Below are 57,173 nucleotides of genomic sequence, written 5' to 3'. Positions count from 1 at the left end.
CTAGGCAGCCGCATCGGCGCCTGGGCTTCGCCCCAAAGCCGGCCGATTGCAGACCGCGCGGAGTTGGAAGGGCTGCTCGAGGCGACCCGCGAACGCTTCGGAGACACCCCCCCCACTTGCCCTGAGCATTGGGGCGGTTATCGCCTGGTGCCGGACCGGATCGAATTCTGGCAGGGGCGCTCTAGCCGCCTTCATGACCGCCTGGATTACCGCCTGCACCATGGCACCTGGGAGCGGCAACGTCTGGCACCCTGACCAGTGCTTACCCGTGTGTCCGTAAATCCACTTCAAAATATCCGCGTTTCGTGCCACGCTTCGGAAGACGGTGTCTAATAGCCGTATGTCCTACGGAGTGTGATCCATGCGTAATTCTGTTGTTCTAGCGACCTGTTTCACGGCCATGACCCTGCTGCTGGGTGGCTGTACGTCTAACCTGACCGGTGACTCTTACTCGCGAGATGAAGCGCGCCGCGTGCAAACCGTGCGCATGGGTACCATCGAATCCCTGCGCCCTGTAAAAATCGAGGGTACCAAAACGCCTATCGGTGGTGGCGCGGGCGCCATCGTCGGCGGTGTAGCGGGCAGCGCGGTAGGTGGGGGGCGTGGCAGCATCGTGGCGGCGGTCATCGGCGCCGTGGCCGGCGGCCTGTTGGGATCGGCGACCGAAGAAGGCCTGACCCGTGCCCAGGGCGTGGAAATCACCGTACGCGAAGACGACGGCAGTACCCGTGCCTATGTGCAGCAGGTGCAAGAGAATGAGATCTTTCGGGTGGGCGAGCGGGTACGCATCATGACCGTGGACGGTACCAGCCGCGTCAGCCACTGATACTTGGTTGATAGGCAAGTAGCATGGCGCCCATCATGGGGCCGCCATGCTCGATTTCAGGCGGTTCGCTTGCTGGTGGCAGCCATGATCAGGTAACCGCCTACTGCTGCCAGGAAGGAACCAGTAAGAATGCCCATGCGGTCTTGGCCCGCATAAATGCTGGTGGCTGGGTCGAAGGCCAATGAGCCCACGAAGATGCTCATGGTAAAACCGATGCCACACAGCACCGCCACACCCAGCAACTGCCCCCAATTGGCGCCACTGGGCAACGCGGCCAGCCCAGCGCGTACAGCTAGCCACGTCAGCCCAAACACACCCAGGGTTTTACCTACCAGCAACCCCAGGGTGATTCCCAGTGGCACCGAATGAGTAAAGCTTTCAAGGCTCACACCTGCCAGGGAAATACCGGCGTTGGCAAAGGCGAACAGTGGCAGAATCCCATAGGCCACCCAAGGGTGCAGGGCATGTTCCAAGCGTAGCAATGCAGGTGCTTGCTCAGCGTCGCCGCCGCGTAGCGGGATAAAGAACGCCAGCGCCACCCCGGCCAGGGTGGCATGTACACCGCTTTTCAGTACGCACACCCACAGCACCAAGCCAATCAGCAAATAAGGCGCCAGGTGCCGAACGCCTGCGCGGTTCAGGCCCAGCAAGGCAACCAGGCAGCCCGTGGCCAACATCAGTGAAACAGTGGACAGGGCCCCGGAGTAGAACACCGCGATAATCACGATGGCGCCCAAGTCGTCGATAATGGCGAGGGTCATCAGAAAAAGTTTGAGCGAGGCAGGCACGCGCTTGCCTAGCAAGGCCAGCACCCCTAGGGCGAAGGCAATGTCGGTTGCGGTTGGAATCGCCCACCCTGCGGCGGCGGCCGGGTCTTGGTGGTTCAACGCCCAGTAGATCAGGGCAGGAATTGCCATGCCACCCAGCGCGGCCATGCCGGGCAATACGACCTGGGAGGGCTTAGCCAAGTGGCCTTGAAGCATCTCCCGTTTGACCTCAAGCGCAATCAACAGAAAGAACAGGGCCATCAGCCCGTCGTTGATCCACAACAACAAGGGCTTGGCCAATTCCAGCGGCCCTAGCCGCAGCCACACCGGTATGTCTAGAAACCCCATGTACCCTGCCGAAGCGGGGGAGTTGTTGGCCACCAAGGCGAGTATCGCGGCAATGATCAATAGCAGGCCACCGGTGGCCTCCATCGCAAAGAATTTACGAAGTGAAAGACGTACTGGCATGGCGCCCTCCCAGGTCTGTAGGCTGAAAAGGGGCGTACCCTAACCCGCGCTGGCCGCCCTAAAAAGAAAAAGTATAAGCTTATAGCCCTGAGAAACACCGTAAGGCCTCGTGTTTACGGGGGTTTTCAGCGGTTTTCTCAAACCGTTTCTGTTCATGTATAGGCTTGTTCGCAGCAGCGAACCAGGCCAGCCAAAGGGTTTTTCATGACTGACCGTACCTGGGCGCTGGATGCCATTCGCCTGATCGAGGCTGATTTCCAACGAAGCGCCGACACTCACCTGATTCCCTTCGTGTTGCCGGGGTTCCCGGGCATTGACCTGTATTTCAAGGATGAATCGAGCCATCCCACGGGCAGCCTGAAGCATCGTTTGGCGCGCTCGTTGTTTCTCTACGCGCTCTGTAATGGCTGGCTCAAACCTGGCAAGCCTGTAATAGAAGCGTCCAGTGGGTCCACGGCGATTTCCGAGGCCTACTTCGCCCGCCTCTTGGGGCTGCCCTTTATCGCAGTGATGCCAGCGTCTACCTCACAGGTGAAGATTAAGCAGATCGCCTTCTATGGCGGCCAGAGCCATTTGGTAGAAGACCCGACCCAGATTCACCAGGCCTCGCTGGAGCTGGCAGCGCGCACCGGCGGGCATTTCATGGACCAGTTCCTGTATGCCGAACGGGCCACTGACTGGCGGGCCAATAACAACATCGCCGAATCCATTTTTCAGCAAATGCGCCTGGAACGGCACCCGGAACCACGTTGGCTGGTAGCAAGCCCCGGTACCGGTGGCACGGTGGCGACCCTGGGCCGTTACGTACGCTACCGCCAACACCGCAGCCGTGTGCTCTGCGCCGACGCCGAGCGCTCGGTTTTTTTCGAAGCCTACCGCAGTGGCGATCACAGCCTGACCTTGCCTCACGGCTCCTGCATCGAAGGCATTGGCCGTCCGCGGGTGGAACCCTCGTTCATGCCGGGGGTAATCGATAGCATGGTCAAGGTGCCTGATGCGTTGAGCCTGGCAGCGATGCACTACTTGAGCGACCACTTGGGCCGCCGCGTAGGGGCATCCAGTGGTACCAACCTGATAGGCGCGCTGGCGGCGGCGAGCAAGATGAAGGAGGAGGGCCTTAGTGGTTCTATCGTCACACTGCTATGTGACAGCGGCGAGCGCTATTTGAGTACCTACTACAACGAGCAGTGGTTGGCCGCCCAAGGCTTTGGCCTGGTAGCGCCAGGCCAGGAGGTTCGAGCGGCGGTGGAAGAGGGCGCGCCCTTGCCAGCGTCCGTGCTGGCTCACACTGCCTAAAGGCTGGGTCAGGCCCCCAACGCGTCTCGGGCTACGGCTTCGGCGATACGAATGCCATCAACGCCAGCGGAGAGAATGCCACCGGCGTAGCCCGCGCCTTCGCCGGCGGGGAATAGCCCTTTAAGGTTCAGGCTCTGGAAGGCTTCGTTGCGTGTGATGCGCAGAGGGGACGAAGTACGCGTCTCGATACCCGTAAGTACCGCGTCGTGCATGCTGTAGCCTTTGATCTGGCGATCGAAGGCCGGTAGCGCTTCACGAATGGCTTCAATAGCAAAATCAGGCAGCGCGGCGGCCAGGTCCACCAAGGCCACGCCTGGTTTGTAGGAAGGCTCCACGCTGCCCAAGGCCGGTGAGGGCCGCCCGGCGAGAAAATCCCCCACCAATTGCCCGGGGGCATGATAGCTGCTACCCCCCATCACGTAGGCGGCTGCTTCCAATTGCTCTTGCAGTTCGATACCCGCCAGCGGCCCGCCTGGGTAATCCCGCTCTGGAGATATACCCACCACCAAACCCGAGTTGGCGTTGCGCTCGTTACGGGAGTACTGGCTCATACCGTTGGTGACCACGCGCCCCGGCTCGGAGGTAGCGGCCACCACGGTGCCGCCTGGGCACATGCAGAAGCTATACACCGAGCGGCCGTTGCTGGCGTGGTACACCAGTTTGTAATCGGCGGCGCCCAGCTTGGGGTGCCCGGCATACTTGCCCAGGCGGGCTTTGTCGATGACTGACTGCGGGTGTTCGATCCGAAAGCCCACCGAGAACGGCTTGGCTTCCATGAATACCCCACGTTGGTGCAGCATGCGGAAGGTATCGCGCGCGCTATGGCCGAGCGCCAAGACCACCTGGCGCGAAAGCAATTGCTCGCCACTGGCCAGTTGTACGCCCTGTACCCGGTCGCCCTCGATCAGTAGGTCTGTCACCTTGGACTCAAAGCGGATCTCGCCGCCCAGCGCGGTGATCTGCTGACGCATGTTTTCCACCATGCCAGTCAGGCGGAAGGTGCCGATATGGGGCTTGTTGACGTAGAGGATTTCGTCCGGCGCGCCAGCCTTTACGAACTCTTCCAGTACCTTGCGGCCATGATGCTGCGGGTCACGAATCTGGCTGTAAAGTTTGCCATCGGAAAACGTCCCCGCGCCGCCTTCGCCGAACTGCACGTTGGAATCAGGGTTCAGCTCGCCCTTGCGCCACAGGCCCCAAGTGTCTTTGGTGCGCTGGCGCACTTCCTTGCCTCGCTCCAGCACGATCGGCCGAAAGCCCATTTGCGCGAGCAATAGCGCGGCAAAGATGCCACAAGGGCCGAACCCCACCACGAGCGGGCGGGGACCGGCGCCGTCAGCTGCTGCCTGGCCCACGAACCGGTAGGTCATGTCAGGGGCGGGCACCAGATTATGGTCGTCGGCAAACCGCTGAAGCAGCGCGGCTTCATTGACCACGGCCACGTCCACCGCATAGATGAACAGCAACTCGCTGTTTTTTTTGCGAGCGTCATAGCTACGTTTGAAGATACTGACGCTCAGCAGCTCGGCATCGGTAATGCCAAGGCGCTGCACGATTGCCTGGCGCAGCGCGCCCTCGGAATGGTCCAGGGGGAGTTTGAGTTCGGTAATTCGTAGCATGGGAGATCCAGTGACCGGCGCCAAGGCGTGGCGCAATAGCAAGGCGGCGATTATACCCGTCCGGCGCGCTACAGCCACCGCCAGCCGCCAGAACGGCTCAGTGCTTCTGGCGTCAGTTCGCTTGAGCCGCGCCTTCGTAGGCGCACCCACGCTGGACCTGATCATCGATACGCAGTTCCGCAGCCAGGAAGCTAACCCGCTCACCGCTAACGCAGCGTTGCGGGGCTACCCAAAGCTCGATGTGCTGATGGTTTGCGTCGCTGCTCAGGCTGCTGCCACCACCGGGCATCTGCTCGATCAAATAGGGTACTGCCAAGTCTGGCTGGCCCTCGCGCACCAGTTTCATGCCTTTGATATTGGCTCGCACCGACCAGTTCTGGCCTTCGGCGTAGAAACGGGTGACCTTGAAGTTGGCATCCTTGCAGGCGCCACTGGCGCGCTCGACCCGATAAAGGTTTTGCAAATTAAGCTTGCCGGGTACGCCCTCCACCGTATTGCCATCGAACCGCCCACGCACATCGGCGAACAGGCCATCAGGGCCGGCGGCCAAATCCCGTGCTTCCTGTGCGATACCCGTGTTGCCTTGATCATCCACCACAAAGGTACGGGCTGAACCGCAGGGGGCGAACAACAACTGGCCAGCAGCCTCGCGCACGGTGCCCTGCATCCGGGTTTGCCCAGAGAGCGTAGGCTCCGGCGCGCTGTGCAACGCCCCCATCAGTTGGCAACCGGCGAACAGCGGCAATAAGGTAGCAAGCACCAGCGGGCGAACAGCAAACATCGTCGACCTCCACGTAAACAGGCGCTCACGTTATCACGGTTGGTAGTCGTCGTAAGGGAGCCCTGTTCGGCTTTCAGCCTTCGAACAGGGCACTGGTCGCTCAACCCCCCAAATACGCATCCCTGACCTTCGGGTCCACCAGCAGCTCGGCCCCTGTCCCCGTCATCACCACCCGGCCGTTCTCCAGCACATAGGCACGGTCCGCCACTTTCAGCGCCTGGTTAGCGTTCTGCTCCACCAAAAAAACCGTGACCCCGTCCTGACGCAGTTGCTCGATAATGTCGAAGATCTGTTGAATGATGATTGGCGCCAAGCCCAAGGAAGGCTCATCCAGCAACAGCAAGCGTGGCTTGCTCATCAACGCACGGCCAATGGCAAGCATCTGCTGCTCGCCCCCAGACATAGTGCCACCGCGCTGGTTGTAGCGCTCCTTTAACCGTGGGAACAGCCCTAGCACTTTATCCAACTGCGCCTGGTAGTCCCCTTTATCGGTAAAAAAACCGCCCATGGCCAGGTTCTCTTCCACGGTAAGCCGAGCGAATACTCGACGCCCTTCAGGGACCACCGCAATACTCTTGCGCATGATCTGGGCCGATTCCAGCCCTACCAGTTCTTCCCCCAGGTAACGAATGCTACCCGCCTGTGCCCGGGGCGCGCCGCATAGGGTCATAAGCAGGGTGGACTTGCCCGCGCCGTTGGCGCCGATCAGGGTGACGATTTCACCCTGGCGGATCTCCACATTCACCTCATGGAGTGCCTGGATCTTCCCGTAAAAGGTCGATACGTTCTCGAACTGCAGCATCTCAGGCTTCCCCCAGGTAGGCTTTGATCACAGCGGGGTTGTCCCGGATCTGCTCAGGCGAGCCATCGGCCAGGGGGGTGCCCTGATTGATGACCACGATATGGTCGGAGATGCTCATCACCAGCTTCATGTCATGCTCGATCAACAGCACCGTGGCGTTGTAGTCCGCGCGCAACACACCAATCAGCGTCTTGAGCTCATCGGTTTCCCGAGGGTTGAGCCCGGCGGCCGGTTCGTCGAGCATTAGAATGCGAGGCCGGGTCATCATGCAGCGGGCGATTTCCAGGCGCCGCTGCTGGCCGTAGGCCAAGGTACCCGCTGGCCTATTGGCCACGTCTTTGAGGTTAACGCGCTCCAGCCAATGCTCGGCATACTCCATGGCTTCGCGTTCGCTGCGGCGAAAGCTCGGGGTTTTGAACAGCCCGGCCAGGAAGTTGGTATTCAGGTGCCGATGCTGGGCGATCAGCAGGTTTTCTACGGCGGTCATGTCCTTGAACAGGCGCACGTTCTGGAAGGTACGGACCACGCCTTTGCGGGCAATGACATGGCCGGGCAGCCCTTGGACGTCCTCGCCTTCCAGCACGATGCGCCCACCCGAGGGCCGATAGAAACCGGTCAGGCAGTTGAATACGGTGGTTTTGCCTGCGCCGTTGGGCCCGATCAGCGAAACCACTTGTTTTTCCTTTACGGTCAAGGCCACGCCATTGACCGCCAGCAGCCCGCCAAAGCGCATGGACAGGTCGCTCACTTGCAAGATGTCACGGCTCATCGACGCAGCTCCATGTGGGGGCGTTGCATAGGCAGCAGGCCCTGCGGGCGCCACACCATCATCAGCACCATCAAGGCACCAAACATCAACATGCGGTAATCACTGAATTCCCGCATCAATTCAGGCAGCAGGATCATCACGATCGCCGCGAGAATCACCCCGAGCTGCGAGCCCATGCCTCCTAGCACCACGATCGCCAGGATGATGGCCGACTCGATAAAGGTGAAGGATTCAGGCGTCACCAGCCCCTGACGTGCGGCGAAGAAGCTACCGGCGAAGCCGGCGAAGGCCGCGCCCAAGGTAAAGGCCGAAAGCTTGATGACCGTAGGGTTCAGCCCCAAGGCTCGGCAGGCGATCTCGTCTTCACGCAAGGCTTCCCAGGCACGCCCGATGGGCATGCGCAGTAACCGATTGATCACGAACAGGGCCACCAGCGCCAGCAGCAAGGCGATCAGGTAGAGGAAGATGACTTTGTCCGCCGGGTTGTATTCCAGGCCAAAGTACTGGTGGAAGGTTTGCGCGCCCTCCGCGGCGCGGCGGTCGAAGCTCAGGCCGAACAAGGTAGGCTTGTCGATGCCGCCAATGCCGTTCGGGCCACCGGTGATGCTGGTGAGGTTACGCAGGAAGATCCGGATGATCTCACCGAACCCCAGGGTAACGATGGCAAGGTAATCGCCGCGCAGCCTGAGCACCGGGAAACCGAGCAGGAAGCCGAACAGTGCCGCGAGCAGGCCGGCCAGCGGCAGGCATTCCCAGAAGCTCAGGCCCAGGTAGTGGGACAGTAGCGCGTAGCTGTAGGCCCCTACCGCATAAAAGCCTACATAACCTAAGTCGAGCAGGCCGGCGAGCCCTACGACGATGTTCAGGCCAAGGCCCAGCATCACGTAAATCAACACCAGGGTGGCGATATCCACCGCGCCCCGCGAGCCAAAGAAGGGCCAGGCAAATGCCAGCACAATCAACGCGGCCAGGCCCCAGCGCTGGGTGCTCGGCAGCGTGAGCCAGTTGCTGACATGCGCGGGCAACAAGGGCCCACGCCCGGCCTTGGTGGCACCGCCACGGTTGGCGAACAGTACCCGAATGAACAGGGCCACGGAGCACAGCGCGATCACGATGAGGGTGGTAGTATCCGCGCCCTGTACTTGCAGGGTTACCCCGGAGAACACCAGCTTCAAGCCGAATACCGGGTAGGCCACGGCCCACACCAGCAACGCGCTGAATAGCGCGGTTTTGATGGACTTGCTCATACCTTTTCAACCTCCGGGCGACCGAGAATACCGGTCGGGCGGAACAGCAGCACCAGCACCAGCAGGCCAAAAGCGACCACGTCTTTGTATTGGTCGCCAAAGACATCGGCGCCAAAGGCTTCGGCCACGCCTAACACCAGCCCACCGAGCATGGCGCCAGGGATGCTGCCGATGCCGCCAAGCACCGCCGCGGTAAAGGCTTTGAGCCCCACCAAAAACCCTGCGCTTGGGTTGATCACACCGTATTGCATGCTCAGCAGCATGGCTGCCACCGCCGCCAGGGCTGCGCCTATCACGAAGGTCAGGGCGATCACGCCGTTGGTATTGATGCCCAGCAGGCTGGCCATTCTCATGTCTTCAGCGCAGGCACGGCAGGCGCGGCCCATGCGAGAACGTGATATGAACAACGTAAGGCCGTACATCGCCGCCAGGGTGACCACGAATACAAGAATTTGCATGTAGGAAATCAGCACTTCCTGCGAGCCGCCTGGGCCAAAGCTGATGTTGCCGGGCAGCAGGTTAGGAATGGCGAAGTTGCCAGAACCCTGGGAAAGCTGCACCGCGTTCTGCAGGAAAATCGACATACCGATGGCCGAAATCAGCGGAATCAGGCGGTTGCTGTTGCGCAGCGGGCGGTAGGCCATGCGTTCGATACTGTAACCATAGGCGCTGGTGACCAGGATCGCGGCGGCGAAGCCGGCGATCATCAGCACGGGCAGGCTGTGAATGCCAAGCATGGCAAGGCCTGCAAGCGCCATGAACGCTACATAGGAGCCGATCATGTACACCTCGCCATGGGCGAAGTTGATCATGCCGATGATGCCGTAGACCATGGTGTAGCCAATGGCGATCAACGCATACGTGCTGCCAACGGTCAGGCCGTTAACCAGCTGTTGCAGGTAGTGATAAATCTCGGGCATCTGCCGCTCCTAAAAACCTGTCTGCATTTCCCCTGCGAACACGCCGGTGAACCGCGTTTAACGGTTTTAAGATTTTCAGGGAAAGCCTGGGGCGGCTCGCGGCCCAGGCTCTGGTGCTCTTAAAACAAAGCCCACTGCAAGGGGCAGTGGGCTCTGGGAACCAACGCCAGGGTTACTTCGCTTCGGTTTTAGGCGCGTTGAAGTGCCACTCGTACACCACGAACTGGAAGTTTTTCAAATCGCCCTTGGCGTCGTAGCTCAGCTCGCCCATGGGCGTTTTGAACGTGCCAGCGTGGATGGCTTCGGCTACCTTGGCAGCCTCTTCGCTCTTGGCGGCCTTGATACCTTCAGCAATGATTTGCACAGCGGTGTAGGACGGGAAAACGAACGGGCCGCTTGGGTCCTCTTTTTTGTCTTTGAACGCCTGGGTCAGTGCCTGGTTGGCGGGGTCTTGATCGAAGGATTTGGGCAAGGTGACCAGCAGGCCTTCTGAGGCGTTGCCTGCGATTTGCGAGATGGAGTCGTTGCCCACGCCTTCTGGGCCCATGAACTTGGCGTTCAGGCCTTTTTCTTTGGACTGACGCAGGATCTGGCCCAACTCTGGGTGGTAACCACCGTAGTAAACGAAGTCCACATTGGCCTGCTTGAGCTTGGCGATCAGCGAGGAGAAGTCTTTGTCACCCGCGTTTATGCCTTCGAAAACGGCTACCTTGACGCCTTTACCTTCGAGAGTTTGCTTGACCGCGGTAGCGATGCCTTCACCGTACTGTTGTTTGTCATGAATCACCGCCACGGTCTTGGGTTTAACGTGATCGGCAATGTAGTTGCCGGCGGCCGGGCCCTGGGCGCTATCGAGCCCGATCGTGCGGAAGACCATCTTGTAGCCACGGCTGGTGATGTCCGGGCTGGTGGCGGCTGGGGTGATCATGACGATGCCTTCGTCTTCGTACACGTCCGACGCCGGTTGAGTGGAGCTGGAGCACAGGTGACCGACCACGAATTTCACGCCGTCGTTGACTACCTTGTTAGCCACGGCCACGGCCTGCTTGGGTTCGCACACGTCGTCGTATTCAACGGCCTCGAGCTGCTTGCCATCAACGCCGCCCTTGGCGTTGATCTGTTCAATGGCCATTTTCGCGCCACGGAACTGCATGGCACCGTATTCGGCCACCGGGCCGGTTTTCGGGCCTGCGATGCCAATCTTGATGGTGTCGGCGGCGTAGGAATAGCTCGCGGCGCCAGCCAGTACCATGGCGGCGAACAGCTTGGACAGCTTGGTAGTGTTGTGCATAGGGCTCCACTCTCGTGTTTTAGTTTTTATAGTCCGTACGGCCGGGGCCGGTGGACCGGTCATGCAGTGCCTGCCTTGGCAGGATGCACCAGAATCGGTCAACGAGTCAGCCCCTTGGGTATCACCCGGCGCAGTGTAGTTTGCACGTCGCACGGTTGAAAAGCTGAGCCGCCGCCAGGTTCTGGCGTAATGTCGCTTTTTTGAAAGTTTCTTATATATTGAGTGCGATCGCTCGCCATCCCCTCCCAGCAGAAGCCTGAATTTCCGGGGCTTTGGGCTTAGCGAGGATATTGAAACCAGGTTTTTCGCCGCTCCCTGTTGGCGTTATCATTGCGGCCTTTTCCGTTATCCAGGCCCGCTCTATGACGCAACAGACAAGCACCCTCTATGCCAAATTGCTGGGAGAAACCGCGAGAATCAGCTGGCAGGAGTTACAACCTTTCTTTGCCAAGGATGCACTGTTGTGGGTCGCCCCAGGGCTGGACCTGGTGGCGGTGGCTGAAGCCATGGCAGAGAACCATCATGGGCAAGTAAGGGCTTGGCTAGAGGCAGGCACATTAACAAAAGTAGGGGAAAGCCACGCCGCGGATTTGCTTGAGCGTGGCCCAGAGCTGTGGGCAGTGGTGGTTTCACCCTGGGTAGTGTTCCAAGAGCGTGCAAGCACGTAACGCTGCGCCCCTCAAGAGGGCACGATGTGTAAAAGCGGCCCATTGCAGGCCGCTTTCCAGGTAGGTGTTAACCGGCTACCAGGACCCGTATGGCTTCCAAGCGCAGGGCGGCTTTTTCCAACATGGCCATGCCCTGTTCGCGTTGATCGCGCAACGCCTGGATTTCACTTTCGCGAACGCTTGGGTTGATCGCCCGCAATGCGGTCAAGCGTGCGATTTCCTCATCCAGTTCATAGGCCAGGCGTTGCTGGGCTTCGGCCACCCGCTCGGCATGACGAGGCGCGACCTTGGCCTCGGCGCCGTTGATGCGCGGGGCAAGGGCATCGCGTTGCGCCTGGATAAACTTGTTGGCGCTGCCCTTGGGCACGCTTTCAAGTTGATCGTTGAGGGTCTCGAAGGCCACGCGAGCAGAGAGGTCGTTGCCGTTGCCGTCGAGTAGGCAGCGTAGCGCCACCGGTGGCAGGAACCGCCCCAGTTGCAAGGCACGAGGGGCCACCGCCTCACTGACGTAAAGCAGCTCAAGCAACACCGTGCCGGGCTTGAGGGCTTTGTTCTTGATCAAGGCCACCGCGGTGTTACCCATGGAGCCTGACAGCACGAGGTCCATGCCACCTTGAACCATGGGGTGTTCCCACGTGAGGAACTGCATGTCTTCCCGCGACAGGGCCTGCTCGCGGTCATAGGTGATGGTCACCCCTTCGTCGTCGCCCAATGGGAAGCTGGCGTCGAGCATCTTTTCGCTGGGCTTGAGTACCAAGGCGTTTTCAGAATGGTCCTCACTGTCGATGCCAAACGCGTCGAACAGGGTTTCCATATACAACGGCAGCGCGAACTGATCGTCCTGCTCCTCGATGGCCGCCACCAGCGCCTGACCCTCACCAGCGCCCCCGGAGTTAAGCTCCAGCAGGCGGTCCCGGCCGCTGTGCAACTCGGCTTCCAGGCGTTCGCGCTCGGCCTTGGCATTGGCGATCAGGGTATCGAAGGCGGCGTCGCTGCCACCGCGCAGTAGCTCGGCCAGCTCATCACCGAAGCGTTGCTGCAGGGTGTTACCGGTAGGGCAGGTATTGAGGAATGCGTTGAGCGCTTCGTGGTACCAGCGGAACTGCCGGGCTTGGGCCGTGCCGAGGTGATAGGGCACATGGAGCTGTATCACCTGTTTTTGCCCGATACGGTCCAGGCGGCCGATGCGCTGCTCCAGCAAGTCGGGGTGAGCGGGCAAATCAAACAGTACCAGATGATGGGCGAACTGGAAGTTGCGCCCCTCAGAGCCGATTTCCGAACAGATAAGCACCTGCGCGCCATATTCTTCGTCGGCGAAGTAGGCCGCGGCGCGGTCTCGCTCAAGAATGCTCATGCCTTCATGGAAGGTGGTGGCGGGAATACCCGAGCGCACCCGCAGGGCATCTTCCAGGTCCATGGCGGTTTCGGCCTTGGCGCAGATCACCAGCACCTTGACCTTCTTCAACGCCTTGAGGGTGTCGATCAGCCAGCCTACTCGAGTATCGAAGCGCCACCAGCGGTCCTCGTCGCCTTCGGTTTGGTTGCGCTGCAGGGACACCTCTGGGTATAGCGCTTCGTAACCGCTCAGGCCGGCATACTGGGTTGGAGCGTCCAAGGCATGATGGTGCAGCTCGCGCTCGGGGAACCCCTGGATGGCCGCGCGAGTGTTGCGAAACAGCACCCGGCCGGTGCCGTGGCGGTCCAGCAGCTCGCGAATCAAGCGGGCGCTGGCTTGAACGTCGCCATCTTGCACGGCGCCCAGCAAGGCTTCGCCTTCGGCGCCCAGGAAATCATGGATGGTCTTGTGCGCCTGGGGCGACAGGCGGCCCTGATCGAGCAACTCTTGCACCGCTTCGGCGACGGGCCGGTAATGCTCGCTCTCATGGCGGAAGGCTTCGAAGTCGTGGAAGCGATTCGGGTCCAGCAGGCGCAGGCGGGCGAAGTGGCTGTCCTGACCGAGCTGCTCGGGCGTGGCGGTGAGCAGCAGCACACCAGGGATTACCTGGGCCAGCTGTTCGACCAGGGCGTACTCCGGGCTTGCCTGGGTCGGGTGCCAGACCAGGTGGTGGGCTTCGTCTACTACCAGCAAGTCCCAGCCCGCCGCGAAGAGCGCGTCTTGGGCCCGTTCAGCGTGGGTAAGCCATTCCAGGGATACCAGTGCCAGTTGAGCATCTTCAAACGGGTTGCTGGCGTCGCTTTCGAGGAAGCGCTCGGCGTCGAACAGTGCCACCTGCAGGTTAAACCGCCGGCGCATCTCCACCAGCCATTGATGTTGCAGGTTCTCGGGCACCAGGATCAGCACGCGGCTGGCACGGCCGGTCAGCAGCTGGCGATGAATCACCAGGCCGGCCTCGATGGTTTTACCCAGGCCCACTTCGTCGGCCAGCAGTACCCGTGGCGCGATACGGTCGGCCACTTCCCGGGCAATGTGCAACTGGTGTGCGATGGGTTGGGCACGGGCGCCACCCAGGCCCCAGAGCGAGGACTGGATCAGCCGGCTGCCGTGCTGCAACGTGTTGTAGCGCAGCGCGAACCATTGCAAGGGGTCGATCTGACCGGCGAACAGGCGGTCGCTGGGCAGCCGGAACTGAATGAAGTTGGACAGCTGGGTTTCTGGCAGAGTGCGAGGCTGATGCTGGGTGTCGAAGCCGTGGTACACAAGCAGGCCATCGATGTCTTCTACCTCCCGCACGGTGAGTTTCCAGCCCTCGAAGTGGGTGATCAGGTCGCCCGGTGAAAATCGCACACGGGTCAGCGGCGCGTTACGCAAAGCGTATTGCCGCGTGTCGCCGGTGGAGGGGTAGAGTACCGTGAGCAGGCGGCCATCCTGGGCAATTACCGTGCCCAGGCCGAGCTCCGCTTCGCTGTCGCTGATCCAGCGTTGTCCCGGTTGATACTGCTGCGCCATGCCTTACTCCGCCTGCCAAAAGCCGAGGATTCTAACGGATCGTTCCACCAGAACCAAAGTTGCCTGCGTAATTGTAGATCAGCCCGGGCCGATGGTCCCGACGACTGGCCTTAAGTTCGCCAGCGCCAGGTCGATGTTACGGTCAGCCAGTTCTCCGCGCGCCATGGATAGACGTACGCCGGAGCCTATGAATACAGTGCTTGGAGGCCAAATGATCCCACCTGTGACCTTACAGCCGTTCGTGCCGGTCAATCCTCAGTTGGACCCGGTCAAGCGTACCCCTGATATTCCCCCAGTGGCCGCGCCTCAGCCTGCGTCTGGCGACACTCAGATCGACCTGCGCAACCGTGAGCGCGAAGACGCCTCGTTATTGCTGCGTGAGTTCGAGCAGCGCAGGCGGCGTCAGGGTCAGGGCCGGGGCCCGGCCGAAGAGCCTATGGTAGTGCCTGGTGACGAATTGAACGCAGATAACACGGTGCCGGCCGTGGCGTTGATGGAGGCGCTACCCCGGCAGGGGCTGTGGGTGGATTTAGAGGTGTGACTGTTCAGAGGAGGGCAGAAGGGCGATGATAAGCCCCTCTCAGCCGTTAGCCATGACCATGACTGAAGACAACAACCTGCTGGATTTTACCGCCGAACGTGCTCGCCGACAGCACGACCTTAATGACAAGCGCCTGGCCGAAATGCGCCAGGCCTTCGAACAGGCCATGCCTTTGGCGGGCAAAAAGAAACCAAAGAAAAAACCAAAAAAGCGTTGACCCTGGTCAGTGGGCGGCAAGGTGTGTGCGCCTAATCTTAAGGCTCGGCAGGGTGAGCGGTTACCCTGCCGGGCACGCAAGGCATTTTGGGGCGGCTTAGGCCGCCTTTTTTTCGCCCTTGGTTCAGCCAACGGTGATCGGCGGCAAAGTCGCCAGGGTTACGCTCTGCTGCTTACGCGGCGCCAGGATTTCCGCTTCCCCGTCCACCACCAACTCATCGCGCTGATTAAATACGCGAGTAGCGATGCGCACCTTGAATTTTGGCAGTTTTTCCAGGATCTCCAGGCGCACCGTCAGGGTGTCGCCAAGCTTGACCGGCTTTTCGAAGGTCATCTTTTGCCCGAGGTAAATAGTGCCTGGGCCGGGCAACTCGCAGGCTACCGCCGCGCTGATCAGAGCCCCGGTATACATGCCATGTGCAATACGCTCCTTGAACAACGTTTTGCCAGCATATTCAACGTCTAGGTGGACCGGATTGCGATCGCCGGAAAGCTCCGCGAACAGTTGTACCTCTCGCTCTTGCACAGTACGGGTATAGCTGGCGGTCTGGCCGACTTCGAGGGCTTCGTAAGGCGTATTGGTGCTGTCGGTCATGGGCTGACACAGTCCTGAATGAGAAAGCCCTAGTGTATCGCCATGCGCGCCTGGCTTATCAATTCAAGATGTAAATAAACAAGCAGCCGGCATTGTCCTGTCCTCTAGGACTGCTAGGTTTCGTTATGGGGCGTGGTAGGCCGTAGCTTGGGCATTGCGCTAGGATTTAGTGCAAATACTCTAAATGTGACTGTAACAAGATATTCGTTTCGGACATGACCTGAGGGCTCTTTCGGGCTCTAGGCGGTTTTTCCTAAAGCTGATAACCTCGGCGCGCTTTTACGATATCTATAAAATCGCATCGAATGCGGTGATCTCGCTGCACGAGGAGCAGGGTTCCATGGCCGACAATTTCTGGGCAGACAAATACCCGCCAGGTATTCCCGCCGAGATCGATCCAGATGCATTCCCTAACGTCCAGGCGGTGCTCGAGCAGTCGTGCAAGCGTTTCGCCGACAAGCCCGCCTTCAGCAACCTGGGCCATACGCTGACCTACGGCGAGTTGTATACACTGTCCGGCGCCTTCGCCGCGTGGCTGCAGAACCATACAAACCTGCTCCCTGGGGACCGCATTGCGGTGCAACTGCCCAACGTGCTGCAGTATCCGGTTGCGGTGTTCGGGGCCATCCGAGCCGGGCTGGTGGTCGTGAACACCAACCCGCTCTATACCGCGCGCGAAATGGAACATCAGTTCAAGGACTCCGGCGCCAAGGCCCTTGTTTGCCTCGCCAACATGGCTCACTTGGCCCAGGCGGTGGTGCCCAAAACCGATGTGCGCCATGTGATCGTGACCGAGGTCGCGGACCTGCTCCCGCCCCTGAAGCGTTTGCTGATCAACAACGTGGTGCGCTACGTCAAGAAGATGGTGCCAGCCTACCATTTGCCCCAGGCGGTGCGGTTTAACCAGGCCTTGGCGCTGGGCCGAGCGCGCGCGATCAAAGAAGTTTGCCCCGCCAGGGAAGACGTCGCGGTATTGCAATACACCGGGGGTACCACGGGCATCGCCAAGGGCGCCATGCTCACCCACCGCAACCTGGTAGCGAACATGCTTCAGTGCAAGGCGCTGATGGGCTCTAACCTAGCTGAAGGCAGCGAGGTGCTGATCACGCCCCTGCCGCTTTATCACATCTATGCCTTTACCTTCCATTGCATGGCGATGATGCTCATGGGCAACCATAACATCCTCATCAGCAACCCCCGCGACCTGTCCGCCATGGTCAAGGAACTGGGCAAGTGGAAGTTCAGCGGTTTCGTGGGGCTCAATACCCTGTTCGTGGCGCTGTGCAACAATGCTGATTTCCGGCGGCTGAATTTTTCCAGCCTCAAGCTCACCTTGTCTGGAGGCATGGCCTTGCAGGTTGCGGTGGCCGAGCGTTGGCGCGAGGTCACCGGTTGCTCAATCTGCGAAGGCTACGGCATGACCGAAACCAGCCCCGTGGCCACGGTAAACCCCAAACAGGGCGTGCAGATCGGCACCATCGGTATTCCGGTATCTTCCACGTTATGCCAGGTGATCGACGACAGCGGCAAGGTATTGGGTTTCAACGAGCCGGGCGAGCTGTGCGTAAAAGGCCCGCAGGTAATGAAGGGCTATTGGGAGCGCCCCGAAGCCACGGCGGAGATTCTCGATCCCGAAGGCTGGTTGAAAACCGGCGACATTGCCGTTATCCAGCCCGATGGCTATATCCGCATCGTCGACCGCAAAAAGGACATGATTCTGGTTTCAGGCTTCAATGTGTACCCCAATGAGCTCGAAGACGTGCTGGTCACTCTGCCTGGCGTGTTCCAATGTGCCGCGATTGGGGTACCGGATGAAAAATCCGGCGAAGCCATCAAGGTATTCGTGGTGGTCAAGGCAGGCATGACCCTGACCCGCGAGCAGGTACTCGACCACATGCGCGCCAATATGACCGGTTACAAGGTACCCAAGGCGGTGGAATTCCGAGACAGCCTGCCGACTACCAACGTGGGTAAAATCCTGCGTCGGGAATTGCGCGACGAAGAACTGAAAAAGCTGGGCCTGAAGAAAACCGCTTAACCCCCCCATTCGTCGAGGAAATGCGCCTAATAGCTGGGCGCTGCTTTCCCCGAATGATGGAATACGCGGGCAACCGCCCAGTTGGCGCCCTAAAGCAGGGTAAATCTGCGACAATCGTTCCACCTTTCTTGCCGTGCCCGCCCGGGCCTGACTGATGACCGCACCCACACCGCCTCTCGATACATTGCTGCGTAACCTCGACCTTGCCCAGACCGCTGACCGCCATCGCTTGCGGCGTCAGCTTCACGAGCTGCAAAAAACGCCAGACGACGCCAAGCTGGTCCGTTGGCTGGAGCGCTATCACGCCTCGTGCGCCATCGTCGAGGCACGGCGCGCCAGCGTGCCGAGCATTGCCTATGACGACCAACTGCCCATCGCCGCCAAACGTGATGAGATCAAAAAGCTTATCAGCGAGCACCAAGTGGTGGTTATTGCCGGGGAAACCGGTTCGGGTAAAACCACCCAGTTGCCGAAGATCTGCCTCGAACTGGGCCGTGGCCAGGCTGGCCTGATCGCCCACACCCAACCTCGGCGGATCGCCGCGCGCAGCGTGGCGACCCGGGTCGCCGAAGAGCTGGGCGCGCCCTTGGGCGGGCTGGTAGGTTACCAGGTGCGCTTTGAAGACCAGACCGGCCCTCATAGCCTGATCAAACTGATGACCGACGGCATTTTGCTGGCTGAAACCCAGCACGATCGCTTTCTAGAGCGTTACGACACCATCATCGTGGACGAAGCCCACGAGCGTAGCCTGAACATCGACTTCTTGCTGGGCTACCTCAAAACCCTGCTGCCGCGCCGCCCTGACCTCAAGGTGATCATCACCTCGGCCACCATCGACCTGGAGCGGTTCTCCCAGCACTTCGCTGGCGCGCCTGTGATCGAGGTGTCCGGTCGCACCTTCCCGGTAGACCTGTGGTACCGGCCATTGGTAAGCGAGCAGGACGAAGAAGGCAATGCAGTCGAAGACGACCTGACCGTCGATCAAGGCATCCTTGCCACCTTGGAAGAATTTGCCGAGCTCGAACGCCGTGAGCGCAAGACTCCTGGAGATGTGCTGGTGTTCTTGCCGGGGGAGCGGGAAATCCGCGACGCCGCCGATTACCTGCGCAAGGCCCAGTTGCGCCATACCGAAATCCTGCCGCTGTACGCGCGGCTATCGCCGGCCGAGCAGCAGCGTATCTTCCAAACTCACCCTGGGCGGCGCGTGGTGCTGGCCACCAACGTGGCGGAAACCTCGCTTACGGTGCCGGGCATTCGCTATGTCATCGACAGCGGCACTGCCCGCATCAGCCGCTACAGTTACCGCGCCAAGGTGCAGCGGTTGCCTATCGAGGCGGTAAGCCAGGCCAGCGCCAACCAGCGCAAGGGCCGCTGTGGCCGGGTAGAGCCTGGGCTGTGCGTGCGTTTGTACAGCGAAGAGGACTTCAACGCCCGGCCGGCCTTCACCGACCCTGAAATCCTCAGGACCAACCTGGCCGCGGTGATCTTGCAAATGCTACACCTGCGCTTGGGGGCTATCGAGGCTTTCCCGTTTATCGAGCCACCGGACGGTAAGGCGGTCAGCGACGGCTTCAACCTGTTGCAGGAGCTGCGCGCGGTCAACCGGGAAAACCAGCTCACCCCTCTGGGGCGGCAGTTGGCAAGGCTGCCCGTGGACCCACGCCTGGGCCGCATGTTGCTCGAAGGCGCCCAGCAGGGCAGCTTGGCCGAAGTGCTGATCGTAGCCAGTGCATTGTCGGTGCAGGACCCCCGCGAACGGCCACCGGAGCGGCAGCAGGCTGCTGACCAGGCCCATGCCCAATGGAAAGACGCCGATTCGGACTTCGCCGCTTTGGTGAACCTCTGGCGAGGCTTCGAGGAGCAACGCCAGGCGCTTGGGTCCAACCCGCTGCGTAACTGGTGCCGCAAGCAATTTCTCAATTACCTGCGTCTGCGTGAATGGCGTGATGCCCATCGACAATTGGCGTTGATTTGCCGGGACCTGCAATTGCCTGTCAACCCCGAGCCTGCCGATTACGCCCGGCTGCACCGGGCGGTGCTTTCAGGGCTGTTGAGCCAGGTAGGGCAAAAAACCGAAGAGGGCGACTACCTCGGTGCCCGCCAGCGGCGGTTCTGGGTACACCCCTCCAGCGGCCTGGGGCGCAAGCGGCCACAGTGGCTGATGGCCGCGGAGCTGGTGGAAACCACCAAGCTGTACGCGCGCATGGTGGCCCGCATGGACTCGCAATGGTTGGAGCCCTTGGCCGAGCACCTGATCAAACGCAACCATTTCGAGCCTCACTGGGAGAAAAAACGCGGCCAGGTGGTGGCCTTCGAGCAACTGACTCTGTACGGGCTGATCATCGTAGGCCGCAGGCCCGTGCACTTTGGGCCTATCGACCCGGTGGCATCCCGTGCGCTGTTTATCCGCGAGGGCTTGGTGCGTGGCGACATCCAGTCCCGAGCGCGCTGCCTGGCCGCCAACCGCGCTTTGCTGGAACGGCTGGACGAACTGGAAGCCAAGGCCCGCCGGCGTGACATCCTGGCCGATGAAGAAACCCTGTACGCCTTCTATGAGGCGCGCCTGCCGGCCACCGTCTACCAGACTGCGACCTTCGATAGCTGGTACCGCACTGAAAGCCAGAAAAACCCGAACCTGCTCATCATGCGGGAGGAGGACGTGCTGGCGCGGGAAGCGAGCGAGGTCACCGCAGCGCTTTATCCCGATACCTTGAAGCTGGGCGAGCTTTGCTTGCCACTCACCTACCACTTTGAGCCAGGAACGCCACGCGATGGCGTGACGTTGCGGGTGCCAGCGCCTTTGCTCTCCACACTGCCCGCCGAGCGCCTGGCCTGGTTGGTGCCTGGGCTGATCGAGGCCCGCTGCGTGGCCTTGGTGAGGAACCTGCCAAAGGCCGTGCGCAAGAACTTCGTGCCGGTGCCGGATTTCGTCAAGGCCGCCCTGGCGCGCATGGTCTTCGGCCAAGGGGCCTTACCCCAGGCGCTTGGCGCTGAATTGACCCGCATGACCGGGGCGCGAGTCAGCGATGAGGACTGGGCCGAGGCTGAGCGTCAGCTCGAAGGCCACTTGCGGATGAACCTGGAGGTCGTGGACGCGGCGGGTAAATTCCTCGGCGAAGGTCGAGACCTGGATGCCCTGGCGGCGCGTTTCGCCGAGGCGGGGCAGGCGGCCTTGGCGATGCCCAGTGCCGCCCATGAACCTATGCCCGTTCAGGCCAAGGCCTTTGCGCCGGTGGCTGAAACTGCTCGCCACAGCGTGGCGGGCCTGCAACTGACCGTATATCCGGCCCTGGTGGAAGACCAGGGCCAAGTGCGCGAAGGGCGTTTCGCCACGGCCGCCGAAGCGGAGTATCAACACCGACGGGCTTTGCAGCGGCTGCTGTTGCAGCAGCTCGCTGAGCCTGCGCGCTTCTTGCGTGGCAAGCTGCCTGGCCAAACCCAGATGGGCCTGTTGTACCGCGATCTAGGCCGGATAGAAGCGTTGGTGGAGGATATCCTGCTGGCCAGTTTGGACAGCTGTGTATTGGAAGGGGAGGCGAGCCTGCCCCGGGATGGCTCGGGCCTGGCGAGCCTGGCTGAACGCAAACGCGGTGGCTGGGCTGAGCATGCCGAGCGGCTGGCCCGCTTGGTATTGGACATACTCACCTTATGGCATGGCCTGCAAAAGCGTTTCAAGGGGCGCATCGACCTGGCTCAAGCGGTGGCCCTTAACGACATCAAGCAGCAACTGTCGGCGCTGGTGTACCCCGGTTTCGTGCGCGATACACCGGCTGTTTGGCTTAAAGAACTGCCGCGCTACCTAAAGGCCATTGAGATGCGCCTGGATAAAATCGGCGCCCAGGTACAGCGCGACCGTGTATGGAGCAGTGAGCTGGGTGAACTTTGGGCCCACTACCAAGCCCGTGCCGCCAAGCATGCCCAGGATGGCAAACGGGACCCAAGCCTGATGCTGTACCGATGGTGGCTGGAAGAGTACCGGGTGTCATTGTTCGCGCAGCAACTGGGTACCAAAGCGCCCATTTCCGATAAGCGCCTGGCCAAGCAATGGGCCATGGTAGAGAGCTGAGCAGGGCGGGCACGTTCGTCCCAACTGTGGCAAAATCCGCGGGTATTGCCTTACGGGGCGCCCACCACTTTAGAGGAACGAACGTGCATAACGTCGTCATCAGCGGTACCGGCCTGTTCACGCCGCCTTACAGCATCAGCAACGAAGAGCTGGTGGAGTCGTTCAACGCCTGGGTACACCAACACAACGCTGATCACGCCGATGCCATCGCCTGCGGTGAGCGTGAGCCCCTGGCTGAGTCCAATGCGGCTTTTATCGAAAAAGCCTCGGGGATCAAAAGCCGCTTTGTAATGGACAAAGCCGGTATTCTTGACCCGCGGCGGATGTTGCCACGCTTGCCTGAACGTACCAATGACGAACCTTCGATCCTCTGCGAAATGGCAACGGCCGCTGCCCGCCAGGCCCTGGAGAGGGCGGGCCGTACCGCGGCAGAGGTAGACGCGGTGATCGTTGCGTGCTCCAACCTTCAGCGTCCCTACCCAGCGGTGGCGATCGAAGTTCAGCAGGCTTTGGGCATACAGGGGTTCGGCTTCGACATGAACGTTGCCTGCTCCTCGGCCACCTTTGGTATTCAAACCGCCTGTAACGCCGTGCAGCTGGGCCAAGCGCGGGCTGTGCTGGTAGTGGACCCAGAGATTTGCACCGGCCACCTGAACTTCCGGGACCGGGACAGCCATTTCATCTTTGGCGATGCCGCCACCGCCGTGTTGGTCGAGCGGGCGGATCTGGCCACTTCGCCTTATCAGTTCGAAGTGCTGAGCACCAAACTGTTAACCCAGTTTTCCAATAACATCCGCAACAACTTCGGCTTCCTCAATCGGGCCGCCGAAGAGGGGATGGGTGCGGACGATAAGTTGTTTGTACAAGAGGGGCGCAAGGTATTCCGCGAAGTGTGCCCGATGGTGGCGGAATTGATCGCCAAGCACTTGGAAGAAAACGCCATTGAGGTAACACGAGTGTCACGCTTCTGGTTGCACCAAGCCAACTTGAGCATGAACCAGCTGATCGTCAAGAAGTTGCTGGGCCGCGACGCCAACGCCGATGAGGCGCCTGTGATTCTCGATACCTACGCCAATACCAGCTCCGCTGGTTCGGTGATCGCCCTGCACAAGCACCAGGACGACCTCCCCAGCGGGGCAGTTGGCGTACTCAGTTCCTTTGGGGCCGGTTATTCGATTGGTAGCGTGATTCTGCGTAAGGTATAAGCCATATAGCCTGTTCGCCAGCTTCGCTGGCTCCTACCGGGCCAGGTATCGCATGGCCTCCTCTAGCCCGGCTAGGGTAAGGGGGTACATCTTGTCCTCGATCAGCTCACGCACCAAGCGGGTCGAGGCGGTGTAATGCCAGGTGTCCTTGGGGTAAGGGTTGATCCAGATCAGCTTATGGAATTTTGCCTTGAAACGCTGCATCCAAACCGCGCCAGCTTCTTCGTTCCAGTGCTCCACACTGCCGCCCGGTTGAGTGATTTCGTAGGGCGCCATGGACGCATCTCCGATGAAAATCACCTTGTAGTCAGCCCCGTATTTATTCAGCACGTCGTGGGTGGCCGTGCGCTCGCCGTTGCGGCGCAGGTTGTTCTTCCATACCGCTTCATAGACGAAGTTATGGAAGTAGTAATACGCCAAATGCTTGAATTCTGTTCTGCACGCCGAGAACAGCTCCTCGCAGATCTTGACATGGGCATCCATGGACCCGCCGATATCAAACAGCAGCAGCAACTTCACCGTGTTGCGGCGCTCGGGGCGCAATTGGATATTCAACAGCCCGGCATCGCGGGCGGTATGTTCGATAGTACCGTCGATATCCAGCTCATCAGCCGCGCCTTGGCGGGCGAACTTGCGCAGGCGGCGCAAGGCCATTTTCAAGGTACGGGTACCTAGTTCGACCTGATCATCGAGGTTTTTATAATCCCGCTGCTCCCACACCTTCACCGCTTTACCCTGGCGCTTTCCCGCATTGCCTACACGAATGCCTTCTGGGTGGTAACCGCCCGAACCAAATGGGCTAGTGCCACCGGTGCCTATCCACTTGTTACCACCGGCGTGCCGCGCCTTTTGTTCGGCCAGGCGTTGCTTGAACGCCTCGATAAGCCTGTTCAGCCCGCCCAGGCTCTGGATTTGCGCGCGCTCTTCGGGGGTCAGGGAGCGTTCGAATTCCTTACGCAGCCACTCTTCGGGAATTGAAGCCCGCACCTGTTCGCCAAGGTCCTCCAAGCCGTTGAAGTAGGCGGCAAAGGCACGGTCGAATTTGTCGTAATGGCGTTCATCCTTGACCAGAACCGCCCTGGCCAAATAGTAGAAATCGTCCATGTCCGCGAACACCACACGTTGCTCCAGCGCTTGCAGCAGGTCCAGCCATTCGCGTAGGGATACCGGCACCTGGGCGGCGCGCAGTTCGTTGAACAGGTTGAGCAGCATGAAACCTCCGCCGCTCTCAGCGATTGCCGCGACGGGTCATAAAGGCCAACCGCTCCAGTAGCTGCACATCTTGTTCGTTCTTCACCAGGGCGCCAGCCAGGGGGGGGATGGCCTTGGTCGGATCCCGCTCGCGCAGCACCGCTTCCCCAATATTGTCGGCCATCAGCAGCTTGAGCCAGTCCACCAACTCGGAGGTAGACGGTTTTTTCTTCAGGCCAGGTACCTTGCGTACATCGAAGAACACATCGAGTGCCTCGCTTACCAGGCTTTGCTTGATACCTGGGAAATGCACATCGACGATCTTTTGCAAGGTGTCTCGGTCAGGAAAGGCGATGTAATGAAAGAAGCACCGGCGCAGGAACGCATCGGGCAATTCTTTTTCATTATTGGAAGTAATGATAATGATGGGGCGGTGTTTGGCGCGGATGGTTTCGTTGGTCTCGTAAACGTAGAACTCCATCTTGTCGAGTTCTTGCAGCAAGTCATTTGGGAACTCGATGTCGGCCTTGTCGATTTCGTCAATCAGCAGGATCACCCGTTCCTCGGCCTCGAATGCTTCCCAGAGCTTGCCCTTTTTGAGGTAGTTGCGCACATCGTGCACGGTGCTCACGCCCAATTGCGAATCGCGCAAGCGGCTGACCGCATCGTACTCGTACAGCCCCTGCTGGGCCTTGGTGGTGGACTTGACATGCCAGGTGATCAAGCGCGCACCGAAGGCCTCGGCCAGTTGCTCGGCCAATAGGGTTTTGCCCGTGCCGGGTTCGCCCTTGACCAACAGCGGGCGCTCCAAGGTAATAGCCGCGTTCACCGCAAGCTTAAGGTCGGAGGTCGCCACATAGGCCGGTGTTCCTTCGAATTTCATGCGCCGCTCCTTGTAGGGGTAGGCCTGGATCATAACCTGCGGGCAGTGTGAATTCACCGCCCGCGGCGGTTAGTCCTTGCTTGGCGGTGCCTGCTCGTAGCGGGCACTGAATGCCTGCACGAAACCGTTATGGAGGATTTCCCAGAAGGCCTGCAGTGGGCTGATGTCCTGCCGGTGAACATTACCGCTCAAGGCCACGCGGGTCGCGAACTGGTTTTTGTGCTGATTCTTCAGCACGGTTTCAGTCCCACCCACCAGCGCTTCCCAAACCGAGCGGAAAAAGCCCTTGTCCTGGTTTTCTACGTCCTGCTGCCAATTGAATACATCAACGTCACGCAGTAGCGGTTTGATATAGCCGGAAAGTTGGCCTTTGTTGGCTTCAGCTTCCACCACCACATCGCCGTGACCTGCGTTGAAGTCAAACTTGCCATAGGCGGAGGCAAAATCATTCACTCGCTTAAGCTCGATATCGGTTACGCGCAAGCGGAATTGAAAGTCCTCGAAATTGCTGAAGGGGTCGAAGGTTGCCTTCGCATCCAAAGGCGCCTGGCCAAATAGCATAGCCTTACCCTCGAAGCGGGCGTCACGCTTGCCTTCGGCATCTTCTACATTGGTGAGGTTGTACAGGCTGGCCTGAATGTCCGTGGCCGCAAGCTTTACCGGGGGCTTGGAGGTGAAGTTGTTGAACGTTACCTTGCCTTGGTCCACCCGTACTTCGTTCAGGGTGATCGGCAGCAGTTTTTCCAACTGCGCGCGCCAGTCGGTCCCTTCACCGGTTTGAGAAGCCTGTTTGTTCGCGCCCGCGTCCACAAAGTTAAGCACTGGGCGGGTGAAGTCCATGCGAGCGACCACGGCATGGTCGTACCACAAGGAGTGCCAGCTCACGGCAATGTCCGTTTGTGGAATGTCCAGCAGCGGCACAGGCACCTTGCCGTCCACTTTGGTGACCTTCAACCCGTTAAGCGTGTAGGCGCCGCGCCATAGGGCGATGTCTACGTCGTCTATGTGGCCACTGTAGGCGCCCATATCGCGCAGCTTGTCGTTAAGGTAGTTGCGTACCAGGTAGGGCAGGGCGACCTGCACGAGGATCAGCAGCACAACCAGGGTGACGATGGCCACCAGTGGCCAGCGGTAGCGTGGTTTCATCAGAGGGCCTCCATTGACATGCTTAATGGACTTCCTTGTGCACAAGACGTTCGCAGGTGACGTCGGTCAAGCCGCTGCGCCCTTGGTCTGTGCGCGGGAGGCTTCAGGTGTATCATGGCGCCCTGCCTAACCCCAGGAGCCCGGCATGTCTCTCTCGTTCACCGTCAAGGCCCTCGTGCTGTTGACCTTCATCGGCAGCACGCTCTACGTGCACTTGCGTGGCAAGGCGCGTCTTCCGGTGCTGCGTCAGTTCGTCAACCATTCGGCGCTCTTTGCCCCGTACAACGCCTTGATGTATCTGTTTTCCAGTGTGCCCTCGCGGCCTTACCTGGACCGTAGCCACTTCCCTGAGCTGGACGTGCTGCGCAGCAACTGGGGTGTGATCCGCGAAGAGGCCATGCGCCTGTTCGACGAGGGGTACATCCGCGCCGCGGAGAAAAACAACGATGCAGGCTTCGGCTCGTTCTTCAAGAAAGGCTGGAAGCGCTTTTACCTGAAGTGGTACGACAAACCTCTGCCCTCAGCCATGGCCCTATGCCCCCGGACGGTGGAATTGGTCAGTGCTATCCCTAACGTCAAAGGCGCGATGTTCGCCCTCTTGCCAGGGGGTAGCCACCTCAACCCTCATAGAGACCCCTTCGCGGGCTCACTGCGTTATCACCTGGGGTTGGCGACGCCGAACTCCGACGCCTGCCGCATCTACGTGGATGGCCAGCCTTATGCGTGGCGCGATGGCGAAGACGTGATGTTTGATGAAACCTATGTCCACTGGGTCAAGAACGAAACCGAACACACGCGCGTAATTTTGTTCTGCGATATTGAGCGGCCGCTGTCTAACCGTTTCATGACCCGGGTCAACCGCAGCGTTAGCGCATTCCTGGGGCGGGCCACCGCGCCGCAAAACCTGGATGACGAGCGCGTGGGCGGGATTAACCAAGCCTATGCTTGGAGCAAACGGTTTAGTGACGGTATCAGCGGCCGAGTCAAGCACTTCAAGCGCCAGCACCCCAAGGCTTACCGCATACTGCGCCCCGTATTGGCCGTGGTTGTGCTGACCGCGCTGGGCTATTGGCTATTCGGCTAACCCCACCGGCCTGCATCTATTACCCAGCACACCCTTTACGACCTACCTCACTCCTGGCGTGCTCAGGCGCTGGAGTGGGAGGTCGATCACATTCCTGGCCATTGGCCATCTACTTGTACATGCCTAGGGCACTTTTGTCGCCTACAGGTGCCTCACATCGGCGTAAGCTTGCACGGAAGGATTGTTGGATCCATCCTGCGCGCTTAGGTTCAAGGATTTTGCTTGCGACGGATTCCTCGCATTACGGGAATTTTTTCAGGGTGTCTGTTTTATGACGTTTTACCTGGTTAGAACCGCGCGTGTCGGCGATTGCCGCGCTTTACGCGCGATTCATGCTCACTCCAGCAACGGTGTATCCATACCGGGCGACAACGACCCCGATATCTGTGGCTTGTTGGCGTCTACCCGCGGCCACTATCCGTTTCTGGTTGCTCAATGCAATGACGCCATCGTCGGCTTCGCTTACGCCCGCGCCCATAAGGCACCTCTGGCGCTACGCTGGTCAGTGGATGTGACCGTTTATATGACCGCCGAAGGGCGACGCGCAGGCTTGCTCCGCTCGCTGTATCGTTCGCTGCTCGATCACCTTAAAGCACAGGGGTACCTGGCGGTGTATACAGGCTTGAGCGTTACCGACCCTGAGGTGATCGCCAGTCATGAAGCGCTTGGGTTCGTTCATATCGGCCTGCCTCAGGCCTTGGACTTGCAACGTGATACCGAATACTGGTGCCTGACCTTGGCCGGGAACATGGCGCCTGCTTCCACCTATGGTGCCGGGCAGCGTTCGGCGGCGTTCGCTGCATTCTAGCAGGCGAGCCTGACCGCTTAAGGTCGAATCAGGGATCAGCGGGTATAGGGCGTTTAGAAAAACGCCCGTTGCGCCTTGAGCGTTACCATGCTGTCGCAGGTAGGGTTGTGCCCTGAATAGGCCACACAGGCCCCGTTGCGCAGGTCTGAGGCGCTGTAAACCAGGTTCAAGTCTACCCCCATCAACGGCCGTGACACTTGCATGGACCAGTCACTGAACCCGTTTACCAACTCGCCGTCCCCCAATGCATAAGGGGAGCTGAGGCTATAGCGCGTGACTTTTACCGTCAGGTCCAGGTTTAGCAGAGGCAGTTGGCCGAAATCAGCGAACAGGGTGCCGGAGCGGCTGTCGACGGCCTCGCTCCAGGCTGCGCCGAAACGGCTTTCGAACACCCGCATGCCGGCATACAACTGGTGGCTGTTACCGTTTTCGATGTCTGGGCGGGTGTAGCCGATCACCCCTAGCTCGTATCCGAAGCCTGACACTACCCGTTGCTTGTAGCCTAGGTAGCTGTCTAGCTCGAAGTCGCTGTCCGGCGTCAGGCCCACGCTTGGCGACCATTGGCCAAAATACCAGCCGCTGTCATGGGTGACGTCGATACCCCCGTGAAAGGAACCGGCGGTGCCCGGTGCTACCAGGCCCTGGGCCATGCTGCGCGAAGGCGTGGTGCCCAATTTTAGGTCGAAGTCGCCCAATTCCCGCTGCAGGGTTTGGGCGTGAAGGTGAGGGGCGGCCAACAGGCCCGCGGTCAACATCAGGCTCGGTTTGATCATGCAATGCTCCCTGGCGCGCGGGCAGGGCCTTGAGCAGGCCGGCCAGCGTGGCGGGTTTCGGGCCTTAGCCCCGTTTTAGACGGCTCCAAGGATACCCGCCAACGCCTGCGATAGGCTACCGCCTGTCGATTCCCAGACACTAGATGTAACGCTTCAGCTTTCAAGTTAACCCCTGAGCCTTCGAAGGCCACGGCTTGGGCAGGCGTGAGTTACACTAATGGCCTGTCAACGAAGGTGTCGAACATGGCTTTGGTGGGTCGCTACAACAGCTTGCAAGTGGTCAAGCAAACAGATTTCGGGCTGTATCTGGATGGGGGCGCGGATGGCGAGATTCTCTTGCCTAACCGCTACATCCCCAAGGACACACCCCATGACATCGAGGACTGGCTCAACGTCTTTGTGTATCTGGACAGCGAGGACAAACTGCTAGCGACCACCGAGCGGCCCAAGGCGCAGGTTGGCGACTTTGCCAGCCTCAAGGTGGCCGAAATCAACGGCATCGGTATCTTCCTGGATTGGGGGCTGCCGAAGGACCTGCTGTTGCCGTTCTCTGAAGAGAAGCGTTCGCTCAAGCAGGGCGATTATTGCATCGTTCACCTGTTCCTCGATCGGCGCACTCGGCGCATCACTGCCAGCGCCAAGGTTGATCGTTACCTGGACAAAATCCCGGCTAGCTATAAGGCAGGCCAAGCGGTACAGGTACTGGTGGCAGGGCAGACCGACTTAGGGTTCAACGCCATTATCGAGAACGCTCACTGGGGCCTGATCCACAAGAACGAAGTGTTCAAGTTCTTGCGCAGCGGCATGCGCGAAACGGCCTACATCAAGGAAGTGCGGGCCGATGGCAAGATTGCCCTGAGCCTGCAGCCCATTGGCCAGCAAGCGGTGGAGGGTTTGCAGGGGCAGATTCTTACCGCCTTGCGTGCCGCCGGTGGCAGCCTGCCCTTGAGTGACCGTAGCGCGCCTGAGGTGATCGCCCAGCAGTTCGGTGTGAGCAAGGGCAACTTCAAAAAAGCCATAGGTGCGCTGTACAAGGCTGGGCAGTTGGTCATCAATGACGATGGCATTCGCTTGCCGAAATAACCCTTGGTCGGGCTATTTTAGTCTTCATGAATCTTTGGAACTCCGCAGCGAGACGGTATGTCCATCTTTATGCCGATTGAATATTTTCAATCATCACCTAGGAGTACGCGTCATGAGTGGGACTGGAGACAAGATCAAAGGCATGGCCAACGAAGCCTTGGGTAATGCTCAGCAGGCCGTTGGTAAAGCCACTGATAGCCCAGAAACCGTGGCTAAAGGTAAAGCTCGCGAACTCGAGGGCGAAGCCCAGCAAGTGAAAGGCGATGTCAAAGGTGCGGCACACGACGCCAAAGACGCCGTTCACAAGGCCACCAAGTAAAGCCCCGTTACGCTGTTAAACTTAAGCGTACCCCAGCGGTCATCCTAGGATGGCCGCTGTGCTTTTCAGGCACGGCGAAAACACAAGGAATGGCCCATTGGGTCAAGGGGCAGAGACAGGAGCCGCTACATGATTTTCCCAAATATGAAGAAACTGCCGCTGACCAAGGTGTTGGTGCGCACGGTGCAGGAATTTTCCAAGGACGAAATGTCCACCTATGCCTCGGCACTGGCCTACCAGATGCTGTTTTCGCTGTTCCCCTTCTTGCTCTTTCTTATTGCACTCATCGGCTTTCTGCATTTGCCGGATTTTTTCTCGTGGCTGCGTGAACAGGCGGGCATGGTGTTGCCGCCCAAGGCACTGGACTCGGTCAACCCGGTAATTGACCAGCTTCAGCAATCCAAAGGTGGGCTACTGTCCTTCGGTATCATCGCCGCGCTGTGGACCGCCTCGGCGGGCATCCGCTCGTTGATGAGCGCGCTCAACGCCGCCTACGACGTGGAAGAGGGGCGCCCCGCGTGGAAGCGCTTACCGTTGTCGATGCTATACACCGTGGGCTTGGCGGGCATGTTGCTGTGCGCCGCCGCGCTGATGGTGCTTGGGCCACAAGTGATGAACTGGATCGCCGCGCACATCGGGCTGGAAAGCCTTACCGTGACCATCTGGACCCTGGCCCGCTGGCCCATCGTGGTAGTGCTGTTGATGGCGGCCGTGGCGTTGATTTACTACCTGATCCCAGATGTAGACCAAAGCTTCCGCTTTCTGACGCCCGGTTCGGTTTTGGCGGTAGTGGTATGGATCATCGCCTCCGTGGGCTTTGCATACTACGTACAGAATTTTGCGGACTACAACGCTATGTACGGCAGCATCGGGGCGATCATCATCCTGTTGTTGTACTTCTATATTTCTTCAGCGGTATTGTTGTTGGGCGCGGAAATGAATGCCGTGATCGAGCATATGTCCGAGGAAGGCAAAGACAAAGGCGAAAAAGCACCAGGCGTGCCGTCTTCGGGCACTGAAGAAGACCGTGCCGGCCTGGGTGGCGGCGCCAAGAGCTGATAGCAGCCAAGGGGGGCTTATGATCCGCGACATTTTGAAGATGGGCGATGAGCGTTTGTTGCGGGTAGCGCCCCCCGTGCCCGAGGCGCTGATGGGTAGCCATGAGTTGGATGAGCTGGTTGCGGACATGTTCGCAACCATGAACGAGGCTGGAGGCGTTGGCCTGGCGGCCCCGCAGATTGGCGTGGACCTGCAGGTGATCGTGTTCGGTTTCGATAGCAACGAACGCTACCCTGGCGCGGCTGCCGTAGAGCGCACGGTGCTGGTCAACCCTTTGATTACGCCGCTCAGCCCAGAAGTGGAAGAGAGTTGGGAAGGCTGCCTGTCGATACCAGGCTTGCGCGGCATGGTAGGGCGCTACAAGCATATTCGCTACGAAGGCCTGGATGCTCACGGCAAGCCCCTCCAGCGCGTGGCGCACGACTTCCATGCGCGCGTGGTTCAGCATGAATGCGACCACTTGATCGGCCGCCTTTACCCTTCGCGCATCACGGACTTTGGCCGGTTCGGCTATACCAGCGTATTGTTCCCTGAGCTGGAACGCTAACGGCCCACCGAGGGTGGGCCGTCAGGTGTAACGCAAGCGATTAAGCGAGCTTAGAACTTGGCTTCAAGGTCCATCTGCAGGGTGTCGACGTCAGCGTCGCGCTTGGCGGTAACGTAGGTGTCAGACTCAGCCATAAAGTAAGTAGCGCCCAAGGCGAAGTTCTTGTCGATGTCGTAGCTGACCTTGAACTTGTGGCCACGCGCACCGGTGAAGCCCCCCGCAAAGTCCGAGTCAGTGAAGGCACCGACCACCGCGTTACGCTGCACGTCGCGGTAGTTGTAGTCCAGGCTCCACTTGTCGAACACCTTGGTCTTGGCACCGGCCAACCAGGCCACGTCTTGGTCGGTGCTGGCGTCTGCGTTCTTTACGTACTGGCCATATACCGCCAGAGGGATCGGCAAGCCGCTTACGTCTACCTGGGCGAAGCCTTCGTACAGCTTGAATTGTTCGCCAGCGCTGTTGCCGTTGATGGACAGGGTGGTACGGGTATCACTGCCGTCGCCATCGAAGCTGTAAACGCTGCCGCCTACGGTCAGCTTCAAGTTGTCGGTTACACCAAAGCGGCCGCCTAATTGCCCTGCATACATGCGCAGGTCGTGACGGAACTGTACGCCTTCGCCGTCCACGTTGTCCTTGAGGTTGTAGTAGCCAGCGCTGCCGAACAGCTCAGACTTCCCACCGATAGCGTGCTTGTAGGTAGCGGTCGCGCCTTCAGGGTTGATGTCGCCGTCCCAGATCACGTCGCCCATGTTGACCCAAGGCTGGATCATCTTGCCGCCGATCAGGTGCAGGTTAGGCAGCGCGGTGGGGTGCCAGTCCAGGTAGGCCAAGTCGATCCAGGAACTCTTCTTCACGAAGTAGTTGTCCAAGTTCTCGTTGGTGGAACGGGCATCGCTGCTGCTGCCGGTGGCCAGGCGAATACCGGCGTCCACTTGTGGGTTGATCTCACTGTAAACGCCAAAGCGGGCACGTACGCGTTGGCGGTCCTGGTCCTTGCCGCTGTTGCTGGCGGCGCCATCGGTGTTTTGGTCTTCGTAGCGTAGGCGCACGTCGCCCTTGATCTGGGTTTTAGAAGCCCAGGCCACTTTCTGCTGGAAGGCACTGAGGTCTTCTTTCTTCACTTGCTGGGCGACGGCTTGCTGTTGCGCCGCTTGCTCCTTGACCAATTCGCCTTTGAGTTCAGCGTACTGGTTAGCGCTGATCGAACCGTTGGCACGCAGCATTTCAAGCAGCTTATCGTCCACGCCAGCATGAGCTGGCACCGTGGCAGCCAATAGCAAGGCCGCGCATACACCTGCTCCGGTACGTGTTGAAACAAGACGCATAAGGTTCTCCCAGGTTAAAAAACGGGATGGTGGCCACCCCAAAACAGGTCCGATGGACGTGAGTGCGGGGCTGGGCTGAGGGCCGCCCCCGTCTTCTAAAAACTGGCGCAAGTATTGCGAGCGCGTATGACAGGCTAGTGGCTGCCAGATGGCAAATTCGTGACAAACGCAGCGGGCGGAACAGCTCTGGCGTGGGCTTTGCCACTACATTGCAGGCAAAATGCCTGTATCCACGACTGCGCCGCTGGCGCACTTGGCAATGATTCCAGCGGCTTTTTACGCGATACTCGCGGCAACAGGCGCCTTGGGGATGAAGTAGATGACAGTGGAAACCGCGACCTGCCTGGCGGACGTGTCCGCCGCAACCTGGGATGGCTTATTGCCGGGCGGCCAGCCTTTTCTGCGCCATGGATTTTTGAGTGCCCTTGAAGAGAGTGGCAGCGTGGGCCCCGGTACCGGTTGGCAGGCTGAGCACCTGTTGTTGTGGCAAGGAGAAAAATTGGTAGCGGCGATGCCGGCCTATCGTAAGCAACACTCGTACGGCGAGTATGTGTTCGACCATGGCTGGGCCGACGCCTGTCGTCGTGCCGGCCTGCCTTATTACCCGAAACTACTGTGCGCGGTGCCCTTCAGCCCCGTTACCGGCCCTCGGCTGTTGGCCGCGGACCTGGACCAGGGCCTGGCGCTATTACAGGCACTGCCCGAGCATATCGCCACCCGGGGTTACTCCAGCGCCCATGTGAATTTCACCGAGCCCAGCCTGGACCAGCGCATGGCGAACGAGCCAGGCTGGCTGGAGCGTTGGGGTTGCCAGTTCCATTGGCAAAACCGGGGGTACCGGGATTTCCAGGACTTTCTCGATGCCTTGAGTTCACGCAAGCGCAAACAAATGCGCAAGGAGCGCGAGCAGGTGGCGGCCCAAGGGTTCGAGTTCCAATGGCAGGGGGGCGGCGCCTTGAGCGAGGCGCAGTGGGATTTCGTCTACGCCTGTTACGCCAATACTTACGAAGTGCGGGGCCAGGATCCCTACCTGACCCGAGCGTTCTTCAGCCTGTTGGCCGAGCGCATGCCCGAAGCCATACAAGTGGTGTTTGCCTACCACGCTGGCCGGCCCGTGGCCATGGCCTTCTGCTTGGTGGACGGCAACACGTTATATGGCCGCTACTGGGGCTGCCTGGCCGAATTTGACCGGCTGCATTTCGAAACCTGCTTCTACCAAGGCATGGACCACGCCATTGCTCAGGGCTTGGCCCGTTTCGATGCCGGAGCCCAAGGGGAGCACAAGCTTATTCGTGGTTTCGAGCCAGTGATCACGCGCTCCTGGCACTATCTGCTGCACCCAGGCCTGCGTGCGGCAGTGGCGGAATTTCTCGAACGCGAGCGGGAGGGCATCACCTTGTACGCCGAGGACGCGCGTCAGTCGTTGCCGTATCGTCACACGTAGAGACCGTTGGCCGTAATGTAGAAGCCAGCATGAGCTGGCGAACAATGCATCTTTACCTGCGCTGTCTCTTCGCGAGCTTGCGCTCGCTCCTACCGCCGATAGAGGCCGCCGTAGCAGCCTTACCCGGCTCGGTTGGTTCAACTGCCCAACTGGGTAGTGAACTGCCCCACGGCGCTTACTACCTTCCGGGCGCCATCTTGAATCTCCACGATCACATTGCCCGCCTGGCCAGCCAGGGCCAGACCGTCCTGGGCCTGTTGCTTGCCGGTACTGATGACGCTTACCGCGTCCGAGGCCAGTTTCTGGTTCCGTTGCACCACACCGGCAATCTCCGCCGTGGCCTGGGTCGTGCGTGAGGCCAACTGGCGTACCTCATCGGCGACCACCGCAAAGCCCCGGCCTTGCTCACCGGCCCGTGCTGCTTCGATGGCGGCATTGAGCGCCAATAGGTTGGTTTGCTCGGCGATACCGCTGATGGTTTTGATGATGGTGCTGATCACCTGGCTTTGCTGGTCCAGCGCACCAATGCCGGCGGCGGCTTCTTCCATATGCTTGGCCAGGTCGCGCATCACCGCAACGGTTTGCTGCACTACATCCGCGCCACGGTGGGCGCTGCTGTCGGTTTGCACCGAAGTGCTGTAAGCGAGGTTGGCGGCGTCGGCCACGGCCTTTTCACGGTTAACCTGGTCGGTGATCAGCGTGGCGAACTTCACCACCTTGATCAGCCGGTCGTTAGGGTCCAGTACGGGGTTGTAGGAGGCCTCCAGCCATACGGGACGGCCGTGGCTGTCTACCCGTTGGAAACGGCTGGCCACGTATTCGCCTCTGCGCAGTTGTTCCCAAAAGGCCTGATAGCCAGGGGAATTAATCTCTTCAGGCTGGCAGAAGAGCCGGTGGTGTTTGCCCTTGATCTGCTCCAGGCGATAGCCCATGGCATTGAGGAAGCGGTCATTGGCCGTGATCACATGGCCCTGCAGGTCGAACTCAATCACCGCAGTGGAGCGCAATAGGGCCTTGATCACTCCCTCTTGCTCGCGGGAGGTTTCGATCGTGCGGGTCAGGTCGCTGGCAAAGATATAAAAGCCCAGCACTTGCCCGTCGAGAGCTTTGCCTGGTTGCATCAAGGCCCGCAGCCAGGCCTCGCGGCCGTCCTTGCGCAGCAGGCGCAAGGTACCGGAAAAATGCTCGCCGCGTGTGAGGGCATTGCGCACCCGCTGGTGAAAAGGGTCCTGCTTCACATGCCCCGGAACGATATCTTCCAAAGGTTTGCCCACCAGCTCTGCCTGGCTATAGAGCATTTCTTTTTCAAAGTTGGCGTTGACGCTTACCACTCGGCCTTGGGCGTCCAGGCGTAGGGCGATGGTGTCGTGGTCCAGCCCGTTACGAATCTGCTGTATCAAAGCCAGTTCTTCACGCAACGCGGCCAGTTCCGCCTTTTGTTGTTTACCGAACATCGCACGCACCTGAGCAGCCTGGGGGAGTTGTCAGGTCATCGACCGCGCCGCACCGGCCTTGAATGCGGCGCCGACCGAAGGTCAAGCCGGTTGAGGAGGCAACTGCGGCAGGTAAAAGCTAAACAAGGTACCTGCTTCGACGGATGAGGCCACAGCCAAGTGGCCACCATGGGCAATGGCGATTTGTTGCGCGATGTACAAACCCAGGCCCAGGCCATTCCCGGCGCGATTCTGCCCGCGGCGGCTGAACGGCTGGAACAGCTGCAGCAGCACAGGCCCTTCGATGACCGGGCCCTGGTTATGCACGCTGATCACCAGCCCATCGGGGCTGCGTTGGGCGCTCACCCTCACCGGAGTGTCCTTGGCGCCATGGATCACCGCATTGCTCACCAGGTTTGAGACCAGTTGCGCCATGCGCTCGCGATCACAGATCACGCCGTCGATCTTATCGATGTCCAGCTGCAGTAGCCGGTCGGGATAAACGGCCTGGATTTCGTCCACCACATGGCGCAGTGAGCCTGAAAGATCTGGACAGGGAGCCAGCTTGACGGTAATGCCGCCACCCAAGCGGCCACGGGCGAAGTCCAGCACGTCTGCCACCAGCTTCGAGGCCCGCTGGCCTGAGGTGACGATATGGCCCAGCACCGACGTGGTGCGAGCATCTTGCCCACGCCGCAGTAGTAGCTCGGCCCCAGCGGTCATGGCGAACAGGGGGTTGCGCAGGTCATGACCCAGCACCGCGATGAACTGGTCGCGCAGCTCGGCGGCGTCCCGCTCCAGCAGCAGGGCGCGCTCGGTCATCTGATGGCGCTCCTGGGCTTCCATCAGGCTGGACAATAGCTGAGCAAAGGATTCGACGACCGCTACCGAAGAACTATTGCGCAGCTGTGCGGGCTTTGGGTCGAAGGCGCAGAGGGTGCCGAAGAGCGAGCCGTCGGGATAGAACAACGGCACTGAAATATAACTTTCGAAGGCATACAGGCGGGGGGTGTGGTGATTGCAGTACATCGGGTCGGCGCTGGCATGGTCAATCACGATGGTGCGATGGCTATCGCGGATTTCATCGCACAGGGTGGTTTTCAATGCCAATTGCCCACCTGGGCCTAAGCCAAAACCCAGGCGATCTTCGACCGCGCAGGCCGTCCAATGGGTATCGGTAACCCGCGCCACTGCCGCGAAGCGCAATCCTGTGCTGTCGCACAGCACCTTGAGCATATTAGGAACGGCCTCTATTCGGCCGATAAGCGCCAGGTCTGCACTGAAATTTGCCATTAGAACCACTGTGCGCAAGGGGTTGACCCCGTAGTTTAACGAGGCATGCGGGCTTTTGTAAGCCTAGGGCAGCCGGTCAGCCGGCCCGTAGGCGGCCCTGCACCTGCGCAGCCGGGGGTAAGGCCAATAATGCCAGCAGCGCCTGTGCATCTATGGGCCGGCTCAAGAAGTAACCCTGCACTTCATGGCATTTATCCATCGTCAGGGCATACAGTTGTTGCTCGGTTTCAACGCCCTCGGCGGTGACGGTCATGCCCATGGCTTGGCCTAGGTGAATAATGGCCCGCACTACAGCGCGGTCGCCCTCAGTGGCTGTACTGCCCGTAAGCGCGGTCACAAAGCGCCGGTCGATCTTGATGCTGTCGAAAGGATAGGCGCGCAGATAACCCAGGGACGAATAGCCGGTGCCGAAGTCGTCCATGTTCAGTCTGACCCCCAGCTCCTTGAGGGCCGTCATGGTTGACAAGGCATTGTCCACCGCCGTCAGCATCACGTTTTCAGTGATTTCCAGCTCCAGCCGCTGGGCGGGCAAGCCGGTTGCGATCAGGGTGTCCCGTACATCCTTGACCACGTCACTGTGAGCGAACTGAGCGGGTGACAGGTTGACCGAAACGATCAGCGGTTGGGGCCACAGGCAGGCGGTTCGACACGCTTCTTGCAGCACCCAACGGCCGAGGGGCACGATGAGTTCCGACTGCTCGGCCAACGCGATAAACGTATCCGGGCCTGTCAGCCCTTCGACCGGGTGGTTCCAGCGCACCAGTGCCTCCACCGATACGATGGCCAAGCCATCCACCTGATAACGCGGCTGATAGTGCAGCACAAACTCCTGGTTGTGGATCGCCAGGCGCAGTTCGTTTTCCAAACGGCGCCGATGTTGAATCCGCTCGCTCATCCGTTCGGAAAAATACCGCCACGTGCCTCTGCCATCCGCCTTGGCTTCATACAAGGCGATATCGGCACAGCGCAGCAATTCATGCCCGTCGTAGCCTTGCAGGCGGCTTTGCGCGATCCCCAGGCTGGCGCCGACCTGCAGGCTGTGCTGGGCGTAGGCGACTGGTTGCTGCAAGCTGTCTATCAAGCGCTGGCAAAACCGGTCGATCTCCACGCGCTTTTCCAGACCACACAAGATGAGCACGAATTCGTCACCGCCCAGCCGCGCGACGAGGTCCAGGTCTCGGGTGTAGGCTTTGAGGCGCTTGGCGGCTTCTCGTAGTACAGCATCCCCAGCAGGGTGGCCCAGGCTGTCGTTAATGTGCTTGAAGTTGTCCAGATCGATAAGAATCAGGCTTAACGGCGGTGCATCCTCGCGCGGGGCCAGGGCGTCTTCCAAGTAACCGGCCAGCAGGTTGCGGTTAGGCAAGCCCGTGAGGGCGTCGTGCATGGACAGGTGCTGAATTTGCGCGTGAGCGGCGACTTCGTCGGTGATGTCGTTTGCGATGCCACGAAAGCCTACTACCAAGCCACCGTCGAAAATGGGCCGCGCCGACACCTTACAGAAGCGCCGTTCACCTTTGTCATCCCGGTAGACGCAGCGCAAGGTGGAGGAGGCGGTGGGGTGTTCCGGCAGCGAGGCCAGCCAAGGCGCGATGGGGGTGGTCTCGCAGTTGAGCAATTGATCGATGGGCACGCCCAGCCAGCTCTCCAGGCGGTAGCCGGTCACTTCGCTGAAGCGGTTGGACAAATACGTAAGCCGCCCCCGGCTATCTACCTCCCAGATCCAGTCGGAGGCGGCTTCGGCTACGGCTCGAAAGCGCTGCTCACTGGCCTCCAAGGCGCGATGACTGGCTCGCAAAACCTGCATCTGTTCGTTCAGTTGTCGAGAGGCGCGCGTGGCGAAGTAGAAAAAGTACCCAAACACCAGGCTAAGAATCGCCGCAATGGTCAACAAGCCTGGTAGCACGCTCCACAGCAACTCAGCCCCTGGCCGGGCCAATGCCCAGCTCATATAAAAGCCGGTATGGTCCAACGGCATGTGCGCCCGAGCGCCGGGTTGGCGATCCACACCGAGTTTTTTCAGGCCAAAACTTTCTCCTAGCAAGGCCAGTTTTTCAGGGGTGAGCTGATCCACGAACACCATCACTGGTAGCTGTTGAGGGTCTATTGCCGGAGGGGAGGTGACAGGTTGGATGGCCGCGGCGACCAGCAGGGCAGGCCATCCGTTGAGCAACACATATTGAGCGATGCCTCTATGGCCCAGCGCGGCGGCGCGCGCGGCATCGACAATGCCATCCTGGCTCACGTCAATGAACGCGCTGAAGGGCGCCTCGCTGAGCTTGCCCTTGTAAAGCGCGTAACGAGTGAGCCTGCGGTCGATCACAAAGACCGCTTCGTAGCCCGAGGTGCTGTACAACGTGTCGCCCAGGTTACCGTCGGTCAATGCCCACTGGCGGTTCACCGGGCCATTGGCGAGGGCTTGGTAGGCCTCATCCCAAATGGCATTGTTGAGCAAAATGGCGGTATTGCCGGCAATGCGCGCGTCCAGGGCTTTTTCGATAAGAAACCGAGTATTTTCGCCTTCGGCGGCGTCCAGGCGGTTGGCAAGGGTGAATACGGTCGCCAGGGCGATGGCGAACACCAGCAGGCACGCGGTTGCCATGATCAGCAAGAAACGCTGGGTACGCATGAATGAAGGGGGCAGGGAGGGCGCAGGCGCGATCATGTTCATGGTTCGGCCGTTTCCTTATGCAGACACCTTACCGTTCGGAGCGCCTTGATCGACGGTGGTACTCGATCATCTTTGCGGCGCTGGACAGCCCTGCTTACTGCCGGGCCAACGCTTGTCTCGACAGGCCAGGCCAGTAGAGATTCTTGCAAGTGTAGACCACCGCCTGGCGAACGGGCTGGTTGGGCCATGCACCTAGGCCCTGGCCTCTGTATGCTGAAAGCTGACAGGCCGGGGAGGCCATTCAATGAGATCGATCGTTGCCATGGGAGTGCTGTTGCTGATGGCTTTGCCCCTAGTGAATGCCAGTGAACAAGACACCGCGCTGCCAGGTTCGCGCCAGGTGGACGGCCGCTATCAAAACCTGACTGTCTCGCCCCAGCAGGGCTTTTTGAAAAAACTGCGTATCGGCTTTAAATACCTGCTGCTGCGCAAGCCACCCTATACCCGCCCCGCGGCGGCCTTACCGATGCAGGCACTGTCACGCCAAGCATTGCTGGCCGCTCCGGACAACAGTCTGTGGCGGCTGGGCCACTCCACGGTGCTGATTAAGGTGCATGGGCAGTTCATCCTCACTGACCCGGTATTTTCCGAGCGGGCCTCGCCTGTGCAATGGGCGGGGCCCAAGCGCTTCCACGCCCCACCCATTGACTTGGCTCAGCTTCCGCCATTGACCGCCATCGTGCTGTCCCATAACCACTATGATCACCTGGACTACCACAGTATTCAGGCGCTGGCGGCTACCACCGAGCATTTTCTGACGCCGCTGGGCGTGGGCGACACCTTGGCCGAATGGGGTGTGCCCGCCAGTAAAATCCGCCAGTTGGACTGGTGGCAACATACCGATGTAGCCGGTATCCGCTTCGTGGCCACCCCCGCGCAGCATTTCTCCGGCCGGGGCCTGACCGACAGTAATGAAACGCTGTGGGCGTCCTGGGTGATGATCGCCCCGGCCTGGCGCGTGTTCTTCACAGGGGATTCTGGCTACTTCGACGGCTTCAAGCGCATTGGCGAGCGCTATGGGCCCTTCGACCTGGCGTTGGTGGAAACCGGCGCCTATAACGTGGCCTGGCCTAGCGTTCACATGCAGCCCGAAGAAAGCTTAAAGGCGGCGCAGGATGTCAACGCACGCTGGATGGTGCCTATTCATAACAGCACCTTCGACCTGTCCAGCCATGCCTGGCAGGAACCCTTCGAGCGCATCACGGGGCTGGCCGCGGCGGCTGACATGCCCCTGGCCACCCCGCGCCTTGGGGAGCGCCTGGACCTGCTCGCCCCCCAGCCTGGTCAGCCTTGGTGGCGAGAGGTCGCGGCCCCCGATGCCGCCGCGGCCAATGGTGAGGTGGCTCAACGGCCCTGACGAGCGCCGGAGCCGGTAGAGGCATCACTGCGGATCTGCGCATGGCTGATCAGCCCAAAGATCAGGCTGCCGCCGATGATATTGCCAGCCAGGGTAGGGCCGGCAAAGCTCATCCAGAACTCGCTCCAAGGCAACTCGCCTGCCCATACCAGGTAGGACACCTCGGCGGCGCCGACCACGATATGGGTGAAGTCGCCCAGGGCCATCAGGTAGGTGACCATGATGATCATCCAGATCCGGGCGTTATCCAGGGCCGCGATCATCCAGACCAGCGTGGCGATCATCCAGCCAGAGATAATCCCCTTGGCGAACATCTGCCCAATGGAGTTCTCCATCACCTTATGGCCGATGTCTAAAAAGGCTGCATCCGTTGCCGGGTCGAAGATAGGCAAGCGCAACATCACCCAGGACACCAGCAACGTGCCCGCCAGGTTGCCCGCCAATACCACGCCCCATAGCCGCAGCAGGCGGCCAAAGTTGGCCAAGGTCGGGTTGGTCATCACTGGCAGCACGGCGGTCAGGGTGTTTTCGGTAAACAGCTGCTGGCGGGCGAGAATCACTGCCAAAAAGCCCGCCGAGTAACCGAAGCTTGCGATCACATGGCTAGGGTCACCTTCTGGCAAGCGCGCGTTGAGCAGCCCCATGGCCATCAGCGACAGGCCCATGGTCAACCCCGCCGCCAGGGCGGACCAGAACAGGGCCGCCACACTGCGCTCCAATTCATGGTCGCCTTCACTGCGGATGATCTCGTGCAGCACTGCTGGGCGAGGGGCTTTGCTCTCATCGACTTCTTGTTTCTCGTCTTGGGACAGCCCAGGGGTTTCTTCTTCTTGGATGGGTTCTTCAGGGCGATCTTGCGGGCGTATAGGTTCTTTCATAGCGGGGGCTCCAGGATTGAGCTACAGACTGCGCGCCGCCGCGTAAGGTTCTGAAGAAAATGTTATTTCGATGGCGTGCGCGTGGCCTGAATGCCAAACAGTTCTTTAACGGCCATGACGTACTCATGAGCGCCCACGCCCATACTGTTGTTATGGGTACCGCCAGGCACCAGCAACAATCGCTTGGGCGGCTCGGCGGCAGCAAACAACGCCTGACTGAAGCGCGATGGCACGTACTTGTCATCGGTGCCATGAACGATCAGCACTGGCATCTTCACCTTGCCGATTTTGTCTACCGAGTCGAATTTTTCCGAGAGCAGCCAGCGCACCGGCAGCGAGGTATTGATCACGGCCTGGGCCGCATCGCCCATATTGGTGAAGGTGGATTCAATCATTAGCCCGGCTGCCTGGGGCGCATCGCCCTGGCCAATACGTTCGGCCAGCTCCACCGCAATCGCCCCACCTAGGGAGTGCCCGTAAATAAAGCGCTGGTCGGCATTGGGCTGTAGCGTGACCAGACGTGCCCAAGCCGCTTCGGCATCTTCATAGACGCTACTTTCCGATGGCAAGGTCCCAGGGCTTTGACCAAAGCCCCGGTAGTCGATGGCCAATACCGAAAAGCCCATCGCCCGCAATTGCCCGATACGTCGCAACTGGGCGGTCAGGTCCCAACGGGTGCCATGCAGGTACAGCGCCGCAGGCGCGCCCTGGGCTTGAGCGGGCCACCACCAGGCATGCACATACTGCTCTGAGGTGGCCAGCTTGCCTTTAACAGGGATGTTCATCTCCACCACGCCAGCAGGCAGGCCACTGAACCAGCTGGCCGGGCCCGGCTCGATGTTAAAGATCAGCTCGCGCTCTTTATACGCCAGGCGAGAGCAGCCATAGGGCATGCCCACCGCCAGGAAAAGCCCCAGGGCCGCCAGGGCAAGCCAGCGGCGGTTACGAAAGGAGGGAAACACGGCCATTGCGATTACCGATAAGGCGGGCGACTGAGGTTCAGACTACGCCGCTGGAACGGTGTTGCACCGCAATGGCTTAGGCTCGCTTATCGCTCGTTTGGCTTGGGGTTTAGAGCACGAACCGTCCCATCATCTGCTTTAGCTCTACGGCCAGGTTGCCCAGCGCCTGGGTAGCGCCTTGGGTGTCCGTAGCGCCGGTGGCGGTTTGCAGCGACAGGTCGCGAATCCGCAGCAGTTTGCCGTCCACCTCTCTCGACACCTGGGCCTGTTGCTCGGCGGCGCCTGCGATCACCTGGTTGCGGTCGTCGATGCCTTTGACTGCGTCACAGATATTGCCCAGGGTATCTCGGGCGGTGACGGCACGTGCCCGGGTACGGTCTGCCTGGGCGGCGCTTTCGCCCAAAGCTTGCACCGCTAACTCGGTACCCTGGTGGATCTCGCTCATCATCTGCTCGATCTCGCGGGTGGAGGCGCCCGTGCGGTGGGCCAACCCCCGTACTTCATCAGCAACCACCGCAAAACCACGGCCCACTTCCCCCGCGCGGGCCGCTTCGATGGCGGCGTTGAGGGCCAACAGGTTGGTTTGCTCGGCTACGTTGCGGATCACATCCAGTACTTTATGGATATGCCGGGTTTGCCCGGCCAGGCTTTGGGCTTGGGCGGCGGCGCTGCCCACCTGATTAGCCAACAGGTCGATATCGCCCATGGCAGCGTTCAACTGGGCCTGGCCGTCGAAGGCGGCGCTGGCCGAGGTGCGGGAGGCGTCGGAGCTGGCCAGGGCATTGGCCGCTACCGCTTCCACAGCCGTGCTCATTTGATTCACCGCGGTGGCGGCTTGCTCGATTTCTACGTATTGCAGGCGCAAATCCTCCGCGCTGTTGCGCATCACTGCCCCCATGTTCAAGGCTTGGGTATTGAGCCGGTCGACACTGGCGCCCAGTTGGCTGAGTAGGCCATGGAGCTGGTCGCGCATATGGCCCAGCATGGCGAGCAACTGGGTGCTTTCGTCTGCGCCATTGGCATCGATGGTTACCCGCAGGTCCCCATTGGCAATCGCCCGTGCGACCTGTACCGCTTGGCGTAAGGGCGCGGTAATGCTCAAGGTCATTCGCCAGGCCAGTATCAGCATGATTACCAGTGCCACGGCGGTGACCGCAGGTACTACCCGTACGGTTCGCTCGGCCGCGTTGGCGGCCTGTTCCAGCGCCTGCGCCGAGGTTTGTTTGTTGAGTTCACGCAACAGTTGTACTTGCATGTCCATCAGCCCGGCCTGCAACCCCAGTGCTTCGCTCACCTTTTGCACACCCTCAGCCGGGCGCTGTTGGTCAATCAGCGCTACGGCTTCTTTAAGGGCCGCCATAAACGGAAGGTACGCCCCTTGCAGCACTTCAACGGCTTCGCGTTCGGTGCCAGGCGCCAGGGTTTGCAAATAGCCGGTAAAGCCCCGGTCCAGGCTGTTGGCCAATTCTTCCAGGGCAATGCGCCGGTTGACCATTTCGGCCGGGTCTGCCGCGGAGCTAAGCAACAGGGCCGCCTCGGTGCGTAGTTTGGCCAGGTCCAATGCAACCGCGTCGGCCTGAGCGATGCTCGACAGCGGCCCGCGTTCGATCACCTCGGCCTGGTGGCGTACAGTGCGGATCTCTCCTAGGCAAAACAATCCCAGCCCCAGCAGTAACAGCGCACAGAGCGCGAACCCGGCAAACAGCCGTGGGCCAATGCGGACCTTCCGCAAAAGGGGGCGTGGCGTAGTGGGGCGGGCACGGCGAAATTTAAACACAATGGCAAGCTCGGGCGGGATAAACAGCCTGCCTTGTATCAAGCCAAGATGATGGCTTTATGACAGTTCCCAGGGCCTGCTGCTACGCAAGGCGGATTGGGCCCCGTAGATACCGTCTCCGCCACCTCGCAAGTGGAGCCATACCTCTCGTAGCAGCTGGCCTTGGCCGCGACCGTCTCGGCATCGTATTGAATCTGGTCGCGAGCAAGCTCGGCTGCTACGGGAACATACAGGCCACACCGTAGCAGCAGGCCTTGGCGCCAACCGCGTTACCGCGACCGGTGGTGCCACCGTACTGGATCTGGTCGCGGGCGAGCCCTGCTGCTATGAGATGTAGGGTCCTATTGCGCGGTGAAGGCTAGGACCGTAGCAGCTCGGGATAACCGTTGACAGGGCTTGGAATATCCGTAGAATGCCGCGCCACAGCAGGCACATAGCTCAGTTGGTTAGAGCACCACCTTGACATGGTGGGGGTCGTTGGTTCGAGTCCAATTGTGCCTACCAGTTTGGAGCCCCGGCATACCGGGCACGTAGGGGCGATCCGCAAGGGTCGCCCTTTTTGTTTGCCTCAGCCTCAGCGTTGCTCCGTGAGCATCCGCTTTACGGCGGCTTCATGCCCGACTTTGTCGTTGATGCGAGAAATTACCTGAACCACCGCCAGTTGCTGGCCTTGCGCGGCAATGAAGTACGTAGTGAGGGTGTTGCCACCGCCCACCGTGGCCGTGGCGTCTATCCGTTGCGCGGGCAAGCCGTGCAGGGTCACCCGTTGCTCCTTGGTTGAGTGAAAGTTCGGCAACGCCTGTGCCTGTTTGCTGATAAAGCCTGCGCTGGCACCGGCCAGGAAGCGCTGGTCTCCTGCAACCGGCGCATCGCCTTGGATGGGTAGTTCAGTCGTGACCACAATGCGCTTGTGCGCATCGTTCATATACAGCGTGCCCTTGGCGCCCGCGGTACCGGTGCTGGCATTCCCCGGCGGCAAAGGCTCGCTCTTATAGCCTGTGGGTAGCGTGAAGCGCAGCGCGCCCTTGAGCAAGGACACTGCAACGCCTTGGGCGGGCTGATGCTTGGTCGGGGCGTGTTTGGCAGGCGTGGCCGCCTGGGCGACCGGCACAGGCGCGCACAGGGCAATCACGCACAGCGGCCAAGTGAGCGAGCGGGGCACGAGCATTAGATAACCGTCCTATAACAATAGAAAGATGCCGCCCAACCTAGGCGCGTTGGATGCCATCAAGGTGTGTGGAAGTAAGCCTGGCTTGTGCTTAACCGGCTGCGGGACTGCCGCTTATCCTTCCGATGTATGGCCTGAACTGCCTGCCTCGGCCCGGCTCAACAGTTCATGACGCTCGCCCTTGGCAGGCTTGCCACTTGGGCGCTGGGTTCACTTCACTTCAACCCATGGAGAGCAGTTACCCATGACGGCCCATATCATTCACTTTACCGCGTCCATCAACGCCACTTCCACCGGCGAGCTTATCGAAAAGTGCTCACTGGCCACCCAAAAGGGCGCCTCTAAGATCGTTATCAAGATCGCGACCATGGGTGGGGAGTGCAGCTACGGATTCTCGCTCTATAACTTCCTGACCGCCCTGCCGGTGCCCGTACATACCCATAACCTGGGCACCGTAGAGTCCATGGGCAATATTATTTTCCTGGCCGGCGAGCAGCGTACGGCCTGCAAGCACAGTAAGTTCTTGTTCCACCCGTTTCACTGGAACCTGCACGGCTCCGTGGACCACGCGCGGATGTCCGAATACGCCATGAGCCTGGATTACGACCTGGAGTTGTATTCGCGCATCGTGGAGGAGCGCACCCAGGGTGCCAGGGCTCCCTTGGATGTGTCCCAGTGCTTGATCGCCGCGCCGCGTATCCTAGACCCTGGTCAGGCCCAGAGCGCGGGCCTGATTCACAGAATCGACGCGCTACCCATGCCGGTCGATGCCGTCAGTTACAGCGTCCATGGGTAAGGCCGCTTAATCCATCGCCTGAGCCATCAGCGCTTGTACTTCGTTGCGGGTAGGGGAATAGGCGCCAGGGTGGCTACAGGACACTGACGCGCAGGCCGCCGCGAACCTCAAGCGGTGGTGTGGGTCGGTGATGCCCAACAGCGCGGAGGCCAGCCAGCCCGCCATGCTGGCATCGCCCGCGCCTACGGTATCCGCCACTGTGACCGGAATCGCAGGTTGCTCGAAGGTGGCCTGTGGCGTATAGAGCACCAGCCCGCGCTCGCCCTGGGTGAACAGTATGTCTGCCTGCGGGTTGAGGTAGCGCAGTTCCTTCAGGGCCTGCTGCTCATCCAGGCCGGGGTAGATATGCCGAAGGTCTTCGTCGGACAGCTTGATGGTGGTGGCGAGCCTGGCGAGGGTAGGGAAGGTGTGTTCCCGGTAATGGTCGGTCATCAGGTTACGCCAGTTAGGGTCGTAGCTGATGGCCTTGCCTGCGGCCTTGGCGTGTTTCGCGGTGTCTACCAACAGGGAAGCTAAAGGCTCCCGGGCCAGGCTGATACAGCTGAAATGGCACAGCTCCACCTCGTTTAACCAGCCTTCGGGTAATTGCCCGAGGTCGAAACCCAGGTCCGCTTCCCCCGCGAAGAAATACCGCGGTGGCGCGCTGGACGGCACGATAGCCACTAGAGGGTCGGCGTTTACGCGTTGTATAAACCGAATGTCCAGGCCAGCAGCCCTGGATTTCTCGGCGATTTCTTCACCCAATGAGTCCTGGCTGATAGCGCCGCCGAATGCGCTTGATACCCCAAGTTGGCTAAGGGTACGCGCAACGTTCCAAGGCGCGCCCCCTGGATAGCCCCGCCAGTGGCCAGGGGTGGTTTGCACGATATCCGTTAGCGCTTCGCCGAATACCACGACACGGGGCAGGGGCATGCAGAAAATCCTTATTGTTAGAGGGTACGTAGGGCAGCACTGGCGCGGGCAACAAGCGGCCCGTGTAAAGGTCACGTTGAGGCGCAGCATACCCAGCGGCCAAGTGCCTGACCAGCACGGTGCTGGCCTAGGGCCGATACTTTTTTGCCCTGGCAGAGGCCAGCGATAGGCGCCGCTGACTCAAGCTAAGGGATAAGTGGTCGATACGCTTGTTTGAGCGGACAACCCTACCCGTACTGGCTCACGAGGTCATTATGCTTTTACGTAACTGGAAAGTGGCTCCACGCGCTGCCTTCGGCTTTGGCTTGATCGCATTGATGGTAGGTTTCCTGGGCCTGTTTTCATTGAACAAGATGGCCAGTATCCGCGAGCGGGCGGTGATCATCGAAACCAATTGGGTGCCGAGTATTCGCCTGGTCGATACCATCCGGGAAAACATGCTGCGGGTTCGCACCATTTCCCTGCGCATGGCGCTGGATCCTGATCTGAAGAACATCGACACCTACATGAGCCAGTACGAGGTACGTAACAAGGCGTTGATGGAAAACCTCAAGGCCTTTGAGGCGTTTATCGACACGCCTGAAGAACAGACCCTGTATCGTCAGTTCAGCAACGATTTTCACGCCTACCAAAAGGGCATGGCCGACTCGTTCGTGCTAGCCCGTACCGGCGATAGAGACGCGCTCAACAAGCTGCTGCTGGTAGATATGAAACCCGTGGTCGATGGCACCGGCGCGCAGTTGGCGGCCATGGGCGAGCTATACGGAAAAGGCATTGAGGGTGAGGGTAAAGCGTCCACCGAGCAGTATGCCCGCTCTCAGTGGGTAGTAAGCCTGGTGATCGCCCTGGCCGCCGTGGTCACTATTGTCCTGGCCTGGTTGCTGACCCGCAGCATTGTGTTGCCACTTAGAAGCGCCGTGCAAACTGCCTGCAATGTGGCTGAGGGCGACCTGACCAAAAGCATCGAAGTGCAGGGGCGCGATGAAGTAAGCCAATTGCAACTGTCCCTCGCCCAGATGCAGCAAAGGCTGCGCGAAACCCTGGGCGAGATATCCGGCTCCTCGACCCAGCTTGCCGCCGCCGCAGAGGAACTCAACGCGGTAACCGAGCAAGCCGGGCAAGGGTTACAGCGACAGAACGATGAAATCGAACAGGCCGCCACGGCGGTAAACGAGATGAGCGCCGCGGTAGACGAAGTCGCCCGCAACGCGGTCTCCACGTCGGAAGCCTCCAAGGCCTCTAATCAGGCCGCCCAAATGGGGCAAACCAAGGTGTCATCAACCATTGATGCGATCGCGCAGTTGTCCACCGGAGTGGAAAGCACCTCCACGCTGGTGCAGGCACTGGCCAGGCAGTCCCAAGACATCGGCAAGGTGTTAGATGTGATTCGGGCAATCGCTGAGCAAACCAACCTGTTGGCCTTGAACGCGGCTATCGAGGCAGCTCGGGCGGGGGAGTCTGGCCGAGGCTTCGCAGTGGTGGCGGACGAGGTGCGGGCATTGGCGCATCGCACCCAGAATTCGACCCAGGAAATCGAGCAAATGGTCACCAGCATGCGCAGCGGTGCTAGCCAGGCCCTGATGTCTATCGAAAGCAGCACCGCCCGCGCCCAGCAAACTCAGGAAATGGCCAAGAGCGCTGGCACCGCGCTTGAGGCGATCACGTCGGGAATCAGCGAGATGTACGAACGCAACCTGGTGATCGCCAGCGCCGCCGAGCAACAGGCCCAAGTGGCGCGGGAAGTTGACCGCAACCTGGTCAACATCCGCGACCTCTCGGTACAGACAGCCGCCGGTGCCCACGAAACCAGCGCGTCCAGCCATGAGCTGGCGCGGCTGGCCGCAGACCTTAACCGCTTGGTATCTCGATTTAGTTTGTAGGGTAAGGGGAGTGACGGTGCTGTGAATCAAGCATGACGCTCTCTTGCTCAATCCCAGCTCAACGCCCCACCGGTTTGGTACTCGATCACGCGGGTTTCGAAGAAGTTTTTCTCTTTTTTCAAGTCCATGATCTCGCTCATCCAAGGGAAGGGGTTGGTGGTGCCTGGGTACTCTTCCTTCAGGCCGATCTGGGACAGGCGGCGGTTGGCGATGAACTTGAGGTAGTCCTCCATCATGGCCGCGTTCATGCCCAACACGCCGCGGGGCATGGTGTCTCGCGCGTATTCGATTTCCAGCTGGGTGCCCTGAAGGATCATCTGGGTGGCCTCTTCCTTGAGGTCGGCATCCCACAGGTGCGGGTTCTCGATCTTGATCTGGTTGATCACGTCGATACCGAAGTTCAGGTGCATGGATTCATCGCGCAGAATGTATTGGAACTGCTCGGCCACGCCGGTCATCTTGTTGCGTCGGCCCATGGAGAGGATCTGGGTGAAGCCGCAATAGAAGAAAATACCTTCAAGTACGCAGTAGTAGGCGATCAGGTTGCGCAGCAGCTCTTTATCGGTTTCCACGGTGCCGGTGTTGAACTGCGGATCGGAAATGGCGCGGGTGTACTTCAGGCCCCAGGCGGCTTTTTTGGCGACCGATGGGATCTCGTGGTACATGTTGAAGATCTCGCCTTCATCCATGCCCAGCGATTCAATGCAGTACTGGTAGGCATGGGTGTGGATCGCCTCTTCGAAGGCCTGGCGCAGGATGTACTGGCGGCATTCGGGGTTGGTGATCAGGCGGTACACCGCCAACGCCAGGTTGTTGGCGACCAAGGAATCGGCGGTAGAGAAAAAGCCCAGGTTGCGCATGACGATGCGGCGCTCGTCGTCGGTCAGGCCTTCAGGGCTCTTCCACAAGGCGATGTCGGCGGTCATGTTGACCTCTTGCGGCATCCAGTGGTTAGCGCAGCCGTCCAGGTACTTCTGCCAAGCCCAGTCGTACTTGAAAGGCACCAATTGGTTAAGGTCGGCGCGGCAGTTGATCATGCGCTTTTCGTCGACGGCCACGCGGGCAGCGGAGCCTTCGAGCTCAGCCAAGCCTTCGGCAATATCCAGGCTATTGAGGGCAGCCTTGGCGCGGGCGACTGCCGCGCTGTCGGCAGCGCTCACTTCGCGGGCCCGGTGAGCGGCCTCGCTACCGGCGTTATCGAGCTTGTCCATGGCGGTGGCAGCTGCCCCGGCGCCAAGGGTGGCCACGGCCTCGTCGTCTTTGTCGAATTCGTCCCAACTGAGCATGGTTGTCTCCTGTCCACGAGGCCGCCTGGTGGCCTCATTGAGATTAAAATTAGCGCGTCAACGCCTGCCCCAAAGGGGCGCGCCTACGAGGGTAAAAAACGGTTCGAACGTTCAAGGGCCAGCGGCGAATCGGGTTGCTTTAGCGAGCACAGCGCTCACTTACCAGGCCTGGCTGGGGCCACGCCATGATAGGCGGGCCGCTTCGTTCATTTGAGGGCGCAAGTATACGGAAAAGCATCCCTGAATGCGCGGGCCTGGATCAACAAAACACCTGTCCGCTTCCATTGGTCGCACTGCCTCATTAGCTACATGTGGTGGTGTGCGCTGGCTGTGAACACAGGATATAGCGTATTGGCCTGCTTTCAAGGCAGTTGGTCGCACAGGGTGGAGCCGCCGCTAATGGATCGAGCCGCAGCCCCGGCAAACACGGGCGGGGAGCCGTATTTGCCATTCGTCGGGGCCTTTTTTGAGTGGTTTTTGTGTAATTTTCCTTGACTAACGCGCCTTAAATGATCGCCACGCCGCCGGTCACCGCGATAGTGGCGCCAGAGATATAACTGGCCTCATCACTGGCCAACATTACATAGGTCGAGGCCAATTCCGCGGGCTGGCCGGCACGCTGTAGGGGTACTTCGGAACCAAAGCTTTTCACTTGCTCAACTGGCATGGTGGCGGGGATCAGCGGGGTCCAGATCGGCCCTGGGGCCACCACGTTGGAGCGGATGCCTTTCTCTGCCAAGAGCGCGGCCAGGCCACCGGAGAAGTTTTGAATGGCGGCTTTGGTGGCGGAATACGCCAACAGTTTCGGCTTGGGCTGGTCGGCGTTTACCGAGGAGGTGCCTATCACGGAGGCGCCGGGCTGCATATGGGGCACCGCCGCCTTGCACAGGTGGAACATGGCATAGATATTGGTTTTGATGGTGCGGTCGAATTCCTCATCGGATATCTCGTCGAGGCCGTCCCGGCTCATCTGGAAAGCCGCGTTGTTGACCAAAACGTCGATACGGCCAAAGGCTTGCACCGCCTGCTCGACGATATGTCGGCAGTGGCTTGCCTCGGTGATGTCACCGGCCACCAGCACCGCCTTGCGGCCGGCTTCTTCCACCAGCCGCGCGGTGTCTTGGGCTTCTTCATGCTCATCGAGGTAGGAGATCAGCACGTCCGCGCCTTCACGCGCATAGGCGATGGCTACGGCGCGGCCGATGCCGGAATCGCCACCGGTGATAATTGCCTTCTTGCCTGCCAGACGGTTCGAGCCTGTGTAGCTGGTTTCGCCGTGATCGGGCTTAGGCTGCATGGCCATGCCAGTACCGGGCCAAGCTTGCTTTTGTTCAGGCTGGGGCGGTTGTGGGCGTTGGGTGGTCATCGGTAGGCTCCTTCAGGCTGGCCGTTACAGGCCGGTTTGGGTTGGCGAGCAATAAAAGAAACGTACCCGAAATGCGAAAGATGCCAGGGCTAGAAGTTCAGGGAGTTATCCAAGGTAGAGACCGGGCGCTTCAGCTCGACCCCCGACCGAGGGTGCTGCCACCAAACTGATCTGGCCTGGCTTGCGCAATATCACGGCCAAGCGGGGCTCAGCGGCCTATGACGCGAAGAGTGCGATGAATCAATCCGCGATTCTGTCCTCAGAGCAACGCCTACCTACTAGGCCCGCCTAACGGCAGGCCGTTGATAGCCCGAACACAAAATCTGATAGTCCCACTATGCATCAGCTTTTCGCATCTGTTGCTCGGCATAGCGTGCTACCACATGCCCAAAATCCGGTAGGCGCCCCTCGCCATCTGGCTGTCCGTAGCTGTCCTTCAAGCGATTCAGCTCTTCGTCAGTAGCGCTTTCTAGAAAGCCATTATCAAACACGCCCTGCAAAGCCGCGCTACGGCGGTCACTTAGGAAGGCGATATCAAGCTTAAGCAAGCGCTGCATATAGGCTGATTTTTCGTCTTTCGGGAGGATCTGCCCATCTAAGGTATAACTGAAGCGGCTTTCACAGTCTGCCGAGGTTGGAGACAGTGCAAAGGCCTCATTAAAATCATTTGCCTTAGCGTGGCCACAATGCTTCGGTGTGCTGGCACTACATTGCCGAATGCAGGACGCATGCAGGTTGTTATGGTCGAGTGCTGTTTCCGGGTAGTGTGCTTGAGGACGGAAATGCTCTATATGGCTGTAAGCCTGCTCAATTCGCCGGCCGCAGTAGCAGCACACCCAACCTTGTTAAGCTAACAGCGCCCGATGGAGGTCGGCCTTTTCAGGGTCGCGCAAGTCATTATATGTAGGTTGCCACTCATCACTAGCCTGTAATTTCCAGCGTTAGAAGCTGGTGGGAGCCTCGTGTTTAACTACATGCTTCATCTTCCGATCATCTCCTTGCGTCGAATTAAAGCTTCGGCCCTACTCAGCTCTGGGATTTGTGGTGCCTGTTTAGCGAGTTCGGCGAGTCGCCGTTTGGCTATAACTAACTGGTTATTTTCAATGTCTACAAATAGCAGCTTGAGCGAGTGCTCTATATCAACATTACGAGAAGAGGCGCCCATAATTTCTTCTAGTACCTGGCTAGAGTCCAGGCCATAGCTCACGTTTGGCTGCGTCGTACCCTGTTCGCGTAGAAGGATTATCTCCTCTGGGTGCAGTTCCCCGAGGATCTGGGGAGAGTGACTGGTGGCGATAAACTGAACCGCAGGAAATGCAGCTTTTAGACCCTTTACGATATTGCGTTGCCAGCGGGGGTGAAGGTGCACATCCAGCTCGTCGATCAACACCACTCCGGGTGTCTGATCAATCACATTCTTGCCTAGGTGCGGGTTGAGCAGGCAGATACGCCGGGCTATATCGGCTATCAAACAGATCAAGGCGCGCTGGCCGTCACTCAAGTTATCAAATGATACGGTCTTAGCTACTTCGCTCTCATTCTGCCGCCATTCCACTAACAAGCTTTTCTGCTGCATGTCGTAGCGTAAGTAGCCTATTCCTTCAATAGCAGCGCGTAGGGCAGCATTGACCAATGCCAATTCATCATCGTCGATTTCATGGAAGCGTTTTCCCGTTTCAGATGAACGCTGATAGCGCTCCAGGCATTTTGCGATTGCCCAGTGTTGCAAGGCCGACACGTTAACGGCAGCGTCCCCCCACTGCTGGTAGCCATCGTAACGAGCAGGCTTTTCAGTAGCTGCGGTCATTACATGATTAGGTTGGCCAATCCATTGACGATTCGCTCTATAGAATGCAACGACAGGCAGCGTCACCTGAGCCTGGGATAGTTGGCCAGGCTGCCCCGCATGTACTAATCCATGGAGGGGAGGCTCGCCTTCAAAAGCGGGGTACGAAACATCATTGTTTTTTTGTACTTTGATACGAAATGTACTGTCGGCCGCTTGGCCGAGGGCGACCACTGCTACAGGAAATCGAGATTCAAAACGGTAGCGCCCCTCGATGGAGCGCGTACTAACGTGAATACAAGTGGTGTCCCCAAGCGGCGACTCATAGACATTTGGAACCCCCACAAGCGAGGCCCCCAATGCCTCGCTGATTCCCCTCAGTAGTGAGGTTTTTCCGCTACCATTGATACCCGCAACCACATTAAACGCATCGTTGAATTGGACCTGCAAATCTTCATGGGCGCGATAGTTACTGAGGTGTATGGAGGTCAGCTTCATGGTCGTCTCGTGAAAATGGGGACGGAATGCACCTATGCTAACCGGTCACGCCTCTTAGCCGAAAGAAAGCGTTTGTAAGCCTTTACTAAATATTACCGTTTGGCTGCAATATGCCGGATCCCAAGCTTACGTAAGCTTAAAGACGCCTGGTTTTGTAGAGCTAGGCTAAGCCTGGGAAAAGAACAGGGTCCCGTTTGCGACTGCTCACAAACAAACAAGGCGCCCGAAGGCGCCCTGAAGGTCATGCGTGGCTCGCGGTCACTGACACGCCTCGCAATCCGGCTCGTCAATGGCGCAGGCCTTGGGCACCGGTGCCGGGCCCGCGGATGCGGCCGGGGCGGCTTGGAGGGCGGTGTCGCCGCCGCTGCTTACAGCGTTGAGCTTGCCGGTGGTCACGGTGGACTTCTCGGTGCTGGTGGCGGCCAGGGCACGGAGGTAGTAGGTGGTTTTCAAGCCACGGAACCACGCCATGCGGTAGGTGACGTCCAGCTTCTTGCCTGAGGCGCCAGCGATGTACAGGTTCAGCGACTGCGCCTGGTCGATCCACTTCTGACGGCGGCTGGCCGCTTCCACGATCCACTTGGTGTCCACTTCGAACGCGGTGGCGTACAGGTCTTTGAGCGCCTGCGGAATGCGTTCGATCTGCTGCACCGAACCGTCGTAGTACTTGAGGTCGTTGATCATCACCGAGTCCCATAGGTCCCGTGCCTTGAGGTCACGCACCAGGTAGGGGTTGATCACGGTGAATTCGCCCGAGAGGTTCGACTTCACATACAGGTTTTGGTAGGTCGGCTCGATGGACTGCGAAACGCCAGTGATGTTGGCAATGGTCGCGGTCGGCGCGATGGCCATGATGTTGGAGTTGCGGATGCCTTTTTTCACGCGCTCGCGGATCGGGGCCCAGTCCAGGGTCTCGTCCATGTTTACGTCGATGTACTTGGCGCCACGTGCCTCGATCAGGATCTGCTGGGAATCCAGCGGCAGCACGCCCTTGGACCACAGCGAACCTTCGAACGTCTGATAGGCACCGCGCTCGTCGGCCAGGTCACAGGAGGCCTGGATGGCGTAGTAGCTGACCGCCTCCATGGATTTGTCGGCGAAGTCCACGGCAGCGTCCGAACCATAGGCGATGTGCTGCAGGTACAGCGCATCCTGGAAGCCCATGATACCCAGGCCCACGGGCCGGTGCTTGAGGTTGGAGTTGCGCGCCTGCGGCACCGAGTAGTAGTTGATGTCGATCACGTTATCGAGCATGCGCACGGCGGTTTTCACCGTGCGTGCCAGCTTGGCGGTGTCCAGCTTGCCGTCGACGATATGGTTCGGCAGGTTGATCGAGCCCAGGTTGCAGACCGCGATTTCGTCCTTGTTGGTGTTCAAGGTGATCTCGGTGCACAGGTTGGAGCTATGGACCACGCCCACGTGCTGCTGCGGGCTGCGCAGGTTGCACGGGTCTTTGAAGGTCAACCAGGGGTGGCCGGTCTCGAACAGCATCGAGAGCATCTTGCGCCACAGGTCCTTGGCTTGCAGGGTTTTGTAGACCTTGATCTTGCCGTACTCGATCAGCGCTTCGTAGTACTCGTAGCGTTCTTCGAAGGCCTTGCCGGTCAGGTCGTGCAGGTCTGGGGTTTCCGACGGCGAGAACAAGGTCCACTTACCGTCTTCGAACACGCGCTTCATGAACAGGTCTGGAATCCAGTTGGCGGTGTTCATGTCGTGGGTGCGGCGACGGTCGTCACCGGTGTTCTTGCGCAGCTCCAGGAACTCTTCGATGTCCAGGTGCCAGGTTTCCAGGTAGGCGCAGACCGCGCCCTTGCGCTTGCCGCCCTGGTTCACCGCCACCGCGGTGTCGTTGACCACTTTCAGGAAGGGTACAACGCCTTGGGATTTGCCGTTGGTGCCCTTGATATAGGAGCCCAGCGCCCGCACGGGGGTCCAGTCGTTACCCAGGCCGCCGGCGAACTTGGACAGCATGGCGTTATCGTGGATGGCGCCGTAGATGCCAGACAGGTCATCCGGCACGGTGGTCAGGTAGCAGCTGGACAATTGCGGGCGCAGGGTGCCGGCGTTGAACAGGGTAGGGGTGGAGGCCATGTAGTCGAAGGATGACAGCAGGCGATAGAACTCGATGGCACGTTCGTCACGGTTGCTTTCTTCGATGGCCAGGCCCATGGCCACGCGCATGAAGAACACCTGGGGCAGCTCGAAGCGCACGCCATCCTTGTGGATGAAGTAACGGTCGTAGAGGGTTTGCAAGCCCAGGTAGGTGAACTGCTGGTCGCGCTCGTGATCGATGGCCGCGCCCAGCTTGACCAGGTCGTACTTGGCCAGCTCCGGGTTGAGCAGTTCGAATTCCACGCCCTTGGCCACATAGGCCGGTAAGGCCTTGGCGTACAAATCGGCCATTTCATGGTGGGTGGCGCTGTCGGCC

At 59.9% G+C, this 57,173-nt stretch carries 46 protein-coding genes, 1 tRNA gene and 3 pseudogenes (2 of these 50 cut by a window edge); 21 read left to right on the top strand and 29 right to left on the bottom strand.

What is annotated here, in order from left to right; translation table 11 throughout:
* Nucleotides 1-255: the final stretch of a pyridoxamine 5'-phosphate oxidase gene (gene pdxH, locus ACWKV4_RS08055; protein ID WP_483831558.1), read on the top strand. 393 nt of this gene lie to the left of the window's left edge; only the last 255 of its 648 coding nucleotides appear in the window; its start codon lies beyond the left edge, outside the window; its stop codon occupies nt 253-255.
* 106 nt (nt 256-361) lie between these two features.
* Nucleotides 362-826 (top strand): outer membrane lipoprotein, encoded by a 465-nt coding sequence (locus ACWKV4_RS08050; protein WP_483831557.1) that lies wholly within the window; start codon nt 362-364, stop codon nt 824-826.
* Between the two features lie 56 nt (nt 827-882).
* Here ACWKV4_RS08050 and nhaA read toward each other — a convergent pair whose 3' ends face one another.
* Complete coding sequence (gene nhaA, locus ACWKV4_RS08045; RefSeq protein ID WP_483831556.1) at nt 883-2,061, bottom strand: Na+/H+ antiporter NhaA; 1,179 nt, start codon at nt 2,059-2,061, stop codon at nt 883-885.
* 204 nt (nt 2,062-2,265) lie between these two features.
* On the opposite strand from nhaA, the gene ACWKV4_RS08040 reads away from it, so the two are divergent.
* Nucleotides 2,266-3,357 (top strand): PLP-dependent cysteine synthase family protein, encoded by a 1,092-nt coding sequence (locus ACWKV4_RS08040; protein ID WP_483831555.1) that lies wholly within the window; start codon nt 2,266-2,268, stop codon nt 3,355-3,357.
* Between the two features lie 8 nt (nt 3,358-3,365).
* Here ACWKV4_RS08040 and ACWKV4_RS08035 read toward each other — a convergent pair whose 3' ends face one another.
* The 7 genes from ACWKV4_RS08035 to ACWKV4_RS08005 all read right to left on the bottom strand — a co-directional run bounded on the left by ACWKV4_RS08035 (nt 3,366) and on the right by ACWKV4_RS08005 (nt 10,786).
* The gene (locus ACWKV4_RS08035; protein ID WP_483831554.1) at nt 3,366-4,976 is read right to left on the bottom strand and encodes an NAD(P)/FAD-dependent oxidoreductase; all 1,611 of its coding nucleotides are present in this window, start codon (nt 4,974-4,976) and stop codon (nt 3,366-3,368) included.
* 112 nt (nt 4,977-5,088) lie between these two features.
* Entirely contained in the window at nt 5,089-5,757 is a 669-nt protein-coding gene (locus ACWKV4_RS08030; protein ID WP_483831553.1) for a hypothetical protein, read from the bottom strand.
* A gap of 100 nt (nt 5,758-5,857) precedes the next feature.
* On the bottom strand, nt 5,858-6,559 hold the full coding sequence (locus ACWKV4_RS08025; protein ID WP_483831552.1) for an ABC transporter ATP-binding protein: 702 nt from the start codon (nt 6,557-6,559) through the stop codon (nt 5,858-5,860).
* A gap of 1 nt (nt 6,560) precedes the next feature.
* Nucleotides 6,561-7,328 carry a high-affinity branched-chain amino acid ABC transporter ATP-binding protein LivG gene (livG, locus tag ACWKV4_RS08020; RefSeq protein ID WP_483831551.1) on the bottom strand — a complete coding sequence of 256 codons (768 nt, stop codon included), beginning with the start codon at nt 7,326-7,328 and terminating at the stop codon, nt 6,561-6,563.
* Nucleotides 7,325-8,575 carry a high-affinity branched-chain amino acid ABC transporter permease LivM gene (locus tag ACWKV4_RS08015; RefSeq protein ID WP_483831550.1) on the bottom strand — a complete coding sequence of 417 codons (1,251 nt, stop codon included), beginning with the start codon at nt 8,573-8,575 and terminating at the stop codon, nt 7,325-7,327. Before ACWKV4_RS08015 ends, livG begins: the two co-directional genes overlap by 4 nt.
* A complete protein-coding gene (gene livH, locus ACWKV4_RS08010) occupies nt 8,572-9,495 on the bottom strand; it encodes a high-affinity branched-chain amino acid ABC transporter permease LivH (RefSeq protein WP_483831549.1) in 924 nt (307 codons plus the stop codon). Before livH ends, ACWKV4_RS08015 begins: the two co-directional genes overlap by 4 nt.
* Before the next feature lie 172 nt (nt 9,496-9,667).
* On the bottom strand, nt 9,668-10,786 hold the full coding sequence (locus tag ACWKV4_RS08005; protein ID WP_483831548.1) for a branched-chain amino acid ABC transporter substrate-binding protein: 1,119 nt from the start codon (nt 10,784-10,786) through the stop codon (nt 9,668-9,670).
* A 362-nt stretch (nt 10,787-11,148) separates the two neighbouring features.
* On the opposite strand from ACWKV4_RS08005, the gene ACWKV4_RS08000 reads away from it, so the two are divergent.
* On the top strand, nt 11,149-11,454 hold the full coding sequence (locus ACWKV4_RS08000) for a DUF2288 domain-containing protein (protein ID WP_483831547.1): 306 nt from the start codon (nt 11,149-11,151) through the stop codon (nt 11,452-11,454).
* Nucleotides 11,455-11,521: 67 nt separating this feature from the next.
* On the opposite strand, the gene rapA is transcribed toward ACWKV4_RS08000, so the two are convergent.
* Nucleotides 11,522-14,362, bottom strand: coding sequence for an RNA polymerase-associated protein RapA (rapA, locus tag ACWKV4_RS07995; RefSeq protein WP_483831546.1), 2,841 nt, complete (start codon nt 14,360-14,362; stop codon nt 11,522-11,524).
* 211 nt (nt 14,363-14,573) lie between these two features.
* On the opposite strand from rapA, the gene ACWKV4_RS07990 reads away from it, so the two are divergent.
* Nucleotides 14,574-14,903: an aspartate-semialdehyde dehydrogenase gene (locus ACWKV4_RS07990; protein ID WP_483831545.1), complete on the top strand. Its 330-nt coding sequence runs from the start codon at nt 14,574-14,576 to the stop codon at nt 14,901-14,903.
* Between the two features lie 52 nt (nt 14,904-14,955).
* Entirely contained in the window at nt 14,956-15,120 is a 165-nt protein-coding gene (locus tag ACWKV4_RS07985) for a hypothetical protein (protein WP_483839545.1), read from the top strand.
* A 123-nt stretch (nt 15,121-15,243) separates the two neighbouring features.
* Here the strand turns inward: ACWKV4_RS07985 and ACWKV4_RS07980 are convergent, their stop codons facing one another.
* Nucleotides 15,244-15,714 (bottom strand): MaoC family dehydratase, encoded by a 471-nt coding sequence (locus ACWKV4_RS07980; RefSeq protein WP_483831544.1) that lies wholly within the window; start codon nt 15,712-15,714, stop codon nt 15,244-15,246.
* Between the two features lie 340 nt (nt 15,715-16,054).
* On the opposite strand from ACWKV4_RS07980, the gene fadD1 reads away from it, so the two are divergent.
* The 3 genes from fadD1 (at nt 16,055) to ACWKV4_RS07965 (ending at nt 23,023) form a co-directional block, all read left to right on the top strand.
* Nucleotides 16,055-17,752 (top strand): long-chain-fatty-acid--CoA ligase FadD1, encoded by a 1,698-nt coding sequence (gene fadD1, locus ACWKV4_RS07975; protein WP_483831543.1) that lies wholly within the window; start codon nt 16,055-16,057, stop codon nt 17,750-17,752.
* Nucleotides 17,753-17,906: 154 nt separating this feature from the next.
* A complete protein-coding gene (gene hrpA / locus ACWKV4_RS07970) occupies nt 17,907-21,818 on the top strand; it encodes an ATP-dependent RNA helicase HrpA (protein ID WP_483831542.1) in 3,912 nt (1,303 codons plus the stop codon).
* 83 nt (nt 21,819-21,901) lie between these two features.
* Nucleotides 21,902-23,023 carry a beta-ketoacyl-ACP synthase III gene (locus tag ACWKV4_RS07965; protein ID WP_483831541.1) on the top strand — a complete coding sequence of 374 codons (1,122 nt, stop codon included), beginning with the start codon at nt 21,902-21,904 and terminating at the stop codon, nt 23,021-23,023.
* 33 nt (nt 23,024-23,056) lie between these two features.
* Here ACWKV4_RS07965 and ACWKV4_RS07960 read toward each other — a convergent pair whose 3' ends face one another.
* From ACWKV4_RS07960 to ACWKV4_RS07950, 3 genes are all read right to left on the bottom strand, one after another.
* Nucleotides 23,057-24,235 carry a vWA domain-containing protein gene (locus tag ACWKV4_RS07960; RefSeq protein WP_483831540.1) on the bottom strand — a complete coding sequence of 393 codons (1,179 nt, stop codon included), beginning with the start codon at nt 24,233-24,235 and terminating at the stop codon, nt 23,057-23,059.
* 16 nt (nt 24,236-24,251) lie between these two features.
* On the bottom strand, nt 24,252-25,097 hold the full coding sequence (locus ACWKV4_RS07955) for an AAA family ATPase (RefSeq protein ID WP_483831539.1): 846 nt from the start codon (nt 25,095-25,097) through the stop codon (nt 24,252-24,254).
* Nucleotides 25,098-25,166: 69 nt separating this feature from the next.
* Nucleotides 25,167-26,243 (bottom strand): DUF748 domain-containing protein, encoded by a 1,077-nt coding sequence (locus ACWKV4_RS07950; protein ID WP_483831538.1) that lies wholly within the window; start codon nt 26,241-26,243, stop codon nt 25,167-25,169.
* Nucleotides 26,244-26,388: 145 nt separating this feature from the next.
* On the opposite strand from ACWKV4_RS07950, the gene ACWKV4_RS07945 reads away from it, so the two are divergent.
* Both ACWKV4_RS07945 and ACWKV4_RS07940 read left to right on the top strand, forming a co-directional pair.
* The gene (locus ACWKV4_RS07945; protein WP_483831537.1) at nt 26,389-27,327 is read left to right on the top strand and encodes an aspartyl/asparaginyl beta-hydroxylase domain-containing protein; all 939 of its coding nucleotides are present in this window, start codon (nt 26,389-26,391) and stop codon (nt 27,325-27,327) included.
* A gap of 271 nt (nt 27,328-27,598) precedes the next feature.
* Nucleotides 27,599-28,135 carry an N-acetyltransferase family protein gene (locus ACWKV4_RS07940; RefSeq protein WP_483831536.1) on the top strand — a complete coding sequence of 179 codons (537 nt, stop codon included), beginning with the start codon at nt 27,599-27,601 and terminating at the stop codon, nt 28,133-28,135.
* A gap of 53 nt (nt 28,136-28,188) precedes the next feature.
* On the opposite strand, the gene ACWKV4_RS07935 is transcribed toward ACWKV4_RS07940, so the two are convergent.
* On the bottom strand, nt 28,189-28,908 hold the full coding sequence (locus ACWKV4_RS07935; RefSeq protein WP_483831535.1) for a TorF family putative porin: 720 nt from the start codon (nt 28,906-28,908) through the stop codon (nt 28,189-28,191).
* A 243-nt stretch (nt 28,909-29,151) separates the two neighbouring features.
* Here ACWKV4_RS07935 and ACWKV4_RS07930 point away from each other — a divergent pair, with 243 nt between their 5' ends.
* The 4 genes from ACWKV4_RS07930 (at nt 29,152) to def (ending at nt 31,916) form a co-directional block, all read left to right on the top strand.
* On the top strand, nt 29,152-29,991 hold the full coding sequence (locus tag ACWKV4_RS07930; protein WP_483831534.1) for a CvfB family protein: 840 nt from the start codon (nt 29,152-29,154) through the stop codon (nt 29,989-29,991).
* A gap of 112 nt (nt 29,992-30,103) precedes the next feature.
* Entirely contained in the window at nt 30,104-30,310 is a 207-nt protein-coding gene (locus ACWKV4_RS07925; protein ID WP_483831533.1) for a CsbD family protein, read from the top strand.
* Nucleotides 30,311-30,439: 129 nt separating this feature from the next.
* Nucleotides 30,440-31,369 carry a YihY/virulence factor BrkB family protein gene (locus ACWKV4_RS07920; RefSeq protein WP_483831532.1) on the top strand — a complete coding sequence of 310 codons (930 nt, stop codon included), beginning with the start codon at nt 30,440-30,442 and terminating at the stop codon, nt 31,367-31,369.
* 19 nt (nt 31,370-31,388) lie between these two features.
* A complete protein-coding gene (def, locus tag ACWKV4_RS07915) occupies nt 31,389-31,916 on the top strand; it encodes a peptide deformylase (protein ID WP_483831531.1) in 528 nt (175 codons plus the stop codon).
* A 50-nt stretch (nt 31,917-31,966) separates the two neighbouring features.
* On the opposite strand, the gene ACWKV4_RS07910 is transcribed toward def, so the two are convergent.
* On the bottom strand, nt 31,967-33,241 hold the full coding sequence (locus ACWKV4_RS07910) for a putative porin (protein WP_483831530.1): 1,275 nt from the start codon (nt 33,239-33,241) through the stop codon (nt 31,967-31,969).
* 319 nt (nt 33,242-33,560) lie between these two features.
* Between ACWKV4_RS07910 and ACWKV4_RS07905 the strand changes: the two genes are divergently transcribed.
* On the top strand, nt 33,561-34,685 hold the full coding sequence (locus tag ACWKV4_RS07905) for a GNAT family N-acetyltransferase (RefSeq protein ID WP_483831529.1): 1,125 nt from the start codon (nt 33,561-33,563) through the stop codon (nt 34,683-34,685).
* Between the two features lie 137 nt (nt 34,686-34,822).
* Here the strand turns inward: ACWKV4_RS07905 and ACWKV4_RS07900 are convergent.
* From ACWKV4_RS07900 to ACWKV4_RS07885, 4 genes and pseudogenes are all read right to left on the bottom strand, one after another.
* Nucleotides 34,823-35,257: pseudogene (locus tag ACWKV4_RS07900) on the bottom strand (methyl-accepting chemotaxis protein); the annotation flags it as partial.
* A gap of 105 nt (nt 35,258-35,362) precedes the next feature.
* Nucleotides 35,363-36,139: pseudogene (locus ACWKV4_RS07895) on the bottom strand (PAS domain-containing protein); the annotation flags it as partial.
* 81 nt (nt 36,140-36,220) lie between these two features.
* On the bottom strand, nt 36,221-37,411 hold the full coding sequence (locus ACWKV4_RS07890; protein WP_483831528.1) for a GAF domain-containing sensor histidine kinase: 1,191 nt from the start codon (nt 37,409-37,411) through the stop codon (nt 36,221-36,223).
* 76 nt (nt 37,412-37,487) lie between these two features.
* Entirely contained in the window at nt 37,488-40,079 is a 2,592-nt protein-coding gene (locus tag ACWKV4_RS07885) for a bifunctional diguanylate cyclase/phosphodiesterase (protein ID WP_483831527.1), read from the bottom strand.
* A 244-nt stretch (nt 40,080-40,323) separates the two neighbouring features.
* Here ACWKV4_RS07885 and ACWKV4_RS07880 point away from each other — a divergent pair, with 244 nt between their 5' ends.
* Nucleotides 40,324-41,436, top strand: coding sequence for an MBL fold metallo-hydrolase (locus ACWKV4_RS07880; RefSeq protein ID WP_483831526.1), 1,113 nt, complete (start codon nt 40,324-40,326; stop codon nt 41,434-41,436).
* On the opposite strand, the gene ACWKV4_RS07875 is transcribed toward ACWKV4_RS07880, so the two are convergent.
* The 3 genes from ACWKV4_RS07875 to ACWKV4_RS07865 all read right to left on the bottom strand — a co-directional run bounded on the left by ACWKV4_RS07875 (nt 41,424) and on the right by ACWKV4_RS07865 (nt 45,053).
* Nucleotides 41,424-42,314 carry a formate/nitrite transporter family protein gene (locus ACWKV4_RS07875; RefSeq protein WP_483831525.1) on the bottom strand — a complete coding sequence of 297 codons (891 nt, stop codon included), beginning with the start codon at nt 42,312-42,314 and terminating at the stop codon, nt 41,424-41,426. The genes ACWKV4_RS07880 and ACWKV4_RS07875 overlap by 13 nt on opposite strands.
* A gap of 62 nt (nt 42,315-42,376) precedes the next feature.
* Nucleotides 42,377-43,282, bottom strand: coding sequence for an alpha/beta hydrolase (locus tag ACWKV4_RS07870; RefSeq protein ID WP_483831524.1), 906 nt, complete (start codon nt 43,280-43,282; stop codon nt 42,377-42,379).
* Between the two features lie 103 nt (nt 43,283-43,385).
* Nucleotides 43,386-45,053 (bottom strand): methyl-accepting chemotaxis protein, encoded by a 1,668-nt coding sequence (locus tag ACWKV4_RS07865; protein ID WP_483831523.1) that lies wholly within the window; start codon nt 45,051-45,053, stop codon nt 43,386-43,388.
* Between the two features lie 427 nt (nt 45,054-45,480).
* On the opposite strand from ACWKV4_RS07865, the gene ACWKV4_RS07860 reads away from it, so the two are divergent.
* A tRNA-Val gene (locus tag ACWKV4_RS07860) sits at nt 45,481-45,557 on the top strand.
* A gap of 70 nt (nt 45,558-45,627) precedes the next feature.
* Here ACWKV4_RS07860 and ACWKV4_RS07855 read toward each other — a convergent pair.
* The gene (locus tag ACWKV4_RS07855; RefSeq protein WP_483831522.1) at nt 45,628-46,221 is read right to left on the bottom strand and encodes a hypothetical protein; all 594 of its coding nucleotides are present in this window, start codon (nt 46,219-46,221) and stop codon (nt 45,628-45,630) included.
* 244 nt (nt 46,222-46,465) lie between these two features.
* On the opposite strand from ACWKV4_RS07855, the gene ACWKV4_RS07850 reads away from it, so the two are divergent.
* Nucleotides 46,466-47,017 carry an ATP-dependent Clp protease proteolytic subunit gene (locus tag ACWKV4_RS07850; RefSeq protein WP_483831521.1) on the top strand — a complete coding sequence of 184 codons (552 nt, stop codon included), beginning with the start codon at nt 46,466-46,468 and terminating at the stop codon, nt 47,015-47,017.
* A 6-nt stretch (nt 47,018-47,023) separates the two neighbouring features.
* On the opposite strand, the gene ACWKV4_RS07845 is transcribed toward ACWKV4_RS07850, so the two are convergent.
* A complete protein-coding gene (locus tag ACWKV4_RS07845; RefSeq protein ID WP_483831520.1) occupies nt 47,024-47,929 on the bottom strand; it encodes a carbohydrate kinase family protein in 906 nt (301 codons plus the stop codon).
* A gap of 254 nt (nt 47,930-48,183) precedes the next feature.
* Between ACWKV4_RS07845 and ACWKV4_RS07840 the strand changes: the two genes are divergently transcribed.
* Nucleotides 48,184-49,809, top strand: a complete 1,626-nt coding sequence (locus ACWKV4_RS07840; protein WP_483831519.1) for a methyl-accepting chemotaxis protein — start codon at nt 48,184-48,186, stop codon at nt 49,807-49,809.
* A 47-nt stretch (nt 49,810-49,856) separates the two neighbouring features.
* Here ACWKV4_RS07840 and ACWKV4_RS07835 read toward each other — a convergent pair whose 3' ends face one another.
* Both ACWKV4_RS07835 and ACWKV4_RS07830 read right to left on the bottom strand, forming a co-directional pair.
* Nucleotides 49,857-51,095, bottom strand: coding sequence for a ribonucleotide-diphosphate reductase subunit beta (locus ACWKV4_RS07835; protein WP_483831518.1), 1,239 nt, complete (start codon nt 51,093-51,095; stop codon nt 49,857-49,859).
* 505 nt (nt 51,096-51,600) lie between these two features.
* On the bottom strand, nt 51,601-52,461 hold the full coding sequence (locus ACWKV4_RS07830) for a glucose 1-dehydrogenase (RefSeq protein WP_483831517.1): 861 nt from the start codon (nt 52,459-52,461) through the stop codon (nt 51,601-51,603).
* A 142-nt stretch (nt 52,462-52,603) separates the two neighbouring features.
* Between ACWKV4_RS07830 and ACWKV4_RS07825 the strand changes: the two are divergent.
* A pseudogene (locus ACWKV4_RS07825) lies at nt 52,604-52,753 on the top strand (IS256 family transposase); the annotation flags it as partial.
* A gap of 43 nt (nt 52,754-52,796) precedes the next feature.
* Here ACWKV4_RS07825 and ACWKV4_RS07820 read toward each other — a convergent pair.
* The 3 genes from ACWKV4_RS07820 to ACWKV4_RS07810 form a co-directional block, all read right to left on the bottom strand.
* Nucleotides 52,797-53,297: a retron system putative HNH endonuclease gene (locus ACWKV4_RS07820; protein ID WP_483831516.1), complete on the bottom strand. Its 501-nt coding sequence runs from the start codon at nt 53,295-53,297 to the stop codon at nt 52,797-52,799.
* 143 nt (nt 53,298-53,440) lie between these two features.
* Nucleotides 53,441-54,745, bottom strand: coding sequence for an AAA family ATPase (locus ACWKV4_RS07815; RefSeq protein WP_483831515.1), 1,305 nt, complete (start codon nt 54,743-54,745; stop codon nt 53,441-53,443).
* A 258-nt stretch (nt 54,746-55,003) separates the two neighbouring features.
* Nucleotides 55,004-57,173, bottom strand: partial view of a ribonucleoside-diphosphate reductase subunit alpha gene (locus ACWKV4_RS07810; protein ID WP_483831514.1) — the 3' portion only. The gene runs 722 nt beyond the window's last position; only the last 2,170 of its 2,892 coding nucleotides appear in the window; its start codon lies beyond the right edge, outside the window — the gene reads right to left on this strand; it ends in the stop codon at nt 55,004-55,006.

It is taken from the genome of Pseudomonas artemisiae, from assembly GCF_057128685.1.
Note: the sequence above shows the minus strand (reverse complement) of the source record. Positions and strands in the feature narration are given on the sequence as shown.

Coding starts and splice junctions, on each gene's coding strand:
- ACWKV4_RS07835 (WP_483831518.1), bottom strand. CDS start 51,095: ATGCTCAGTTGGGACGAATTCGACAAAGACGACGAGGCCGTGGCCACC.
- ACWKV4_RS07940 (WP_483831536.1), top strand. CDS start 27,599: ATGACGTTTTACCTGGTTAGAACCGCGCGTGTCGGCGATTGCCGCGCT.
- ACWKV4_RS07985 (WP_483839545.1), top strand. CDS start 14,956: ATGACCATGACTGAAGACAACAACCTGCTGGATTTTACCGCCGAACGT.
- ACWKV4_RS08025 (WP_483831552.1), bottom strand. CDS start 6,559: ATGCTGCAGTTCGAGAACGTATCGACCTTTTACGGGAAGATCCAGGCA.
- ACWKV4_RS07935 (WP_483831535.1), bottom strand. CDS start 28,908: ATGATCAAACCGAGCCTGATGTTGACCGCGGGCCTGTTGGCCGCCCCT.
- ACWKV4_RS07815 (WP_483831515.1), bottom strand. CDS start 54,745: ATGAAGCTGACCTCCATACACCTCAGTAACTATCGCGCCCATGAAGAT.
- ACWKV4_RS07845 (WP_483831520.1), bottom strand. CDS start 47,929: ATGCCCCTGCCCCGTGTCGTGGTATTCGGCGAAGCGCTAACGGATATC.
- ACWKV4_RS07955 (WP_483831539.1), bottom strand. CDS start 25,097: ATGAAATTCGAAGGAACACCGGCCTATGTGGCGACCTCCGACCTTAAG.
- ACWKV4_RS07990 (WP_483831545.1), top strand. CDS start 14,574: ATGATCCCACCTGTGACCTTACAGCCGTTCGTGCCGGTCAATCCTCAG.
- ACWKV4_RS07875 (WP_483831525.1), bottom strand. CDS start 42,314: ATGAAAGAACCTATACGCCCGCAAGATCGCCCTGAAGAACCCATCCAA.
- ACWKV4_RS07980 (WP_483831544.1), bottom strand. CDS start 15,714: ATGACCGACAGCACCAATACGCCTTACGAAGCCCTCGAAGTCGGCCAG.
- ACWKV4_RS07855 (WP_483831522.1), bottom strand. CDS start 46,221: ATGCTCGTGCCCCGCTCGCTCACTTGGCCGCTGTGCGTGATTGCCCTG.
- ACWKV4_RS07880 (WP_483831526.1), top strand. CDS start 40,324: ATGAGATCGATCGTTGCCATGGGAGTGCTGTTGCTGATGGCTTTGCCC.
- ACWKV4_RS07840 (WP_483831519.1), top strand. CDS start 48,184: ATGCTTTTACGTAACTGGAAAGTGGCTCCACGCGCTGCCTTCGGCTTT.
- livG (WP_483831551.1), bottom strand. CDS start 7,328: ATGAGCCGTGACATCTTGCAAGTGAGCGACCTGTCCATGCGCTTTGGC.
- ACWKV4_RS07960 (WP_483831540.1), bottom strand. CDS start 24,235: ATGCTGCTCAACCTGTTCAACGAACTGCGCGCCGCCCAGGTGCCGGTA.
- ACWKV4_RS08050 (WP_483831557.1), top strand. CDS start 362: ATGCGTAATTCTGTTGTTCTAGCGACCTGTTTCACGGCCATGACCCTG.
- ACWKV4_RS08035 (WP_483831554.1), bottom strand. CDS start 4,976: ATGCTACGAATTACCGAACTCAAACTCCCCCTGGACCATTCCGAGGGC.
- ACWKV4_RS07945 (WP_483831537.1), top strand. CDS start 26,389: ATGTCTCTCTCGTTCACCGTCAAGGCCCTCGTGCTGTTGACCTTCATC.
- ACWKV4_RS07910 (WP_483831530.1), bottom strand. CDS start 33,241: ATGCGTCTTGTTTCAACACGTACCGGAGCAGGTGTATGCGCGGCCTTG.
- hrpA (WP_483831542.1), top strand. CDS start 17,907: ATGACCGCACCCACACCGCCTCTCGATACATTGCTGCGTAACCTCGAC.
- rapA (WP_483831546.1), bottom strand. CDS start 14,362: ATGGCGCAGCAGTATCAACCGGGACAACGCTGGATCAGCGACAGCGAA.
- ACWKV4_RS07925 (WP_483831533.1), top strand. CDS start 30,104: ATGAGTGGGACTGGAGACAAGATCAAAGGCATGGCCAACGAAGCCTTG.
- nhaA (WP_483831556.1), bottom strand. CDS start 2,061: ATGCCAGTACGTCTTTCACTTCGTAAATTCTTTGCGATGGAGGCCACC.
- ACWKV4_RS08030 (WP_483831553.1), bottom strand. CDS start 5,757: ATGTTTGCTGTTCGCCCGCTGGTGCTTGCTACCTTATTGCCGCTGTTC.
- ACWKV4_RS08015 (WP_483831550.1), bottom strand. CDS start 8,575: ATGAGCAAGTCCATCAAAACCGCGCTATTCAGCGCGTTGCTGGTGTGG.
- ACWKV4_RS08040 (WP_483831555.1), top strand. CDS start 2,266: ATGACTGACCGTACCTGGGCGCTGGATGCCATTCGCCTGATCGAGGCT.
- ACWKV4_RS07885 (WP_483831527.1), bottom strand. CDS start 40,079: ATGAACATGATCGCGCCTGCGCCCTCCCTGCCCCCTTCATTCATGCGT.
- livH (WP_483831549.1), bottom strand. CDS start 9,495: ATGCCCGAGATTTATCACTACCTGCAACAGCTGGTTAACGGCCTGACC.
- ACWKV4_RS07870 (WP_483831524.1), bottom strand. CDS start 43,282: ATGGCCGTGTTTCCCTCCTTTCGTAACCGCCGCTGGCTTGCCCTGGCG.
- def (WP_483831531.1), top strand. CDS start 31,389: ATGATCCGCGACATTTTGAAGATGGGCGATGAGCGTTTGTTGCGGGTA.
- ACWKV4_RS07850 (WP_483831521.1), top strand. CDS start 46,466: ATGACGGCCCATATCATTCACTTTACCGCGTCCATCAACGCCACTTCC.
- ACWKV4_RS08005 (WP_483831548.1), bottom strand. CDS start 10,786: ATGCACAACACTACCAAGCTGTCCAAGCTGTTCGCCGCCATGGTACTG.
- ACWKV4_RS07830 (WP_483831517.1), bottom strand. CDS start 52,461: ATGACCACCCAACGCCCACAACCGCCCCAGCCTGAACAAAAGCAAGCT.
- ACWKV4_RS07950 (WP_483831538.1), bottom strand. CDS start 26,243: ATGAAACCACGCTACCGCTGGCCACTGGTGGCCATCGTCACCCTGGTT.
- ACWKV4_RS08000 (WP_483831547.1), top strand. CDS start 11,149: ATGACGCAACAGACAAGCACCCTCTATGCCAAATTGCTGGGAGAAACC.
- fadD1 (WP_483831543.1), top strand. CDS start 16,055: ATGGCCGACAATTTCTGGGCAGACAAATACCCGCCAGGTATTCCCGCC.
- ACWKV4_RS07890 (WP_483831528.1), bottom strand. CDS start 37,411: ATGGCAAATTTCAGTGCAGACCTGGCGCTTATCGGCCGAATAGAGGCC.
- ACWKV4_RS07920 (WP_483831532.1), top strand. CDS start 30,440: ATGATTTTCCCAAATATGAAGAAACTGCCGCTGACCAAGGTGTTGGTG.
- ACWKV4_RS07905 (WP_483831529.1), top strand. CDS start 33,561: ATGACAGTGGAAACCGCGACCTGCCTGGCGGACGTGTCCGCCGCAACC.
- ACWKV4_RS07930 (WP_483831534.1), top strand. CDS start 29,152: ATGGCTTTGGTGGGTCGCTACAACAGCTTGCAAGTGGTCAAGCAAACA.